Origin of the sequence: Nocardioides alkalitolerans (genome assembly GCA_038184435.1) — a bacterium.
Taxonomy (GTDB): Bacteria; Actinomycetota; Actinomycetes; order Propionibacteriales; family Nocardioidaceae; genus Nocardioides; species Nocardioides alkalitolerans_A.
In genome coordinates, this window is record CP116227.1 from 2,951,534 (window position 1) to 3,008,028 (window position 56,495).

Sequence of the window (56,495 nt, forward strand, 5' to 3'; positions counted from 1 at the left end):
GTGCACCTCGACCAGGCCGCGATCACCGGCACCCTCAACGGCACCGGTCCCGGCATCGAAACCTGCACCGGCATGACCGGCATCGACCTCGCCCGGCTCGACACCCCGGGCGCACCTCGCGGGGTCGTCACCGTCGAGCAGGTCCAGACCTGGTGCGCCGCCCCAGACACGACGGTGACGGTCAAGCCGATCATCGACCTCAACCAGCACGACGCCGTCAACGGCTACACCCCACCCGACCGCATCGCCGACCACGTCCGCGCCGCATGGCCCCGCTGCGTCTTCCCCTACTGCACCCGCAGCTCGCGCACCGCCGACCTCGACCACAGCCACCCCTACGAGGCGGACGGCCCACCCGGCCAAACCTCCACCCGCAACCTGTTCCCGCTCTGCCGACGCCACCACCGCATGAAGACCCACCGCGAGATGACCACCGGCAACACATGGACCTACCGGCCCACCGACCCCAGCAGAGGCGAGCCACCGAACGCCCTCCTCTGGACCAGCCCCCTGGGCCAGCGCTACCTCGTCGACCACGACGGCACCCGACCCTGGCCACCACCAGGACCTGATCAAGAACCAGACGGCGCCTGACCAACAAGCACACCGCCGCCCGGCCACACCCCGTGGACGGGCGGCGAAACATGCCCGCGGGCGGTGGCTCAGATCCAGCGGGCGCCGATCTCGTCGTGGAGCTGCTGGGTCTTCTGCACCAGCAGGACCCCGTTCTCGACCTTGGTCTCGAGCCCGCACGCCTCGGCGATCCCGATGATGGCGTCGCGCGCCGCAGGATCGTCGGCGGAGCTGCCGCCGTCCCACAGCTGCAACCAGCGGTCGGTGGAGTCGTCGCTCCCGCAGTCGGCCCAGACACGGCAGATCATGTCGAGCTCGTCCTGGGTCATGGGGCGGGTGGGGGTGGCGTACACCGCGGTCTCCTCGTCTCTCGATGGGCGGGTCTGCTGTACCCCGGATCTCACCGTTCACGCCCGCGTTCCCCACCGGCTGCCCGGCGCGGCAGCTGCCGGCGCAGCACCGGGCGTGCCCCGGTGCCGCGCCGGCATCATCCGTACCTCACGGGCACTCGAGCCCCGTCCTCTCCGCGAGCTGCGCCGGGGTGTCGCCGCGGCCGAGGGCGAGCGCGGTCTCGTCGAGCACGTAGGTGTAGTCGCCCTCGACGTCCATGGCCTGCGCGAACGGCGCCGTGCGGGCGGACGACAGGGCGGTGACGGCCGCGGCGCTGTCGCCACCGGCGTCCACCTCCGCCACCCACCCGCAGACGAGGGTGTCGACGGCGGCGACGCCGAGCGTGTACGTCGTGGCCACTGCCGCGCCGTCCAGGTCGGCCACCGCCTGGGTCACCGCCGCACCGCGGTCGAGCCCCGGCGGCAGGTCGACGGTCGCGAACAGCGCGTCGAGCGCGGCGGGCTGGTCGGCGGCGAGCACGACGTCGTCGGGGAGGTGCGCCGCCAGCTCGTCTGCGGGGACGGGCTGCAGCACGTCGAGCACCGCGGGCAGCCCCGCGGCGTCGACCCCCGCGACCCGCACCTCGAGGAAGAAGGCACCCACGGGTTCCGCGATGACGGCGTGTTCGTCGGGACCGTAGTCGACCCGCTCGGCGGGGCTCCCGAGCAGCGTGAGCGCGGTCGGTGCCGACACATCCGCGCGGTCCTCGCGGTAGGAGTCGTGCAGGCGGGCAGGACGCTGGTGGATGTCCACCTGCACCCCGCCGGGCGCGTCGTAGCTGAGCTCCCGCTCGTCCCCGGCGTCCCGCACGTAGGTGAGCTCCCACGCCGGGTCGCTCGCGACGACCCAGTCGCCGTCCGCGTAGACGCCGGTGCCGACCGCGGAGGCACTGGAGGATCCGGCGTCCCGCTCCTCGGGACCCCCGTCCCCCAGGAGCAACGGACCGAGGCCGATGAGCGCGACGGTGGAGGCGGCGGCGAGACCCACGAGCGCCGTACGCCGCGGGGTCCGCCACGCCGCCGGCACCCGCCGGGTCGCGGGCTCGGCCCGCAGCAGCTCGCCCAGCAGGGCCTGGCGCCCCTCGTGCAGGGGCAGGTCGCGCACCTCCTCGTCGGTGAGCGGGGGCGGCAGCAGCCGTCGGAGGTCGTCGGTGGCGGTCATCGGGACTCCCCGGGGGTGAGGTCGGTCGTGGGCACGGCGTCGGGCGTCAGCTCGCGCAGGCGGCGTCGGGAGCGGGAGAGGCGGGTGCGGACGGCGATCGCGGAGGTGCCGAGCACCTCGGCGATCTCCCGGGGCTCCAGGCCCTCCCAGGCCGCGAGCTCGAGCACCTCGCGGTCACGGGCGGCGAGCCGCGACAGGGCGTCGGCCGCCGCGAGGTGCTCGGTCACCGCGGTGGCGTGGTCGGGGACGACGACGCTGAGCTGGTGGCGGAGCCGGTCGCCGAGCGCGACCCGGCGCGAACCGCCCCGGCGGTGGTTGTCGAGGGTGCGGCGGGCGACGCCGTACAGCCACAGCCGCGTGCGCGGCTCCGCAGGCACGTCGGCGATCCGCCGCCACGCGACGAGGAACGTCTCGGCGACCACGTCGGCCGCGTCCTCGCTCACCTCGACGCGGCGCAGCGCGTAGCCCAGCATGGCGTCGAAGTGCGCGGCGTACAGGCGTTGGAACCGCTCCGCGACCGGCTCCTCGTCGTCGAGGAGGCCGCCGGACGGCGGTGGCGGGTCGTGCGTCGGGTCGTCGGCGTGCTCGGTCATCAGGATCATGCTCCGTACGTGTCCGGCACCCGAGCCGGCGTTGCACCTCAGCCGCGGTTGCGTCGCCAGACCACGAGCGACTGGCCCGGGTCGGGCCCGCGGAGCACCGGCAGGTTCGCCGGGCGGACCGGCGCCGCCGGCGCTGTCGTACGGCGCTGGGCGAGCGCCTGCCGGAGCGCGTCGCGCGTCGCCTCGAGCTCGGCGGCCAGCTCGTCGTTACGGGCCCGCAGCGCGGCGAGGTGGTTCTCGAGGTCGAGGATGCGACGGACGCCCTCGATGCCCGTCCCGGCCGCCGTGAGCTCGGCGATGTCGCGGAGCCGGTCGACGTCGCGCGCCGAGTAGCGACGCCCACCGCCGCCGGTGCGGCCCGGGTTGATGAGACCCATCCGCTCGTAGGCGCGCAGCGTCTGCGGGTGCAGCCCGGTCAGCTCCGCCGCGACGGAGATGACGAAGACGGCCGCGTCGGGGTCGGGCGGCCCGGGACGCCGCGGACCACCCGCACCACCCGGACCGGCCATCACGACTCCTCGAACAGTCCGGCCCGCAACGGCTTGCCGGCCACGGCAGCACGGTAGTTCTCGATCGCCTCGCGCGCCGCCGGATCCAGCGTGGCGGGCACCTGGACCTCGACGGTGGCGAGCAGGTCACCGACGGTCCCGTCCGCGCGTCGCGCCCCCTTGCCGCGCACCCGGAAGGTGCGGCCGTTCGGCGTGCCCGGCGGGATCCGGAGCGTCACCGGCGCACCACCGAGGGTGGGCACCTTGATCTCGGCGCCGAGGGCGAGCTCGTCGAAGCCGACCGGTACGTCGAGGGTGAGGTTGTCGTCCTTGCGGCCGAACAGGCGGTGGCCGGCCACCTTGACGGTGACGAACAGGTCGCCCGCGGGACCACCGTTCTCCCCCGGCGCACCCTTGCCGCGGAGGCGGATGCGCTGGCCGTCCTTGACGCCGGCCGGGATGCGGGCCTGGATGGTGCGCGCCGCCGTGCCGCGACCCGAGCCGTGGCAGGTGGGGCAGGACTCGTCGTACACCAGCTGGCGGCCGTGGCAGACCGGGCAGGTCTCGTTCATCGAGAACGCCCCGCCCACGGAGCCGGTGATGTAGCCCGCGCCCTCGCACTCGGTGCAGATGTGCGGCTTCGTGCCGGGCTTGCCGCCCGTGCCGCTGCACGTCGAGCACGCGGCCTCGCTGCTCAGCCGCAGGGAGATGGTGACGCCCTCGAGGGCGTCGGTGAAGCTGATGGTCGCCGTGCTCTCGACGTCGGCGCCCTTCGTGGCGCGGCTGCGGGTCTGCTGCCGACGCCCGAAGAGGTCGCCGAACATGTCGCCCAGACCACCGGCACCGCCGGCGCCTCCGCGGTCGCGCAGCAGGTCGGACAGGTCGAAGCCCCCTCCGCCACCGCCGCCGAAGCCACCCCCGAAGCCACCCCCGAAGGACGGCGCGGACCGGATGTCGTCGTACTGCTTGCGCTTCGCCGGGTCACCGATGACGTCGTAGGCCTCGGCGACCTTCTTGAACGTCTCGTGCTTGGCGGTGTCCCCGGGGTTCGAGTCGGGGTGGTTGGCGCGCGCGAGCTTGCGGTAGGCCTTCTTGATGTCGTCGGCGGAGGCGTCCTTGCCCACCCCGAGCACCTTGTAGAAGTCCTTCGTCGCCCAGTCGGCGTTGCTCATCCGCGCACCTCCTCGAGAGTTCGGTCGTCAGTCGTGGGTCCGCCGGGCCCGGGAGGTCCCGGGCCCGGCGGAGCGGTCGTCAGTCCTCGGGATCGACGACCAGCACCTGCGCCGCGCGCACCACGCGGTCACCGATGCGGTAGCCCGCCTTCGCGACCACCTTCACCGTCTGCACGGTGACGTCCGCATCGGTGCCGAGGTGCGACAGCGCCTCGTGCAGGTTGGGGTCGAACGCGTCGCCCGGCGCGCCGAAGCGGGTCAGGCCCTGCGCGCCCACGACACGCTCCAGCTGGTCGGCCACCGCCTTGAAGCCGCCCTCGAGGGGGCCGTGCTCCTGGGCGCGGTCGATCGTGTCGAGCACCTCGATGACGGGGGTGAGCACCTTGTACGCCGCGTTCTGCGCCAGCAGCTCGCGGTCGCGCTCGACCCGTCGCTTGTAGTTGAGGAACTCCGCCTGCAGCCGCTGGAGGTCGGCCGTGCGCTCGGCCAGCTCCATCTGCGTCACGGCCAGCTCGTCGGACGCCGCCGTGTGCTCGGCCGGCTCGGCCTCGGCCTGCGGGGCCTCGGCCTGCGGGGCCTCGGCCTGCGGGTCCTCGGGCTCGTGCACGTCCGGGGCGTCACCCTCGGCGATGTGCGACTCCGTCGGCTCCTCCACCGACGGGTCGTTCACCTCCTCGCGGTCACCGTCACCGGGAGCGGTCACTTGCTCTCACCCTCGGGGGTCTCGTCGACGATCTCGGCGTCGACGACGTCGTCGTCGGCCTCGCCCGTCGAGCCGGTGCTCCCACCGGCTGCGGCCTGGTCGGCCTCGGCCTGCGCGTAGAGCGCGGCGCCCATCTTCTGGCTCGAGGTGTTGAGCTTCTGGACGCCGGCCTCGATCTCCTCCGACGTCGCGTCCTCCTTGGCGAGGGTCTCCTTGAGCGCGTCGACGTCGGCCTGCACCTCGGTCTTCACGTCCTCGGGCAGCTTCTCGGCGTTCTCGCCGAGGAACTTCTCGGTCGTGTAGACGAGCTGGTCGGCGGTGTTGCGGGCCTCGACCGCGGCGCGACGCTGGGCGTCCTCCTCGGCGTACTGCTCGGCCTCCTTCACCATGCGGTCGATCTCGTCCTTGCCGAGCGCCGAGCCGCCGGAGATCGTCATCGACTGCTCCTTGCCGGAGCCCTGGTCCTTCGCCGAGACGTGGACGATGCCGTTGGCGTCGATGTCGAACGTGACTTCGATCTTCGGCACGCCGCGCGGGGCCGGCGGGAGGCCGGTCAGCTCGAAGTTGCCGAGCGGCTGGTTCTGCGCCCAGATCTGGCGCTCGCCCTGCGCGACCTTGATCTCGACGGACGGCTGGTTGTCGTCGGCCGTCGTGAAGATCTCGCTGCGCTTCGTCGGGATCGTCGTGTTGCGCTCGATGAGGGTGGTCATGATGCCGCCCTTCGTCTCGATGCCGAGGCTCAGCGGCGTGACGTCGAGGAGCAGCACGTCCTTGACCTCGCCCTTGAGCACACCGGCCTGGAGCGCGGCACCGAGGGCCACGACCTCGTCGGGGTTGACGCCCTTGTTGGGCTCCTTGCCGCCGAGCAGCTCCTTGACGAGCTCCGGCACGGCCGGCATGCGGGTCGAGCCGCCGACGAGCACCACGTGGTCGATCGCGGAGACCGCGACGCCGCCGTCCTTCAGCACCTGCTGGAACGGCGCCTTGGTGCGGTCGAGCAGGTCGGAGGTGATGCGCTGGAACTCGCCGCGCGTCAGCTTCTCCTCGAAGTGGAGCGGGCCGGACTCGCCGTGCGTGATGTAGGGCAGGTGGATCGTGGTCTCGCTCGAGGAGGAGAGCTCGATCTTCGCCTTCTCCGCGGCCTCCTGGAGGCGCTGCGCGGCGATCTTGTCGGCGGCCAGGTCGACGCCGTTGGCGTCCTTGAACTTCTTGACCATCCACTCGACGATGCGCTTGTCCCAGTCGTCGCCACCGAGCTCGTTGTCGCCGCTCGTGGCCTTGACCTCGACGACGCCCTCGCCGATCTCCAGCAGCGAGACGTCGAACGTGCCGCCACCGAGGTCGAAGACGAGGATGGTCTGGTCGTCGCCCTTGTCGAGGCCGTAGGCTAGCGCGGCCGCCGTCGGCTCGTTGACGATGCGCTGCACGTTGAGGCCCGCGATCTCGCCGGCCTCCTTCGTGGCCTGGCGCTGGGCGTCGGAGAAGTAGGCCGGGACGGTGATGACCGCGTCGGTCACCGTCTCACCCAGGTAGGCCTCCGCGTCGCGCTTCAGCTTCTGCAGCACGAAGGCGCTGATCTGCTGGGGCGTGAAGGTCTTGTCGTCGAGCTTGGTCTTCCAGTCCGTGCCCATGTGGCGCTTGACGGAGCGGATGGTGCGGTCGACGTTGGTGACCGCCTGACGCTTGGCGACCTCGCCGACGAGGACCTCGCCGGACTTGGAGAACGCGACGACCGAGGGGGTCGTGCGGGCGCCCTCGGCGTTCGCGATCACCGTGGGCTCTCCGCCCTCGAGGACCGCGACGACCGAGTTCGTCGTACCGAGGTCGATGCCGACTGCGCGAGCCATGTGTGCCTCCTGCTGCGTGGGTTGCTGACGTGGATGTCCGTCGGGCCGGTCCGTCAGGCGCTGCGAGCGTCGAGCGCCCCGGCGCACCGGGCGTGTTGTCCATGGTGCGTCGCCGGACGACGTCTCGCAAGTTACCTGAGTCGGTTCGACTCAACTTTCTTGCCAGGCATAACGCCGGCGGCGGCAGGATCATCCCGCGTCGGGGTGTGGCGCCCGTCACCACGGGCGGCGCCGGGGGTCGTGGCCGCCAGCGCAGGTCAGGCGGGCGTCACTCGATGGTGACGCTGACCTCGTTGGAGGTGACGCCGGTCGACGGGTCGATCGCACGGATGCGGTTCTCTCCCGGCCGACCGAGGGCGATGTAGGTGCTGAACAGCTCGCCGGAGACGGCGGCGTTGGCGGCGATGTCGTTCCAGCTTCCGTCGGTGAAGCGCTGGATGGTGAGGATCGCCCCGTCCCCGCCGGTGTAGATGCCCGACACGTCGATCCGCTCCATGGGGCCGGCGGTCGTCCGGCTGACCTGCAGGGTGAGCTCCCCCTCGGCGGCCTCGGTGGTCGTGGTCGTCGTGGGCTCGGTCGGCTCCGCGGGAGCGGACCCCTCCTCGCCCTCTCCCTCGTCCCCGGGCGTGAGGGTGATGAGCGGGCCGCTGGCGGTCGCCGTCTCGGTGACCGGCGGGAGCGAGAGCGTGGGCTCGACGGCCGCGCCACCGCCGCCTCCGCCGCCCCCGCCGTTCAGGCCGAACACGCGGGCACCGCCGAGGGCGACCACGCCCACGATGAGACCGACGATGAGACTCACGCCGACGAGCGCGATGACGCCCACCAGGACCGGCCGGTCCTCCGTCTCGTCCACCACGTCGTCGACTCCCGTCACGTCGGCTCCGGGGCCCCACGGCCTCCGCGTCGAGCCATTGTCGTCGGCGGGCGCCCGGGCGCCAACACCGACCCGCGCACCGACCCGCGCACCGGCCCGCGCACCGGCCCGCGCCTCAGGCCCCCCGCGGTCGCAGCGCGACCTCGTGGACCGGCGTCGCCTTCAGCTTCGCGTCACCGCAGCTCGCGGGGCTCGGGACCCCGGGACGCGACGTCACCGCGGCGTACCAGCGCTGCCCCGCACCGCGCACCTCCAGCTCCACCCCGCCCGCGCCCGTGTCCACGACGGCGACGGCGTCGAGGCCCGTCAGCCCGAGCCGGCGCCGCAGCGCGAGCTCGGCGACCTGCGCGGACGCCGGCCGCCCGGTGCGCCCGCGGGTCACGTCCAGCGGGAGGCGTCCGGCCTCCAGCTCCGCGCACGCGGCGAGGGCCGTCGCCGGGTCGAGTCGGCCGAGGGCCACCCCGGCGGGCAGGGCGAGCAGCGTCGCCGAGAACCGGTGCCCCCCGAGGTGCGTCGTCTCCCAGGTGGCCTCCGGCCAGCGCTCGGCGAGCGCCGCGGCGACCGGACGGCCCAGCTCCGCGCAGCACACGTCGCGGCGGCCGTTGGTGCAGACCAGCCAGAGGGGACCGCCGTACGGCGCCGCCCCGGCCAGGCGCCCGGCCGCCAGGTCCGCGGGGTCGTGGTCGAGGAGGGCCCGCAGGTCGTCGACCTCCAGCCGCGTGACGACGAGCGCGCCACCCGGTCCGCCGGGCCGCGCCGCCAGCACGGTGCGCCCCGCTCCGGTAGCTACCGCCGAGCGACCCGGCCGACGCACGAGCTGCACCCGCACGTCGGGCGCCCCGGGCGCCACGTGGGCACCGAGCCCGCCGAGCAGCGCGGCGACGTCGTCGGGAAGGTCGCTCTCGCGCAGCGCCTTGCGGCCCCACGGGCCGGGTTGCTCGACGAGGAGCCAGACGCCCTCGCCGGGCGCGGTGCCCGCCTGGTCCTCGCCGGCGGCGGCGCTGAGGGCGGTGCAGCGGTCGGTCACCCGGCCATCATGACGCGCCCGCGTGGGGCAGCACCGGCCGCCCGCGCTGCCACACGCCCGCGACGAGGGGGACGCCCGGCCGGTAGGCAAGGTGAGCGTGGCTCGGCGCGTCGAGCAGCACGAGGTCGGCGCGCGCCCCCGGGACGATGCGGCCGACGTCGTCGCGCGCCAGCGCCCGCGCTCCGCCGCGCGTCGCGGCCAGCACGGCCTCGGTGGGGGTCGTGCCCATCTCGCGGACCGCCAGCGCGACGCAGAAGGGCAGCGAGCTGGTGAAGCTCGACCCCGGGTTGCAGTCCGAGGCGAGGGCGACGTGCACGCCGGCGTCGAGCAGCCGCCGGGCGTCGGGGTAGGGCTGCCGCGTCGAGAACTCGACCCCGGGGAGCAGGGTCGCCGTCGTGCCGGAGTCCGCGAGCGCCGCCACGTCGGCGTCGTCGAGGTAGGTGCAGTGGTCGACCGCCGCCAGCCCCAGCTCGCAGGCCAGCCGCACGCCCGGACCCGGGCCGAGCTGGTTGGCGTGGAGGCGACCGCCGAGCCCCACCGCGGCTCCGGCGGCCAGCACCGCCCGCGCCTGGTCGACGTCGAACGCACCGGTCTCGCAGAACACGTCGATCCAGCGGGCATGGGGCGCGCACGCCTCGAGCATCGGACCGGTGACGAGGTCGACGTACGCCGCGGGGTCGCCCGGGCTGCCGTCGGATCCGTCCGGCACCACGTGGGCGCCGAGGTAGGTCGTCTCCTCGGTCAGCCGTCGGGCCACCGCGAGGCTGCGGGCCTCGTCACGCACCGTCAGCCCGTAGCCCGACTTGATCTCGACCGTCGTCGTGCCCTGGCGCAGCATCTCGGTCACGAGGCGGCTCGCGCCGGCCAGCAGGGCCTCGTCGGACGCCGCCCGCGTGGCGGCCACGGTCGTGCGGATGCCACCCGCGGCGTACCGCTCCCCCGCCATCCGGGCCGTGAACTCGGCCGCCCGGTCGCCCGCGAAGACGAGGTGGGCGTGGGAGTCCACGAATCCGGGGACGACGGCACGTCCGCCCGCGTCGACGTGGACGTCGGCCGCGAGCGCAGCGGACCGCGCCTCCTCGGCCGTGCCGACCCACGCGACACGGTCGCCCTCGAGCACGACGGCGGCCCGCTCGAGCACGAGCGGGAGCTCGGGCCCCTCGTCGTCCGGCAGGCGCCCGGTGAGGAGCTCACCGATGCCGGTGAGCAGCACGCTCACGGGCGCACCTCCGCTGGACGCACCTCGGCTGGACGCACCTCGGCGATCGCCGTGATCGCCTCCGCCAGGAGCGCGCCCACCGCGGGTGCGTCGGCCGCCCGGTGCACGACCCGCCCGTCGGCCACGACGTGGACCACGTCGGCGGCGCTCGCGGCGAAGACGGCCGTGTGCTCGTCGGCCCCGGTGCCCGCCGTGCGGGGCGAGGCCGTGTCGAGGGTGACGAGGTCCGCCCGAGCCCCGACCGCGATGCGCCCCGCGTCGCGCACGCCGAGCGAGGCGTGGCCGTCGACGGTGGCGGCGGCGAGCAGCTCGGCGGCCGTGAAGTGGCCGCGGCGGCGCGCCGCCAGCCGCTCGTGCATCTCGACGGCCCGCATCTCCTCGAACGGGTCGACGACCGCGTGGCTGTCGCTGCCGAGGGTGAGTCTCGCTCCGGCGTCGACGAGCGCACGGGCGGGCCCGATGCCGTCGCCCAGGTCGCGCTCGGTGGTGGGGCAGAACGCGACGTAGGCGCCCGCGGACCCGAGCGTCCCGACGTCGGCGGGGGTGAGGTGGGTGGCGTGCACGAGGCTCGTCATCGGGCCCAGCATGCCGTGGCGGGCCAGGAGCCCGGTCGGGGTCAGGCCCGTGGCCGCACGGCACTGCTCGTTCTCCGCCACCTGCTCGGAGAGGTGGACGTGGAGCGGCTCCGCGCCCCCGCCGACGCCGGCGCGCCCGAGCTCCGCGAGCGCGGCCGGGGGCACGGCGCGCACGGAGTGCAGGGCGGTGCCGACGCGCGCGGGGGCGTCGTGCTCGGCGACCGCGCGCCGCAGGTCCGCGTGGCGGCGGAGCCACGCGGCGGCCGAGCCGTCGTCGAAGCGTCGCTGGACACCCTCGGTCGGCCGCCCGAACCCGGCCGCCAGGTAGCACGTGTCGAGCAGGGTCATCCGCATCCCGACCTCGGCCGCGGCCTCCACCACGGCGAGCGCCATGGCGTGCGGACCGCCGTCGGCCGCGCCGTACGGGGTCCCGTCGGGCCGGTGGTGCACGTAGTGGAACTCGCCCACGCTCGTGATCCCGGCCGCGAGCATCTCGCGGAGGACGGCGCGGGCGAGCAGCCGGTACGACGCGGGGTCGAGGCGCGCGGCGAGGCCGTACATGTCGTCGCGCCACGTCCAGAACGAGCCACCGCCGCGCTGCACCCGCCCCCGCAGGGCGCGGTGGAACAGGTGGGAGTGGGTGTTCGCGAGGCCCGGGAGCGTCAGGCCCGCGAGGCGCTCGGCCCCCGCGGCCGCCGCGTCGTCGGGCCCCTCCGCGCGGCGTACCTCGACGAAGCGCCCGCGCTCGATGCGCACGACGACGTCGTCGTGCACCCGGGGCGCCTGACCGGGCAGGGCGAGCCACACGCGCTCGAGGCGGTAGGTCGTCGTCACGTGCCGATCCCACGCCCCGCGGGCGGCGGGGTCAACGCGCACGGACGCGGCGGCGTCTCGGATGCGAGACGGCGCGACGACCTGAGAGGGTGGCCCCCATGGAGTTCTCCGAGGTGGTGCGCCGGCGGCGCATGGTGCGCCGGTACGCCGACCGTCCCGTCGACCCCGCTCTCGTCGACCGCATGCTCGAGCACGCCACGCGCGCACCCAGCGCCGGCTTCAGCCAGGGGTGGGCCTTCCTCCGGCTCGACACGCCCGTGGACGTCGCCCGGTTCTGGGAGGTGACGACGCCCGAGCACGCCGACCCGGAGAGCCGCTGGTTGACCGGTATGCGGTCGGCGCCCGTCGTGATCGTGCCCCTCACCTCGAAGGACGCCTACCTCGACCGCTACGCCGCCCCCGACAAGGGCTGGACCGACCGCGACGAGGCGCGCTGGCCGGTGCCGTACTGGTACGTCGACGCCGGCATGGCGACCCTCCTCATCCTGCAGACGGTCGTCGAGGAGGGCCTGGGCGCCTGCTTCTTCGGCATCACGCCCTCCCGGGTCGACGACTTCCGCGCGGCGTTCGGCGTGCCCGCGGCCTACCAGCCCCTCGGTGCGATCACCATCGGTCACCGCCACCCCGACGACACCGGGTCCCGCGGGTCACCGGCGCGGCGGGAGCGGCGCGCTGTCGACGAGGTCGTGCACCGGGGCTACTGGGGCGGCTGAGCGCGCCCCCGGCGCCGCGTCGTCGGCGCACGTCTGGAGCAGGGCCTCGCCCACGAGGGCGTTGAAGGCCGACAGGTCGGGCGTCACCGTGTCGAGGTCGCGGCCGGTCACGGCGACCGTGACGGACCGCTGCCCGTCGGCCGAGGCGTAGGAGACCGTCCAGGTGCCGTAGCTCGCACCGTCGTGGCCGTGGAGGTAGCTCCCCGGCTCGCAGGGGTCGGGCACCCGGTAGCTGCCCAGCCCGTAGGCCAGCGGCTCCGTCGCGACCACCTGACGCATGAGCCGCACCGAGCCCGCACCGAGGAGCGTGCCGGTGCCGAGGGCCCGCTGGAAGCGGTTGAGGTCCTCCGCCGTCGTGACGAGTCCGCCGGCCGCGCCGAACATGGTGGGGTCGAAGACGGACAGGTCGACGCGCTCGCCGTACATCGTCGCGTACTCCGTGAGGGCGTCCGCGGGCAGTCGGGAATCGTCGGGCAGCGAGGTCCGCCACATGCCGGCCGGCACCAGCACCCAGCTCCGCAGCAGGTCGCCGAGCCGCTGGCCGGTGACACGCTGGAGCAGCTCGCCGACGACCACGAAGCCGGTGTTGGAGTAGGCGAACTCGCCGCGCGGCGTCCAGGGCGCACCGGCCCCGTAGGCGATCAGCTCGGCGGGCTCGCGGGGCTCCGCGAGGACCTCGAGGAACCGCTCGGTCGAGTAGTCGTCACCGCTCTCGGCGACGAGCAGCGGCGTCAGGTACTCCGGCAGCCCGGCCGTGTGGCTCAGCAGCTCCTGCACGGTCACGTCGCCGTGCTCGCCGAGGAGGCCCGGCGCGACGTCGTCCACCGTCGTGTCCAGCCGCCACAGCCCCCTCTCCTGGGCCTTCAGCGCGAGCACGGCCGTCAGCATCTTCGTCGTGCTCGCGGAGCGGAACCGGTCGCGCGGCTGCGCGGGCTCCGACGACGCCAGGTCACGCACCCCGTCGGCGCCCGACCACCGCCCACGCTCGCCGCGGACCTCGCCGACCACCGCGACGTGCTCCTCGTCGACCGCCGCGGCCATCGCGGCTTCGAGCGCCGCCGTGTCGTAGGGCAACGGATCCGCCGCCTGCTGGCCCTGCTGGCCCTGTTGGACCTGCTCCGCGGTCGACGCCTGGGCCGCCACCGGCGCCAGCAGGGACATGACGGCGGCGCTCGCGAGCGTCGCCGCCCGGCGCGCGGAGCGCCGTCCGGTCGTGGTGGTGGTCGTCGTCGTGCTCATGCGTGCTCCCCCTTCGTGGCCGTGGCCACCCCGCCCGTCGGGGTCTGCCGAGATCAGGCCCTGGTCGACTGGTCCAGACCACCGTAGGGCCGCCCACCGACGGTCCTCCCCTGACGAATGTCACGACCTGGGGACGGCTGTGGAGAGCCGGCCCGCGCGCCCCGGCAACGGGAGTACGGTGCGCCGGAGGAGGCAGCCGATGACGACCAGCACCCCTGCCGGGGAGCACCACGAGCCCGACCCGGGCCACCCCGCGGTGGCCGCCCTGCGGGCGGCGGTGCGGACCGCCACGGTCTCCCACCGCGACCCCGACCGGGTGGACACGACGACGTTCGACCGGCTCCACGCCGTGCTGGCCGAGCACTTCCCGCTGCTCCACGAGCGGCTGGAGCTCTTGCACGTCCCGCGGCAGGCCCTGCTGTTCCGCTGGCGCGGCCGCACCAACGCCGATCCGGTCGTGCTCATGGCCCACCTCGACGTCGTGCCCGTCGAGCCCGCGGACACGTGGACCCACCCGGCCTTCGACGCGGTCGTCGCGGACTCTCCCGAGGGCCTGGCCGTCTGGGGCCGCGGCACGCTCGACGACAAGGGCTGCGTCGTCGCGATCTGCGCGGCCGTCGAGCGGCTGCTGGCGAACGGTGCCACCCCCGAGCGCGACGTCTGGCTGTCCTTCGGCTGCGACGAGGAGGTCTCCGGCAGCTCCGCGGAGGCCGCCGTGGCCCACCTGCGGGACGCCGGCGTGACCCCCTGGTTCGTGCTCGACGAGGGCGGCGCTATCGCCGCGGGCGCCTTCCCCGGCGTGCGTCGCCCGATCGGCGTCGTCGGGGTGACCGAGAAGGGCACCTCGCTCTTCGAGCTGCGGGCCACGGGTCGCGGCGGTCACTCCTCGACCCCGGCCCGCAACGGCCCCACGGTGCGCGTCGCGCGGGCGGTCACCCGGGTCGACGCGGCCCCGATGGAGACACGGCTGCCGGCGCCGACGGTGGCGCTGCTGCACCGGATGGCGCCGCTGACGCCCCTGCCGCTGCGCCTGGCGCTCGGCGCCGTCGGCGGCCGGCTCACCCCGGCCCTGGCCCGCGCGCTCCAGGCCGCCGGCCCGGAGGCGGCGGCCATGACCCGCACGACGCTCGCGACCACGATGCTGTCCGGCTCGCCCGCCGCCAACGTCATCGCCTCCACCGCGACGGCGACCGTCAACGCCCGCATCCTGGTGGGCGACACCGTCGCGAGCGTCGCCGAGCACCTGCGCCGCGTGGTCGGCGCGGGGGTGGAGGTCACGGTCGTCGAGGCGGGCGAGCCGAGCCCCGTGTCGCCCTACGAGGACGACCCGGCCTTCGCCCTGCTCGAGCGCACGATCACCGCGGTCTACCCCGAGGCCGTCCCCGCGCCGTACGTGATGATGGCGGCGACCGACTCCCGCCACTTCACCGCGATCTGCGAGCGCGTCTACCGCTTCGCGCCCTTCCCCATGAGCAAGGCGCAGCGGGAGTCGATCCACTCCTACGACGAGCGGATCACGGTCGACGGCTTCCTCGCGGGCGTGGACTGGTACGCCGCGCTCCTGACCGGGCTGCCGGCGTGAGCGCCCCGGTGGTGGAGGCCGGCCCCGGCCGGGCCGTCGTCCCCGGCCTGTGGGCCGTCGTGGGGTTCCTCGTCGCGGTGGAGGTCGCGAGCGGGATCCTCCAGGGCTACTACACGCCGATCTTCACCGACATCGCCGACCACCTCGGGATCCGCGAGGGCGACGTCAACTGGTTCGAGGCCGCGCAGCTCATGCTGTCGGCGCTCGCCGTCCCGCTGCTGTCCCGGCTCGGCGACCTCTGGGGCCACCGCAACGTGCTGCTGCTCTCGACGGCGATCACCGCGGTGGGCTCGTGGGTGCTCGTGTTCTCGCCCGGCTTCACCACGTTCCTCGTCGGGTGGGCACTGCAGGGCGCCTACGTGGTGTGGCTGCCCGTGGAGGTGGCGATCATCCACCGCCGCACGGCGGGCACCGGTCAGCAGGGGCGCCTCACCCGGCGTGCCGCGGCGCTCCTCGTGGCCGCCCTCGAGGCGGGCGTGATCCTCGGCGCGCTCACGAGCGGCGCCCTCGTCGAGGCCACCTCGATGCCGGTGCTCCTCGCGCTCCCGGCGATCACCGTCACCGTCTGCTTCGTGGTCGTCTGGTTCGGCATCGAGCGGGCGCCCGGGGTCGCGACGGGCGACTACGACTACGCGGGCGTGGGCCTGCTGAGCATCGTGCTCGGGCTCGTCATGGGTGGGCTGGTGCTGGTGCGCCTGCAGGGCGTCGGGTCGCCGTGGCCCTGGGTGCTCGTGCTCGCCGGCGTCGTCGCGACCGTCGTGCTGGTGCGCTACGAGGCCGGGGTCGAGGAGCCGCTCATCGACGTCCGGCTCCTGGCCGTGCCGGCCCAGTGGTCCGTGCAGCTGACCGCCTTCCTCTTCGGCATGAGCGTGCTGGGCGCGCAGATCCCGCTCTCGACCTTCGCGCGGGCCGATCCCGACGAGGTGGGTTACGGGCTCGGCGCCAGCGCCGGCTTCGTCTCGACGCTGGTGGGGGTCTACGTGGTGTCGCTGCTCGTCGGTGCGCTGCTGCTGCCCCTCGCCTCCCGTCTCCTCGGGCCGCGCGGCGCCATGATCGGCGGCATGCTGCTGGTGGCGATCGGCTACGGGCTCTTCGTGCCGCTGCACGACTCGACGGCGCAGCTGCTCGCCAACCTCGGGGTCGCCGGCATCGGGTCCGGCCTGCTCGTCGCTGCCCTCCCGGCCGCAGCCGCCGCCGCGGCACCGCCCGACCGCACGGGGTTCGCGACCGGCATGACGAACGCGACGAAGACCGTGGGCGGCGCGATCGCCTCGGCCGTGTTCGCCATCGCCCTCACCTCGACGGGGTCACTCGACGAGCCCGGCGTCGGGGCTGCGCCCTTGTCGGGGTACCTGACGGTGTGGACCGTGTGCTCGGCCAGCGCGCTCGTGGGCGCCCTCCTCCTCCTGGTGGCACGCCGACAGCCGGAGGCCACCCCGATCGGGTGAGGCGCTGCGCTGTTGCTGAGCCCGGGTTGCGGACATCTACGGCTCTTGACGAGTTCCTGCGGGGATCGTCCGTCGGCGCACAGCCTTCGCCGAGGGAGCCCGGCTAGATTCGTCGTGCGCGGTCGTCCCCATCCCCCGACGGACGATCGCCCGACGCCCCCGGGCCGGCCTCCCCCGACCGGCCCGGGGGCGTTCTCCGTCCCGTGACGGCGCGCTACCGTCGATGGCACGAGGGGGTGGTGGCGTGCCCGAGCACGACGAGGAGCAGCGGTTCCGCGAGACCGAGCGGGACGAGCGCACCGGACGCAGTGCCGCCGCGGAGCGCATGCGGCACCAGGGCCAGTGGGTCGAGCTGCAGCTGCAGCGCGCCCGGGACCGCGGCGAGTTCGACGACCTGCCCGGCTTCGGGAAGCCCATCGCGGACCTCGGCTCCGACCACGACCCCGACTGGTGGGTCAAGCGCCTCGTCGAGCGCGAGCAGATCACCGGGGTGCTGCCCGCCGCGCTGCAGCTCCGCAAGGAGGACGCCGAGCTCGACGGCCGGCTCGACCGGCTGACCAGCGAGGCCGAGGTCCGGCGCGAGCTCCTCGACTTCAACGAGCGCGTCCGCCGGGCCCTGTACGGCGATCCGGGAGGCCCCCCGCTCCTCACGCAGCGTCGCGACGTCGAGGCGGAGGTGGCGGCATGGCGGGGGCGGCTGGAGGAGCGCCGTACGGCTGCCGCGGAGCGGGTGCGCACGGAGCGGGCCGAGCGTGACGCGCGGCGCCGCTGGTTCCGCCGGTCGGGCTGATCAGTCGGCGGGCCGTGCTCCTAGACTGCCCAGCCATGACCGGGACCCCGCCGACCGCGCCGCAGCTGCGGTTCTTCGAGGCGGGGCTCGACCTCCTGGCCGAGGAGGGGTACGGCGCGCTCAAGCTCGCCCCCCTCTGCCGGCGGGTGGGGGTCACGACCGGCAGCTTCTACCACGCGTTCCCGAACTGGCCGACCTACACGAACGCGCTCCTGCAGCACTGGTGGGAGGAGCGCACCGACCGTGCCCGCGTCCTCGCCGGCGAGGAGGAGGACCCGGCCCGCCGGGTCGAGCTGCTCGTGCGCGCCGCGGTCGACCTCCCCCACCGCGCGGAGGCCGCCATCCGCGTCTGGGCCGGCGTCGATCCGGTCGTCGCACGGCTCCAGCGCGAGGTCGACGAGCAGCGCCTCGCGACCGTCACCGAGGCCCTCGCTGCCGTGATGCCGCCCGGCTCGGACGACCTCGCCCGCGACCTGGCACAGACGGCGGTGTTCCTGCTGGTGGGGTACGAGCAGTCCCACGCGAGCGGCGGACGCGAGGCGCTCGAGTGGGCCCTCCGGCTCATCCACGAGCGCGCGCTGGACGCCTGGGCGAGTCACAGGAGTTGACAACTTTCCCCGGTCAGCCGGGGAAAGTGCCGCTTTGACCATCAAATTTGATGGTCAAAGTGGCGTGTTCCCCGGTCAGCCGGGGAACCGACCGGCAGCCCGCCCCAGCTCCGCGCCCATCAGCTCGACGAGGGTCTCGAGGCCGCGGAGGGGGCGCACCATGACGGTGAAGTCGACGATGCGGCCGTCGTCGCCCCAGGTCAGCATGTCGATGCCGTGGAGGTCGCGACCGCCCACGACGGTCACGAACTCGAGCACGGCCGAGCGCTCGTCCCACCACTCCCGCTCGTAGCGCAGCCCGGGCCCGAGCACGACCAGCGCGGCGCCGAGATACGCGGCCGTCAGCTCCCGGCCCTCCTGCGGCTTGTGCACGGCGGGCGAGCGGAACACCGCCTCGGGGGCGAGGAGGTCGCGCAGCCGTGCGTCGACGTCGGGAGCGTCGCGGTGGGCGACGAGGTCGTGCCAGCGGCCGAGGGTCGGCGGGCGACCGGCGGAGGGGTCGGCGGAGGTGCTCACCCGGGGCAGTCAAGCAGCACGGGCCCCGCCTGTCACCGGCCTGTCACCGGCCCGTCAGCGGCCCGTCAGGGCGGCGGCCAGCGCCCGGTCCGCCTCGAGCAGCGCCGCGTGGTCCCACGTCGACGTGCTGGCCAGCACCTCCTCCGCGCCGGTGCGCTCGACCAGCTCCTCGAGCGCCGCCCGCACCTGCGGCGCCGTGCCCGCGAGGGTCTGGTCGAGGTGGGCCTCGACGCGGCGGCGTACCTGGTCGGGCCACGCCTCCGACCGCAGCAAGGCGGGGCTCTGCAGGGGCCCGAACTCGCCCGTCGTGCGCGAGAGCGCCATCGCGTGGGCCTCCGGCAGGGCGAGCTCCCGCGCCTCGGCGGCGGTGTCCGCCACGAACGCGTCGAGCGAGACCGTCACCCGCGGGTGCTCGGGGCCGCCGGGGTGCGGGCGGAACGCCGAGCGGTACGCCGCGAGCGCGTCCCCCACGTCGGCCGAGGCCAGCACGGGACCGCCGACGACGACCGGCAGGCCGAGGCGCGCGGCGAGGTGGAGGCCGCGCCCGGTGGCGAGCACGTGGAGCGGGATCGGGCGCCCCGTCGCGGGGCGCACCGTGACCTCCGACGTGCCGTCGAGGTAGGCCCGCAGCTCCTCGACGTCGGCGGCGAACGCCTCCGCGCCGGCGGCGAGCGCGGCGTCGACGTCGGAGCCCGCGCCGGGCACGGGATCGTGGCGCAGCGCGCGGCGCACGGGCGCCGTGAACCCCAGCGACCGGCCCACCCCCAGGTCGATGCGGTCGGGGTGGAGGGCGTCGAGCATGCGGAACTGCTCGGCGACGACGAACGGCTGGTGGTGCGGCAGCATGACGCCGCCGGAGCCGATCCGGATCGTCGCGGTGGCGGCGCCGACGGCGGCGAGCAGCACCGGCGGGGAGCCCGAGGCGACCCCGGGCACGCCGTGGTGCTCGGCCACCCAGAACCGGTGCAGGCCCAGCTCCTCGGCGTGCCGGGCCCGCGTGATCGTGTCGTGGAGGGCCTCGCCGTCGGGGCGGCCGGCACGGGTGCGGGAGCGGTCGAGCAGGGAGAGCCTCACGTCGGCACAACGACGGGCGCCACCCGCCGCTTCCCTGCGCATGGAATCATCCGCCCATGACGTCCACCACGGAGACCGACCGTCCCGGTGCCCCGCCCCACGGCCTGCGGTGGGGCATCAAGGCGTCGTTCGTCGACTACGTGCGGCGGATGCCGGGCGGCCGGAGCACCATCTCGCACGGCGCGGGGGCGACGGGCGCCGAGGTGCTCTACGCGTTCGACCCCACCCCGCCCGACGCGACGCCCCCCGGCACGGCGCGGGCGTGGGCGTTCACCGGCGACGTCCGGTTCGCCGGGCACGGCGGCATGATGTTCGTGCGCCTCGCCACGCCGTGGCTCGAGGTCGACGCCGACGGCGGCGCCCGCCTGTCGATCGAGGACCCCTACCAGCGGCCCGACGCCCCGCGCGTGCCGCTGGCCGACCTCACCCTCGCGCGGCACCCCAGCCCCGAGGCCGACGCGGACGGCGTCGAGCTGTGGGCGTCGCACGACGTGCGGCTCACCGCCGAGGCCGTGGAGCTCTTCAACGACGTGTACGCCGCGGGTGAGCCCCTCGACCCGCTCACCGTCGTCGTGCCGATCGGCAGCGGGACGGTCTGAGGCCCGTCACGGCAGCAGCGACTCCACGACCTCGACCGCCCGGTCGAGGCCACCGAGGGCGGCGACCTCGGCGGACAGCGCCGCCGACCGGGCCACGACCTCCGGCGCGGTGACGGCGTCGAGCGCGGCCCGGAGGCCGTCCACGTCGATCGTGGCGCTGTCGACCCGCACCGCGACGCCCGCCGCCACGAGCGCGTCGGCGTTGTCGAACTGGTCGACGTCCTGCGGCGCCGCGATCATCGGGGTCCCCGTCACCAGCCCCTCGTTGGCGCCGCCCATCCCCGCGTGCGTGAGGAACGCCGACGCGTGGTCGAGGATCTCGCGCTGCGGCACCCACGGGTGGACCTCCACGTTCGTCGGCAGCGGCCGCCCGCCGGTCACCTCCTCGGCGGTGACGTGCCGTCCCACCTGCAGCACGAGGTGCCACCCGGGCCGGTCGCCGAAGGCCGCCAGGCACCGTCGGTAGAGCTCCGGCTGCTTCGTGAACGCCGTGCCGAGCGACACCAGGAGCACCCGCCCCGAGGCGGGCGGGGTCCAGGCGGCGGGGTCGCCGCGGCGTACCGCCGGGCCGGTGAACGTGTAGACCTCCCGGTCCACGCGGTCGGCGTTTGGCTGCAGCGACTCCGGCACGAGCACGACGCAGCGCGGCGGTCGGCCGAGGTAGCGCAGCGGGTCCTCCGTGATGCCCTCGGAGGCGAGCATCGCGCGCTGCCGCTCGAGGTAGGCCGCTCCCCGCGGGTCGCTGCGCACCCACGTGGTGAACTCGGCCATGTCCTCCTCGTAGCCCTCCCACGCGACGTACGTCGGCGAGAGCTGCAGCGCCGGGATCCCCCACGCGTCCGCGAGGAGGCGGGCGGGGATGCCGGCGATGTCGTAGAGGAACAGGTCGGGGCGGTCGTCGGCGAACCGCTCCCGCACGGCGGGGAGCATGACCTCGTACTCGTCCTGGAACCGCGCGAGGTGGTCGATCGCGTCGCCCTCGAAGGCCTCCTCGGGGCCGTCGCCCTCCGTGCGTCCGGCGTGGTTCGTGCGGGGCAGCACGGAGCCGTACGGCGCGAGCTCCGCCCCCGTCGCCTCGATCGCCTCCCGGAAGGAGGGGTCGTTCACGTAGGTCACCCGGTGGCCCCGTTCGACGAGCCGGCGGATCACCTCGAGGCTCGGGTTGACGTGGCCGGGGGCCGGGATGCTGACCATGGCGAGGTGCGCCACGGGTCCTCCTCGAGGTCGTCGGACGGCGGGCGTCACGACCGTAGCCAGCCGCCTTCCGGGAGCGCGACGGCTTTTCCGTGGTACTCGCGCGGCGTCGACCGGGTACCGGCTTGGGTGAGCACCACTACTGTCGTGACCACGTCCCGTCCGCTCGAGCCGGGGGCGCTCCAACGAGTGGGGAGACCCAGTGCAGACGAGGCGACCGACGTGAATCCCGAGACGCGGACAGAGGGGACGGCCGACGTGACCACCGCAGGCGCGAGCACGGCCCGGGCGGGCACCCCCGCCGCGGGCCCCGCCCGCACGTACGACGCATCGCTGCCCTTCGCGGACGCGTCCGCGAACTTGGCCCGCCACGACCTGCTCGACCAGCTGCGCCCCCTCGGGCTCGAGCGCCACGTGGTCGAGGACGCGACGACGATCCTGCACGAGCTGGTGCGCAACGGCATCGACCACGGCGCGCCGTGCGAGGACCACACGCTGGAGGTGCGCTGGGACGTCGCCGACGACCTCCTCACGCTGCGGGTCACCGACTGCGGCACCCCCAACGGCGCCTGCCCGCCGGAGTGCGTCGACGACGACTGCTCCGACCACGCCGAGCGGTGGCGCAGCAAGATCCTCACGCCCATCGCGCCCGACGCGCTGCGCGGACGGGGGCTGCACCTCGTCGACGCGCTCAGCGAGTCGTGGGACGTCGAGACGGACGAGGAGGGCACGACCGTGTCCGCCCAGGTGCGGCTCCGATGACGGCCGAGGAGGAGCAGGACACCGACCTGCTGGAGCTGGCCACCGACGCCGACAACGGCCGCGTGACGGTCGTTGGCGGTGTCTTCACGGACCTCGACGCACGCCGCCTCGAGCACGAGCTCATCGATGCCGCCGGGACGCAGCCGGGCGGGACCCTCGCCGTCGACCTCAGCGGCGTGACGTTCCTGCCCAGCCGCGCGATCCGCTCCCTCGTCATGGCACAGCGGTCGGCCAGCGCCCGCGGCACGACGCTCCGCCTCCTCGCCGCCGAGGGCTCGCTGAGCCGGCGGATGCTGCGGGCGGTGGGGTTCGACGTCGCGGACCCGGTCGCGGCGGACGAGGACAGCCAGGACGGTCCGCCCCCGTGGACCGCCTCGTGAGCAGCCGCACCTCGTCGGTCGACGGCACGAGCCTGCGCCGTGTCGTCGGCGCCTCGGCAGCGGTGGTGGCGGCCGTCCAGGCCGGCACCGCGCTGGTCGCCCTCCGCCGCGGCCGCCGGGACTACGCCGACGCCGCGTGGGGTCCCGGCCTCGCCGCGGTGGCGGTCACGAGCGCCGCGCTCGGCTCCGGGGACCCCTGGCGCCGCTGGGCCCTGGCCGGCGTGACCACGGCGTGGGCGGTCCGGCTGGAGCGCCTCATGCTCGGGCGGGTGCGCGGCACCGACGAGGAGGACGAGCGCTACACCGAGTTCCTCGAGGGCGACGGCACCGCGGCGGTCGTGGCCAAGGTGTTCGTCACGCAGGGGATCGCGCAGCTGGCCGTGTCGGCGCCGCTCCAGCTCGCCGCGGCGAGCACGCTCCCCCGCACGGCGCGCCGCTGGCTCTTCCCGGCGGGCATCGCGGTCATGGTCGGGGGCGCGGTCGTGGAGGCCGTCGCCGACCGGCAGAAGGCTCGGTTCATGGAGCGCGACCGCGACGAGCGACCCGACGTGCTCGACACCGGGCTGTGGGGGCTCTCGCGCCACCCCAACTACTTCGGGGACTCCGTGGTGTGGGACGGCGCGTGGATCGCGGCCGCCGCCTCGGCGCCCGGTGCCTGGACGTTCCCGGCTCCCGTGGCGATGTCCTACTTCCTCGTGTTCGCGACCGGCGCCAAGCGCACCGAGCGGCGCATGGAGGACCGGCCGGCCTACCAGGACTACCAGCGCCGCGTCCCGTTCTTCCTCCCGCTCCCGCGGCGCGGGCGGGGCTCAGCCCAGGCGGGCGACGAAGCCTGACAGCGCGGCGGCCAGCTCCGCCGGTCGCTCCTGCGGCACGAGGTGGGCGGCGCCGTCCACCTCGACGAGCTCGGTCGCGTGGGCGACGGTGCCGTTGAGCTCGCGCTGCGCGGCCGTCCCGAGGTCCCCGTCGTGGGCGCCCGCGACGACGAGGGCGGGCACGTCGAGACGCGGCACCCGCGCCGACCAGTCCTCTCGCGAGCCCGCGAGCAGCCAGCGCCGCCAGGCGACCGGATCGGTACGCCGCAGGTCCGCCACCGCGGCCTCGTGCAGCGGCGCGGGGAGGGGGGCGTGGGTGTTCATGGCGACGAACTCCTCGGCCGCCGCCCGGTCGAGGGCACCGTCCTGCGTCCACCCGAGCATCTGCTGCCGTCGCTCCTCCGCCATGGGCTCGGGGACGACCGGCGAGGCGGCGACGAGCACGACGCCCGCGAGACCGGCGGGGGGCGGGACGACGGCGCCTGCCGCGAGGAGCGTGGCGATCTTGCCGCCCATGCTGTGCCCGAGGAGCACCAGCGGATCCGAGGCGGACGGGAGGACAGCGAGCCGGGCGGCGACGTGCCGCACCGTGGCGGCGCAGTCAGCGACGCTCGCGGCGGAACCGTCGGCGGACCCGTCGGCGGACCCGTCGGCGGACCCCTCGGCGTGGTCCCCGAAGCCGGGCAGGTCGAGGGCGGTGACGCGCACCGCCGGGTCGAGGGAGGCGGCCAGGGGGTCGAACGACCGGGCGCTGCCCCCGAGGGCGTGGAGGCAGACGAGCCGGATGACGGCGATCAGCCGACCAGGTCGCCCGTGCCGCCGGCGGGCTCGCTCACCGGCACGCCGACGACGCTGAGGACCCGGTGCGCGAGCGTGCCGGCGCGGGCCGTCAGCGTCACCGCGACGCCGTCGCGCTCGGCGCGGCGCGCGAGGGCGATGAGGGTGCCCACCGCGAGGCTGGGGAGGAAGTCGATGTCGCTGAGGTCGAGGGAGACGTTGCGCGTGAACCCCTCGGTCGCACCGCTCACCTCGAAGTCGAGACGCTCGAGGTCCTCCTGCTCGTAGACGCCGCCCGTGACGCGCAGGTCACCCGGGGCGTCGCGGTGGATGCGGAGGGAGTCGGCGGGGGTGGGGTGGTTCACGGGCGGGCCTTCCGACGAGGGGGTGCAGCACGGCACGGATCGAGGGACCGAGCCGCGGGGACCATCATGCAGTCTTCAACCGAAAATATCTACACAGAGGATTCTGAAGATCTGTTGAGGTATTGCACCTCACGCCCCTCACCCCGTTCCGGGTACCGGCGCCAGGACCACATCCCGAGGAGGACCCCGTGTACGACGACGCCCGACCCTGCCAGGTGTGCGGCAGTGCCGTCCGGCTCGAGCCCCACCGGCCCGGCCCCGACGATGCCTCCGCCCGCGTCGGTCCGCCCGACGGTGTCGTCGGGGGCGCCGACCCGACGCTCGACGACCGGGTGTGCAGCAACGACGACTGCCCCACCCGCTCCGGGGACGGCGAGCCCTGAGCGGTCCGGGAACGGCGGCTCAGGCCGCGAGCGTGACCGGCTGCGGGTCCTCGTCGGAGCGCACGTCGTCGAGCACGACCCGCGCGCCCCGCCGCTCGCGCACCGCCACGACGAGCGCCCGGAGGCCCAGCCCGGCCCAGATGAGGTTCGAGACGGCGCTCGGCCACGCGCCGTACAGGGCGGCGCCCGCCGACGCGAGCAGGCCGCCGACGCTGTTGAGGAGCGCGTAGCGCACCGAGAGGGACGACATCCGTCCCGTGGAATGGAGGGCGAAGGCACCGATCGTCCCGATCGTCCCGACCCATCCCAGCACTGCCGCGAGCATCCTCTTCCCGACCTTCTCCACGGGCCGCGGACGCGGCCGACCGGCATGGATCGTGGACCACGACGGGGGCGCGGCGGGAGTGCCGGATCCGCGCACCCGGGCTTCAGCAACGCTGAAGAGGCGCAGCCGCGCGGCACTCCCGCGGGGGTGGGTCGCGCAGGTCACACGGCGGTACGCCGCCCGCTCACCCGAGCGGGTCCGCGCCGCCGTGCGCCGCCGCCTCCTGGCTCACCAGCGACGTCACGGTGACGGCCGGACCCGGCGTCGGCCCGCGGGACTCGTGGTGCCGCGCCACGATGCGGCGCACCCCCAGCCCCTCCACCTCGAGCACCACCACCCCGGGCGGGGTGAGGCCCTGGATGGCCAGCGCGGGCGCCAGGGCCACGCCCTCCCCGGCGGCGACGAGGGCGAGGGCGGTCTGCAGCCCGAAGTAGGCGTGCTTCACGGCGCCGTGGAGCCCGAGGCCGCGGCGTACCCGGGCGATGGCCCGCGCACTGGCCTCCGAGTCGGCGACCCCCAGCCACGGCACGGAGGAACCGCGCAGGCCCGCGACGTCGGCGGATTCCACGGCACCGACGGGGGCGACGACCCGCCACGGATCGTCGAGGAGGTGGTGCTCGACGACGCCGGCCGGGAGGTGCGCGGTCTCGTCGGCGTCCGTCTCGATGATGGCCACGTCGAGGTGCCCCGTGCGCAGCCGCCGCATGAGCACGTCGCGCTCCGCCTCCGCGACGATCACGTCGAGGTCCGGGTGCTGCAGGCGCCAGCGCGGCAGGGCCGGCACGAGGACGGTGCGCAGGAAGCTCTCGAACCCGCCGACCCGCACGGTGCCGGACAGGGCGGCGCCGGCGGCGTCGAGGCGCACGGCGGCGAGGTTGAGGGTGCGCTCCACCTCCTCGCCCGCCTCGGCGAGGGTCGCCCCGGCCGGGGTCAGGAGGGTGCCGCGGACCGTGCGGCGGATGAGCGCCTGGCCGGTCTCGCGCTCGAGGCGGGCCACCTGCTGGGACACCGCGGACGGCGACACCCCGAGCTGCTCGGCCGCGGCGAGGATGCCGCCCGCGCGGGCGACCGCCACGAGGAACCGCAGCCGTCGCGGGTCGATCTCCACCGGGCTCCCTCTCCTCCGCGCCCGACGCGGGTGCACCGGGCGCGGAGGATCATAGGGCGCTCAGATGGCCTGGACGGCCGCCGAGGGGACGAGCCGGTCGGCCGCCCGCGCGGCGACCCCGGACTGCCAGGCCCAGGCGGCGATCTCGACGCGGTTGCGCGTGCGCAGCTTCATCGCGATCTGCCGCAGGTGGAACTTGACGGTCGAGCCGGCGAGGTACATCGCCGCCCCGATCTCGTCGTTGGTGAGTCCGTGGGCGACGAGGCCGACGACCTCGACCTCCCGGGCGGTGAGCCGCTCGGTCGGCGCGATGCACCGACCGGCGATCGGCACGGGCGGCGCCGGGAGCACCGCGACCGGCGCCGTGGCCGGACCGTCCTCCTGGTCGAGGTCGAGCGCGTCCCCGGCGTCGCCGAGCTCCGCACCGTCGTCACCGACCACCCGCACCCGCACGTTCCGGTCCGCGCCGAGGGCGCCGGCCAGTCCCCCGGCGAGGTCGCCGGCCAGCTCGTCGAGGTGGACCTCCACCGTGATCCGCACGTCGATCGACCTCAGACGCCGCGGAAGCGGTTGATGGCGTCGATGTGCTTCTCGCGCATCGCGTGGTCGCGGACACCGAGGCCCTCCTCGGGCGCCAGGCAGAGCACGCCGACCTTGCCCTGGTGCTTGTTGTGGTGCACGTCGAGCGCGGCCTGGCCGACCTCGTCGAGGCCGTAGGTGCGCGACACCGTCGGGTGGATCTTGCCCTGCGCGATGAGGCGGTTGGCCTCGTAGGCCTCGCGGTAGTTGGCGAAGTGGCTGGAGACGATGCGCTTGAGGTTCATCCACAGGTAGCGGTTGTCGTACTCGTGCATGAAGCCCGTGGTCGACGCACAGGTCGTGATCGTGCCGCCCTTGCGGGTCACGTAGACCGACGCGCCGAAGGTCTCCCGGCCCGGGTGCTCGAAGACGATGTCGATGTCCTCGCCGCCGGTGAGCTCGCGGATCTTCTTGCCGAGGCGCTGCCACTCCTTGGGGTTCTGCTTGGTGCCCTCCTCGTTCCAGAACTGCCAGTTCTCCTCGGAACGGTTGATGACCATCTCGGCGCCCATGCTGCGCACGATCTTGGCCTTCTCCTCGTTGGAGACCACGCAGATCGGGTTGGCGCCGCCGTTGAGGGCGTACTGCGTCGCGAAGCCGCCGAGACCGCCCGAGGCGCCCCAGATCAGCACGTTGTCGCCCTGCTTCATCTGGCCGGCGTTCTTGGAGACCAGCTGCCGGTACGCCGTCGCGTTGACGAGACCCGGGGACGCGGCCTCCTCCCAGGTCAGGTGGTCGGGCTTGGGCAGCAGCTGGTTGGACTTCACCAGCGCGATCTCGGCCAGGCCGCCGAAGTTGGTCTCGAAGCCCCAGATGCGCTGCTGCGGGTCCATCATCGTGTCGTCGTGGCCGGCGGGGTCCTCGAGCTCGACCGAGAGGCAGTGGGCCACGACCTCGGCGCCCGGCTTCCACTGGGTGACGCCCGGGCCGGTCTTGAGCACGACGCCGGCGAGGTCGGAGCCGACCACGTGGTACGGCAGGTCGTGGCGCTTCGTCAGCTCCGAGAGGCGGCCGTAGCGCTCGAGGAAGCCGAAGGTGGAGACGGGCTCGAAGATGCTCGTCCACACGGTGTTGTAGTTGATGGCCGAGGCCATGACCGCGACGTAGGCCTCGCCGGGGCCCAGCTCGGGCAGCGGGACGTCGTCGAGGTGGAGCGACTTGCGCGGGTCCTTGTCGCGCGTGGCCAGGCCCTCGAACATGTCGACCTCGTCCTTGTGGACGGTCACGCCGCGGAACGACTCGGGCAGCTCCATGGCGGCGTAGTCACCGCTCTCCGCGTTGCCGGAGAGGATCGCGTCGAGGATCTGCTGCATCTCGGGACTCCTGAGGGGTCTCGGCCGACGGGGTCGGCAGGGTTAACACGCATTAACTGGCCGGGAGCGTACCGAGCGCTCGGTCTGTCGGCCAACAAAAGTTGACGTGGATCACTCATCGGACACGGATCTGGTTACTCGCGAGGAACTCCGCACCACTCGGGCGGGCCTCGATCCCACATCTGGGCTATGTTCCCTCGCAGCGATCCCGTCACCCCCACTGCGTCCACTCACCGAACGCCTCGCGGGAAACGGGTCGCCGACCGATCGCTCGATCACGACTGCGTCACACTGGGTTGACGCAGGAGAGGTCGGGCAACTGCGATCCCTCTCGCACCCATCAGCACGTGGAAGGAAGTGACATGCCCCGCTTGTGTCAGACGGACGGCCTCAGCGATGTGCAGACCGAGATCCTCAAGGCGGTGCGCGAGTTCGTCGACGAGCGGATCATCCCCGTCGCCCAGGAGCTGGAGCACGCCGACGAGTACCCGACGGAGATCATCGAGGGCCTCAAGGAGCTGGGCGTCTTCGGCCTCACGATCCCGGAGGAGCACGGTGGCCTCGGGGAGTCGCTCCTGACGTACGCGCTCGTGGTGGAGGAGATCGCCCGCGGCTGGATGAGCGTCTCGGGTGTCATCAACACCCACTTCATCGTGGCCTACCTGCTCATGCAGCACGGCACGGACGAGCAGAAGGCGAAGTACCTCCCGCGCATGGCGACCGGCGAGGTGCGCGGCGCGTTCTCGATGTCGGAGCCGGGCCTCGGCTCGGACGTCTCCGCGGTGTCCACGAAGGCCGTCAAGCAGGACGACGGGTCGTACTCGATCACCGGCCAGAAGATGTGGCTGACCAACGGCGGCACGTCGACGCTCGTCGCCCTGCTCACCAAGACCGACGAGGGCGCCGAGTCGGTCTACAAGAACATGACGACCTTCCTCGTCGAGAAGGAGCCCGGCTTCGGCGAGACCGCCCAGGGCGTCACGGTGCCCGGCAAGCTCGACAAGATGGGCTACAAGGGCGTCGAGACCACCGAGCTCATCCTCGACGGCCACCAGATCAGCGCCGACCAGATCCTCGGCGGCGAGCCCGGCAAGGGCTTCTTCCAGATGATGGACGGCGTCGAGGTCGGGCGCGTCAACGTCGCGGCCCGCGCCTGCGGCCTCGCCTGGCGCGGCTTCGAGCTCGGCATCGCCTACGCGCAGCAGCGCAAGACGTTCGGCAAGGCGATCGCCGAGCACCAGGCGGTGCTCTTCCGGCTCGCGGAGATGGCCACGAAGGTCGAGACGATCCACACGATGATGGTGCGTGCGGCCCGCCTCAAGGACACCGGCCAGCGGATGGACGTCGAGGCCGGCATGGCGAAGATGCTCGCCTCGGAGTACGCCAACGAGGTCGTCGAGGACTCGTTCCGCATCCACGGCGGCTACGGCTACTCCAAGGAGTACGAGATCGAGCGGCTCATGCGCGAGGTGAAGTTCATGCTCATCGGCGAGGGCACGAGCGACATCCAGAAGATGATCATCGGGCGCAGCCTGCTCAAGGACTACAAGCTGAAGGCCTGACCCCCTCGCACCTCCGGGACGTCATGCGGAGCGCCGGCCCCGACCGCCGGGGCGCATGACGTCCCGGAGGCGGCGGCTCCGCGGCGTACGGCGGGGGGACGGCTGGGGCGGGGCACCCGCTCGGGGTGCCGCGAAATGTGCAGCTGGGACACGCCCGCCGCGACCAGAGCCGTACCAGCCGCACAGTTCCGCGCCCTCTGGCCGCGGGGCCGGGCAGCGAGCCGACCGGCCCTTCCGGGAGCGCCGTCGGGGTCAGGCGAGGTACGGGTCGCACCACGCGCTGATGAGCCGTGCGGCGCGCTTCGCCTGGCCCGGCGCGGTCAGCAGGTGGTCGGCGCCCTCGAGCGCGACGAAGCTGCGGGGGTGGCGCGCCCGCTGGAAGATCTCGCTGGCGTTGCCGACGCCGACCGTGTTGTCGGTCGGTGAGTGCATGACGAGCAGCGGCTGCCGCAGCCGGTCGATGCGGTCGCGGAACTCGGCCCGGCGCACGTCCTCGACGAACTCCCGCGTCAGCTTGAGCGTCTTGCCCCCGACCCTCCACTCCGCCTCGCCGTCGTCGAGCACGCGGTCGACCAACGCGTCGTACTGGTGCTCCGCGTGCCCCGGGTCCACGGGCGCGGCGATCGAGGCCACGGCGGAGACGGGGGCGCCGTCGGAGGCCGCCGCGATCGCGGCCGCTCCGCCCCACGAGTGGCCGACGAGCAGGGACGCCGGGGTGCCGCGCTCCGCCATGAAGGCCACCGCCTCCTTCGTGTCGGCCACCTTCACCGTGAACGACCCGCGGCCCCACTCCCCCTCGGAGTCGACGAGGCCGAGGGCGTCGAAGCGCAGCATGCCGATGCCCTCGCGGGCGAGTTGCTTGCTGACGCGGGCGGCGGCCGGCGAGTCCTTGCCGAGGGTGAACCCGTGGACGAAGACACCCCAGCCGCGCACCTCCCCCTCCGGCTCGTCGACCAGCCCGGCGAGCCGAGGGCCGGTCGAGCTGGCGAACGACACGCGTGTGGCCACGTTCCCTCCTCCGTACGGCGCGGTGCGGACGTTCTACGCCATGACGCGCCGGATCAGTACTCCCCACGCCGACGCAGGTCGCGCGGGCGGCCGTCGGGGTCGTGGAGCAGGAGGTACGGCGCGGACGCCAGCACCCGCGCCGGGCGGCTGAGGCGCGGCGGGCGGAGGCGCCGCAGCCGGCCCGGCGGGCGCGGTCCGACCCGGCCGCCGGCGTGCCAGGCGTCGAGGTCGGCGGCGGTCCGGGCGAAGGTCGCGAACATCGCGGCCGGGTCGACGCAGTCCTCCAGCGGGTCGTCCGGGTCCCGGTCGAGGTGCTCGGCGGCCAGGGAGAGACGCAGCCGGCGGGCGTACTCGTCCGCCTCGTCGACGACGACCACGGACAGCTCGGAGTCGTGGGTCCACGAACGGCGGTTGAAGTTGTCGGAGCCGATGGTGGTCCACGTGTCGTCGATGACGCAGGTCTTCGCGTGGACGTAGACGGGTGTGCCGGCGTGGTTCTCCAGCCCGTAGACCGCCACGCGGTCGGGCGCGACCCGGTGCATGGGCTCCATCGCCCTCCGGCGGCCCTCGCGCTGCGCGAGCCGGTTGAGTCCCGTGACGTCGGGGTGGAGCGGCACGACGACGATGACGTGCAGGTCGGGGTGGGCCGTGAGGGCCTCGGCGAACACCCGGCCGACGTGGTCGCCCCAGAGGTACTGGTCCTCGACGTACACCAGCCGCCGCGCCTGCTCGAGCGCCTTCGTGTAGCCGCGGGCCACGCTGCGCTCGCCCCCGTGCGCGAACGCGTAGTCGCGACCGCCGCGCAGGTCGGGGTAGGTGCGGAGGAGCTGCACCGCGTGGGTGCCGCCCGGCACGGGCGGCGGGGGCGGCGCCTGCGGCGGGAGCGGGTCGGGCGTGGTGTCGAGCCCGCGCAGCCGGTCACGCAGCAGGATGATCGGGCTGTGGCGCAGCGAGGTCGGGTCCTCCCAGCGCTCCCGGAAGGTCGTCTCCACGTCGTGCACCGCGGGACCCGTCACGGCCGCCTGGATGTCGTGCCAGGGCGGGCGCGCGCCGTACTCCTCCGGCATCCCCGGCACCGGCTGCGGGTCACCGGCGTGCGCGGCGGTGTCGCGGCGCGAGTGCGCGAGGTCGATGCCCCCGACGAAGGCGATGTCGCGGGACGGGTCGTCGCCGTGGCGGATCACCACCAGCTTCTGGTGGTGGGACCCGCCGATCCGCACCCGCATGTCGAGGATGGCCTCGGCGCCGCGGCGCTGCAGGGCGCGGCCCAGGTTGGCGTTCTGGCGGGCGGTGAAACCGGTGACGTCGCTGTGGGAGCGCCACACCAGGCCGCGCACGTCGGCGCCGCGCTCGTCGGCGCGACCGAGCACCTCGAGCACGGTGCTGTCGGGGTCGTCCGTCAGTCGCTGGTCGGCGTCGCCCTGCCAGTCGGTGAACAGCACGAGGTCGCCCGGCCCCGTCGCCTCGATCCGCTCGAGGAGCTCGGCGAAGTAGGCGGCGCCGTGCACCAGCGGCCGCACCCGGTTGCCCGTGGACCACGCCACCGCACCGGGGTGGAGGTCGTCGACGCGCGTGCGCGGGTTGCCGCGCTCGCCCGCGGTGAGGAGCCAGCGCTCCGGTTCTCCTCGGTCCGGCACGTGCCCAGCCTGCCACGCGGGGGTGACGCAGACCACGCACGCGATCACGGACGTCCCGTAAGGAATGCGGGCCTCGCGCGTCCTCTCCGCGGGAGACGAGACGCCACCGGCAGGGCCGGTGGCACGGGAGGAGCACGATGCGCAGGCGACGGGGACGGATCGGCCGCGGCCACGAGGGGCGGTGCGGGGCCGCGGCGGAGCGGCCGGCCCTGTCGGAGGAGGAGGCCGCCGCGGTGGCCTCGCTCTTCGCCGACGAGCTGCGCCGGGGGTGGATCCCCCGCGAGCGGGACCTGCGCGCTGCGGCCGAGGCGGTCGCACGGCGTCGCGGGAGGCCCGCCGGGTTGTGTTGAATGGGTCTGTGACCAGCCAACTCGCGATCGCGGTGCACCTCGCCGCCCTCGTCGTCGCGGGGGCGCTGACGGTCGTCGCCCTCGTCCGCCGGGACCACCTCGTCGCGGGTCGCACCGTCGCCCTCGCCTGTGCGTCCGCCACGGTGTGGGCCGGTCACGTCGTGTGGTTCGAGGCGTTCGGACTGTCCCGCGCGCTGCTCCTCTGGCTGCCGGCCGTCGGCGCCACGTGCGGCCTGCTGTGGACCGTCGCCCGCCGCATGACGGACGCCGCGTGGCGGCCGTCGCGGGCCGTCGTGGCCCTGCTGGTCGCCGAGCCGCTGGTCGTGGCCGCCTGGCAGGTGCTGCTGGGCCCCCACGCGGTCGTGTCCGTCGGCGCCACCGTGAGCTTCGGCCCTCTCTTCGCCGTCCACACCGCGTACTGCTTCGCGTTGCTGCTCCTCACCGTCCTGGCCCTCGCCCGTCGCAGCAACGACCGCGCCGGCGCCGTGCGGCTCCAGGCGGCCGCGATCCAGTGGGGGGCCGTGGCCGCGCTCGTGGCGGAGGCGATGCGCCTGCAGCTGACCGACGTGGCGGCGGTGGTCGCGCTGACGGTCTTCGTCGGTGCCGGGGTCCGCGGGTCGGCCCGTCCGGTCGTGCCCCCGTCCCCCGACCGGCTGCTCGACGACCTCGGCGCCCTCGTGCTCGCCTTCGACGCCGACCAGCGGCTCGTCGAGTGGAACCGGCCGACCGAGCTGCTGCTCGCCCTCGCCGACCGCGAGCCCCGCGTGGGCGACCCCGCCGCGGACGTGCTCGGGGTCGACCTCCCCTTCGCCGACGGCACCGTCCTCGAGGTGCCGGTCGCCGGGGGCACCACCCGGCTCACCGGCTTCTGCCACGCCCTGTACGACGCGGGCGACGGCGGCGGCTGGGCCGTGGTGCTCCGCCGGATCGGACGCCGGGCGCCGTCCGCGCCCCCGGTGTCAGCGCCGGTGTCAGCGCCGGTGTCAGCCCCGGTGTCGGCCGGCCCGGTCCGGACCGCGCTGCACAGCCTGCCGGAGCACGACGCCGAGACCGGCCTGCTCACGCCCCTCGGACTGGTCGAGCAGCTCGGCGCGCACCTGCAGGACACCGGGACGCGCGGCGCGTCCGTCACGCCCCGCCGCGCCGTCGTGGCGCTCGTCGAGCCGGGACCGGGTCACGTCACGCGGGACGCCCACGCCCTCGGTCGCTGGGCGGAGGAGCACGAGAGCCCCGTCGGCGTCGCGCGCTGGACCCCGGGACGGCTCGCCGTGGTCGCCCTGGCGGAGCCCGACCGTCAGGACGCGCAGGCGATCGCCCGCGACGTACGCTCCGCGGTCTCGGCGGAGGCCCGTATCGAGGTGCTGCACGGCGACGGCGACCTGGCCGCCGTGCTGTCCCTCATCGGCGAGGCGGAAGGCCGCCTGGCGGCGGGGTGACGCGGCCCCGAGCTCAGTCCTCGAGGCCGACGAGCAGCCGGCGCAGCGCGGCGGCGGCCGCCGTGGCGGTCGGCGCGAGCGGCACCACCTCCACGTCCACCTCGCTCCCCGTGCCCAGCGCGCCCCGCAGGGCGCGGGCCGCGAGCGCCGCACGGTCCGCCACGTCGCCGGCGGGGTGGCGGACCTCCGGCAGGACCACGGCGTGCCGGTCGGTGGGGAGCGCGACCAGGTCGTCGTCCCCGGCGAAGACCTCGCGCGCGACGTCCCCCAGGAGCGACCCCGGATCGGGCGTCCCCAGGCGCAGGACCACCACCTCGTGCGACGAGCCCGGCGGACGGTCGTCGCGGCCCACGAGGGCCCACACCAGGTCGTCGGGCGCGACCAGTCCGCCGTCGCGCACGGCGGAGCGGCGTTCCAGCTCGGCGTGGTGGTCGGACCAGGCCAACGTCGCGACCCGCAGGACGTCGAGGGGCAGGCGCTCTCCCGCGTCGAGGTCGCAGAGCAGGCGGAGGTCCCCCATCAGCGTCTCCATCGACAGGCCGTCCTCCGCGGCCGCGCGCGCCATGGTCGCGACGTCCTCCAGCAGCCCGCGGACCTCGGGCGGCAGCGTGGCGGGGTCGGCCCCCCGGCGGCCGAACGGGTCCGACGGCTCGGGTGCCGGGCTCATCCGGCGGACCGGCCGAGCAGGCGCGCGTGCTCGGCCGAGCCCACCGCCACCCGGTCGACGGTCACCGTGCACCGGTGCGTCGTGAGCTCGGCGCAGGCCGCGCCGAACGTCGCGACCGCCGCGGCGGCATCGCCGGCCGCGCCGACGACGACACGGGCGACGGACTGCTCGGGGGCGAGCAGCACCTCGCTGCCGGGCAGGTGCTCGGCAGCGACGAGCGAGACGGTGCGCAGGTCGTCGGCGAGCGACCCGGTCCGGTCCTGGGCGCCTGCTCCGACGAGGTGGACGGGTGCGAGCCGCACCGTCACGACCTCGACCGAGCCGGGGCGGCTGCGGGGCCGGCTCGTGGTGCCCGGCGGCCCGGTGGGGTCGCCGGTCGCCCGCACGCCGAGGAAGGTGTCCGACCACGCCAGGGCGGACTGCTCCACGAGCGCACTGACCTCGTCGGCCGTCCACGCCGGCCCGAGGAGGTCGACGACCTGCTCCAGGTCGTGGAGCAGACGGCGCAGGTCGTCACCGCGCCGGGCGTAGTCGTGGGCGACGCGCCGCAGCGCGTCCTCGTCGAGGGGCCCGTCGGTGCCGTCGGGCCACAGCTCGCCGACGAGGAGAGCCAGCGCCGCCGCCGGGGGCGCGCCACGACGTCCGCGGAGCCTGGGGCGAGGACGCGGACCGGAGCGGCCGTGCGGGCGGTCGGTCATGGGCGGGCCCATCCTAGGGCGGTTCCGGGGGCGGCCGGGGGCTGCTCGCACTAAAGTGTGACCCCGTGCCCACCACCGCTCCCGGCGTCGCCGCCGCCCTCGACGCCACGACCCGGCTCGTCGAGCTGGCGTCGGACGCCGACCTGCTGGAGCAGGCCCGAGCGGGCTCGACGGACCCGGCGGCCGCCGCGGCGACGGCCGAGCTCTACCGGCGCCACCGCGACGTGGCCCTCCGTCTCGCGAGCCGGCTGTGCGACGAGCGCGACGTCGAGGACGTCGTCGCCGAGGCCTTCGCCCGGGTGCTCGCCCAGCTCGCGTCCGGGGGCGGGCCCCGCAGCTCCTTCCGGGCCTACCTGCTCACCGCGGTGCGGCACGCCCACGTCGACCACGTGCGCCGGGACGCGCCGCTCGTCTGGACCGACGACCCGACACCGACCGCGGCCGTCCCCGACGAGACCGAGCGCCGCGAGGAGTCGCGCCTGCTGAGCCGGGTGCTGCGGGGGCTGCCCGACCGCTGGCAGCTCGTGCTCTGGTGGACCCTCGTCGAGCGACGGCCCCTCGACGCCGTCGGCGAGCGGCTCGACCTCAACCCCAACGCGGCGGCGGCCCTCGCCTTCCGCGCCCGCGAGGGTCTCCGACTGGCGTACGTCGCGGCCCACGTCGCCCGGGCCGACGACCCGCGCTGCGCGCCGTGGCGCGACCGGCTGGCCGGTCTCCACCTCGGGCGCCTCACCGAGGCGCAGGCCGACCGGGTGCGCGACCACCTCGATGGCTGCGGGGAGTGCGCGGCGACGTACGACGAGCTCCGTCGGCTGCGGCCGACGACGGTGGTCGCGGCCTGAGGGCGACGCCAACAACGAGGCGGCCCCATGCGGGCCACGCGACGGTCACTCCGCCCGAAGAGGGTCACGAACGACACCTGGTTCGCGTCACGACATGGCGTTCGTGCCCCTTTCCCCTGAGCGGACCCTGGTCCGTGACGAGGGGACTCGGGCACAGGAGCCGCGACGCATACTCAAGGCATGCCGCCCGGACCGTTCCGCCCACTCGACAGCAACCCGAAGGTCAGTGTCCTGTTGACCTACGCATGCTTCGCCACGGCGATCGCTGGTTTCGTCCTGTTCGAGGCGGACGTGGCCGAGCGGCCCCTCCAGCGAGATTGACCGTCGCCCCGAGGCGAACACCATCGGGCAGCGCTCACTCGGGGGCCTCGTCGGGAAGCTCCGCCACTGCCACGGTTGCCCGTTCACAACAGCGGAAAACGCAGCACCGAGCTCCCCTCCACGGCGGGATCTGAGGCGTGTTCTCCGCCTGGGCGGAACACGCCCGGCCAGGCGCCGCGGAAGCCTCAGCGGGGCGCCGTATCGACCAGCTCCGCGAAGGCGACGAGCCGCTGGTCGGTGTGGAACAGCTCGGCGCAGGTCGTGAGCGTGAGCAGGCGTGCCTCCGACCCGAGGTCGGGGCCGACGCCCCCGGGGTCGGGGTTCGTGGGCACGGGGTCCACGACCCACGTCGCGGTGAACGGCACCTCGAGCGCGTCGCCGGCGGTGACGAGCCGGTAGGTGTAGGTCGTCGTGCGCGTGTCGACGAGCACGAGGTCGCCGACCTCCAGCTCGGTCATCCGGCGCAGCGGTTCCCCGTGGGTGATGCGGTGGCCGGCCACGGCGAGGTTGCCGACCTCGCCGGGGCCGGCGCTGCCGTCGAAGTGGCCGAGCCCGGCGGCGAGCACGTCGTCGTCGGTGCCCGCGAGCAGCGGCACGGCGTAGTCGTCGCCGAAGCGGGGCACCCGCACGATCGCGAGCGCGTCGCCGACGGCGGTGCGGGCGGTGTCGTCACCGGCGTCCCAGGCGTCCTCGAGCGCCGCGACACCCTCGTCATGCCGTCGCTCCGCGAGGAGGGTGGTGCCCCAGAGCTGCCACGCGACGTACCCGAGCACCCCGAGGCCCGCCACGACGAGCAGGAGCCCCGTCGCCGTGAGGACGCGTCGGCTCATCCCGCCACCGGGGCCCGGCGCACGTTGACGGTGCACGCGGTGGCACCCGAGGGCACCTCCGCGGTGACCTCGACCGAGCGCGACGCACCCGGCGCGAGGTCCTCGACCGTCGCGACGCCGCGGGCCACGACGTCGGAGGTGGCGGTGGTCCAGCTGACGACGACCGCGTAGTCCGCGGCCGTGCCACCGCTGTTCGTCAGCTCCCCCGTGACCGACCGAGGTCCGGTCGCGACGTCGCACTCCGCCCCGGCGAGGTCGCCACGCGCGCCCGTGCCTCCCTCCAGCACGGGCGCCGGGGGCAGGTCCGCCGGGGAGACCCGGCCCTCGTCGAGGCTGGGGTCCGTCGACGAGGGCCGGGGGCTCGAGGGCTCGGGCCGGGCCCCCTCGTCCCCGCCGCGGCACGCGGCGGGGACGAGGAGGAGCGCCGACACGAGGGCCGCCGTCGCGAGACGACGGGTCACGCGGTCCGCCGACGGCGTCCGCGCCAGACCAGCGCGGCACCGGCGCCGAGGAGCAGCGCCGCGAGGCCGAGCAGGCCGGCCGCCGGGCCGCCCGTGTCGGGCAGGGCCGGACCCGACGGGGCGGGCTTCGGCGGGGCCGGCGAGGACGCGACCGGGGTGGTCGTGTCCGACGGCGGCGAGACCACCGGCGGCACCGTGTCGCACCCGGCCGGGGTGCACCCGCCGGCCGTCGCGCGGTTGAGGATCGGGCCGCCGGCGACGTCCGCCGCCGTGACCTCGTAGTCCGCCTCGCACGTGGTGCTCTCCCCCGGCGCGAGGGTGGTCTCGCGGCAGGAGATCGCGACGTCGGCGTCGTCCAGCATCGGGTCGTCGATCGTGATCGAGGAGATCGTCACGGCACCCGTGTTGGTGACGTCGAACCGGTAGGTGATGGTGTCGCCCACCTGCGCGGGCCCACCGCCGGCCACGGCGTTGGACTTCACGAGCCCGAGCGTCGCGGTCGTCTCCGCCGGCGTGTCCGTCGTCGACGGGGGGAGTCCACCGGGTCCTCGTCGCCCCCGACCGGCGTGCCGGTCGCGGTCGCCGCGTTGTGGACCGTGCCGGCGTCGACGTCGGCCTGGGTGACGACGTAGGGCTCGTCGACGACGCAGAACACGGTGTCGCCGGCACGCACGGTCGTCGCCTCGCAGGTGATGGTGCCGACCTTCGGGTCGTTCACGACGACGTCGACGAGCGTGACGTTGCCGGTGTTGGTGACCTCGAAGCCGTACCAGATCTCCTCGCCCAGGTCGGCCACGCCGTCCTGGTCGAGGTCCTCGAGCTCGGCGAGCTTCACGATCGCCAGGCCGGGCACGGCCTCGATCGGCGTGGAGGTGGAGTCCGGGTCCGAGCCGACGGGGTCACCGTCGGGGTCCGTCGCCCCCGCGGTCGCGGTGTTGTCCACCGAGCCCGCGTCCACGTCGTCGCGCGTGATCTCGTACGGCGCGGCCGAGCACGTCACCGACGCCCCTGGCGCCAGCACGCCCGCCGGGCAGGTCAGCCCGCCCAGCATCGGGTCGCTGATCGCCACGGCGCTCAGCGGCACGTTGCCCGTGTTGGTCACCACGAACGTGTAGGCGATGGTGTCGCCCGCGTCGGTGGTGCCCGACGAGTTCACGTCGACGGGCGTGCCCGCCTGCTTGTCCAGCGCCAGGCTCGGCGCCGGCGTGTCGACCGGCGTCGTGGTGGAGTCCTCGTTGGAGGTCACCTCGTCGCCGTCCGGGTCCTCGCCCACGGAGGTGGCCACGTTCACCACGGCACCCGCGACCTCGTCCGCCTCCGTCACCACGTACGGCGCGTCCGCGGCGCACTCCGTGGCCTCACCCGGCGCCAGGCTCGTGACCTCGCAGGTCACGGCGCCTGCCAGCGGGTCCACGACGCGCACGTCGGAGACCGGCACGTTGCCGTCGTTGGTGACGGTGAACGTGTAGGCGATCGTGTCGCCCGCGTCGGTGATGCCCGAGCCGTTGACGTCAACCGGCGTGCCCGCGAGCTTGTCGAGGGTCAGCACCGGGGCCGGCGTCGCGACCGGCGTGTTCGTCGAGTCCGGGTCGCTGGTGACGGGGTCCCCGTCGGGGTCCTCGCCCTCGACCGTGGCCGTGTTGGTGACGACCGCGGCGGCCTCGTCGGCGTCGGTCACGACGTACGGCGCGTCGGCGGCGCACTCCGTGGTCTCGCCCGGCGCGAGGCTGGTGGCCTCGCAGGTCACCGCACCGACGAGCGGGTCGGAGACCGTGACGTCGGTGACCGGGACGTTGCCCGTGTTCGTCACCGTGAAGGTGAACGCGATGGTGTCGCCCGCGTCGGTGATGCCCGAGCCGTTGACGTCGACCGGCGTGCCGGCGCGCTTCTCCAGCGCCAGGGCCGGGGCCGGGCGCTCGACCGGCGTGGTCGTCGTGTCCTCGTTCGAGACGACGTCCTCGTCGTACGGGTCGCTGCCCACCGCCGTCGCCACGTTCGTGACGGAGCCGGCGAGCTCGTTGGCCTCGGTGACCACGTAGGCCTCGTCGGCCGCGCAGTCGGTCGCCTCGCCCGGCGCGAGGCTCGTCGCCTCACAGGTGACGTCGCCGACGAGCGGGTCCTGCACGCGGATCGCGTCGACCGGCACGTTGCCCGTGTTGGTCACCGTGAACGTGTAGGCGATGGTGTCGCCGGCGTCGGTGATGCCCGAGCCGTTGACGTCGACCGGCGTGCCCGCGAACTTCTCGAGCGTCAGCCCGGGCTCGGGGAGGTCGGTCGGGGTGGAGGTGGAGTCGGGGTCGGAGCCGACGGGGTCGCCGTCGGGGTCCGTCGCTCCCGCGGTCGCGGTGTTGTCCACCGAACCGGCCTGGACGTCGTCACGCGTGATCACGTACGGCGCGGCCGAGCAGGTCACGGAGGCGCCCGGCGCCAGCACGCCCGCCGGGCAGGTCAGCCCGGTCAGCATCGGGTCGCTGATCGCGACCGCGCGCAGCGGGACGTTGCCGGTGTTCGTGACCACGAAGGAGTAGGCGATCGTGTCGCCCGCGTCGGTCAGGCCGGAGCCGTTGACGTCGACCGGGGTGCCTGCCTGCTTGTCCAGCGCCAGGCTCGGCGCCGGCGAGTCGACCGGCGTGGTGGTGGAGTCCTCGTCCGAGGTGACGGGGTCGCCGGAGGTGTCCTCGCCGGAGGCCGTGGCCACGTTCACCACGGCACCCGCGGTCTCGTCCGCTGCCGTCACGACGTACGGCGCGTCGGCGACGCACTCCGCGTCCTCGCCGGGCTCCAGGCTCGTCACGTCGCAGGTGACGGCGCCGACGAGCGGGTCCGAGACCGCCACGTCGGTGACCGGGACGTTGCCGGTGTTCGTCACCGTGAAGGTGTAGGCGATCGTGTCGCCCGCGTCGGTCAGGCCGGAGCCGTTGACGTCGACCGGCGTGCCGGCCCGCTTCTCGAGCGTGAGCGCCGCGTCGTGGTCGATCGGGGTGCTCGTGCTGTCGTCGTCGGTGACGTCGGGGTCGCCGGGCACGCCGGTGTTGCCCGAGGCCGTGGCCGTGTTGTCCACGACGCCGGCGGTCACGTCCGCCTGCGTGAGCACGTACGGCGCGGCCGTGCAGGTCACGTCGTCACCGGGCGCGAGGGCACCGGGCGGGCAGGTGACGGTGCCGACCTTGGGGTCGGAGACCGCGATGGTCGCCAGCGGCACGGGGCCCGTGTTGGTGACGACGAACGTGTAGGTGATCGTCGAGCCGGCGGTGCTGCCCGTCGGGGTGCCCGCGATCTTGTCGAGCTCGAGCGACGGACGCTTCGCGGTGTTGGTGAAGGTGCACAGGGCCGCGACGCCGGCGGCACCGCCGTTGGGCATCGTGAAGCTGCCGGTCGTGCCCGTGCCGCTGGCGATCGTGCCGCCCGTGTTCTCGTCGACGCAGGCCCAGGCCGCGTCGTACCGGCTCGCGAGGGTGCCGTTGCCGCTCTCGGTCACGGTGTAGGTCGTGCCCGTGAGCCCGAAGACGGGACCGGCGGTCTCGGCGGACGTGTCCTGCAGGCCGGAGTCGCTGCCCGCGGTCGTCGCCGTGTTGCCGGTGGTGATGCCGCCGCCCGTGACGGTGAGCGTCGCCTGGTCGCCCGCGACGGCGCGGCCGTCGGGGAAGTCCTTCTGCACGCGGATCGTGTTCGGCGAGGCGCAGGACGCGAGGTCCACGGAGCCCGACTGCGCCAGCGGCGACGACGAGAGGACGGCGCCGGTGGAGGGGTTGACCTCGAACAGCTGGTTGCCGCTCGCCAGGTAGAGCAGGCCCGAGCCGGCGAACGCGATGCCGTTGATCGCCTGGTTGGACGGCGTCGAGATGTCGGTGATCTGGCGACCCGTGACCGTGACGGCGGGGCCGCTCGTCGGGATCTCCTGGTCGATGACGGAGACGACGTTGGAGCCGTTCGCGCCACCGACGACGTACATGCGGCCCTGCTGGTCGAAGACCCAGTCGCCGTTGCCGCCGCCGGTCGGGATGGTGCCGCTCGCGACCAGGCCGATGGAGGTGTTGGTCGTGGTGTCGAAGCCGTAGACCTGGACGGTCGAGCCGCTGAAGCCGCCGTAGTAGTAGAACCCGTTGAGCGGGTTCACCGCGCCGTGCGTCACGGGGGTGCTGGCCGCGCCGGCGCCGAGGGCCGTCGTGCTGTCGCTGGCGCGGTCGTGGCGGTAGATCGTGCGGCCGCTGCCCTGGGCGGCCGGCAGCACGCCGAACGCCTGGCTGCCGTCGTCGGAGATGCCGAGGCCGTTGAGGCTGCCGGTGGCACCGATGTCGAAGGTGCCGACGCTGGTCTGGGTGCCGTCCTCCCCGAGCGCCCAGATGTTGCGGGGCGACGCCCCCTGGATCGAGTAGACGGTGCCGCAGTCGAGCGGCGCAGCCGCGGTCGCGGGCGCGGCGGCCAGCGACAGGGTCACCCCCGCGAGCCCCGACGCCACAACGACCGTGGCGGCCGCCTGCGCGAACCACCGCCGCGCCCTGCTCGTGCCGGACCGACCGGCTCCCCCTCGTGTGCCCCCACGCACACGCACGTGCTTGCTCAACGCATTCCCCACATCGTCGTCGGACCTGCGGCCGTTCGACCGCAGGGGGAGGACGGGGTGGAGCGGGGTTCCTTACGCAGTTCTCAGGAGAATTTCGAGTGGTCTGGATCACAGCAGTTCCACGCCGTGCGATGACCTAAGATCCGCCGCACGGGGGACGCCCTGTCGGGTCGCACGACGGGGTCACACACAGCGCGGCGTCGACACGACGTCGCGCGCCGTCACGTCCCGTCGACGACACCGCGACCAGGACCATGACCGCTGCAGCGCACCCACCGGAGCACACCGACCCGACCGACGCCACCCTGCTGACGCGTGCCCGCGCGGGCGACGCGGAGGCGGTCGCCGTGCTCTTCGAGCGCTACCACCCCGTGGCGCTCGCCCTGGCGACCCGGCACGCCGGCCCCGACCTCGCCCCCGACATCGCCGCGACCGCGTTCGAGCGGATCCTCCGGCTGCTGCGGCAGGGGAAGGGCCCGACCACCGCGTTCCGCCCCTACCTGGCCGCGACCGTCAACAGCGCCTGGGTCGACCACGTGCGCCGCGACTCCCGCCTCGTGCTCGTCGAGGACGACGACGACCTGGAGCCGCTCGTCCCCGCGCCGTCGGACGGCGCCGACGACCGCTTCGACCGTGCGACCGTCGCCGCCGCCTTCGCCGACCTGCCGCCCCGCTGGCAGCACGTGCTGTGGCACACCGCGGTCGAGGGCCTCCCGCACGACGAGGTCGGCGAGGCGCTCGGGCTGACGGGCAACGCCGTCGGCGTGCTGGCCCACCGCGCCCGGGAAGGGCTGCGCACCGCCTACCTCGACGCCCACCTCGCCGCAGCCGCCGACGCCGGCTGCCGGCGCACGACGCCCCTGCTGGGCGCCTACGTGCGCGGCGCCATGTCCGTCGGCAAGCGCCAGCGCGTCACCGAGCACCTCGACGGGTGCGCCCGGTGCCGGCACGCCGTCGACGAGCTCGGCCAGATCTCGGCGAACCTGGGCGCCGCGCTGCTGCCCGTGCTGGGGCTGCTCGCGGCGGGCCGGTTGCCCGGCGCCTCCTCCGGGCTCTCCCCCAGTGCCGGGTCGGGCGCGGACCCCGGGCCGGCTCGGTCGCGCTCCCGGCGGTTCCCGCGCCGTACGACGCAGGTCGGCGTGGCCGCGGCCGCGGTCGTCGCGGTGGCCCTGGCGGCGGCTGCGGTCGTGCTCGAGCCGTGGGCCGGGTCGGACGGCGGCCCGGCGATCGCGACGGCGCCGTCCGGTGCGGCTGACGCGGCCGACACGGGGGCTCCGGTCGATCCGGCCGATCCTGTCGAGCCGGATGCTGCGGTCGACCCGGCTGCTCCAGCGCCTGCCGGGGATCCGACGCCAGGCGCCGCGCAGGCACCGGCCGAGCCGGTGACGTCGCCGGAGCCCGGCCCGGGGTCGGACCCCGGCACCCCGGAGGACCCGGCGGGACCCGGCCGGGAACCCTCGACGACCCCCGCACCGGAGCCCGCACCGGAGCCCGCACCGGAGCCCGCACCGGAGCCGCCCACGGTCGACCCCGCGGACAACCCCCGGTTCGAGCGGTCCCGTCTCGCCGTGGCCCCGGCCGCGCAGCCCGGGTGGACGCGCGTGACGGTCCCGGTCGTGGCAGCCTCGCCGGGCACGGTGGTCACCATGACCGTCCGTGGCGCGCGGGAGGTCTGCCTCCTCGGTGGCGGCGAGCCGACGTGCACGACGGGGTCGGTCACGGGCTGGACCGTGCCCGTGACCGGGGTCGCGGAGCCACTGGTCGTCGAGGTGCGGCACGACGCGCTGGCGTGGATCGGCCTCGCGCTCGAGGCGCTCGACCGGCCCGACGACGTCCCGGCCGACAACCAGGTCGACGCGATCCTGCGCACGGTCGGCTGACCCTCGGGGACGGTCGTACGCTCGCAGGATGACCACCGCCGCCCTCCCCCGGAGCTGACGTGCCGACCTGGGCCGCCGCCGGGCTGTGGGGTCTCGCCGGTGGCGGTGCCCTCGTGGTGGGCGCTCTGGTCGCCTGGTTCGTGCGGGTGCCGCAGCGCGTCGTCGCGGGCGTCATGGCCTTCGGCGCGGGCGTGCTCATCTCCGCCCTGTCGTTCGAGCTCGTGGACGAGGCCGAGACGAGCGGCGGCCTCCCGGCCACGGCGGTGGGGTTCCTCGTGGGCGCGGTGGCGTACGTCGCGGCGAACGTCGCGCTCGCCCGCCGCGGCGCGGCGCACCGCAAGCGCTCCGGAGGTCAGCAGGCGTCGGAGTCGGACCAGCCGGGCTCCGGCACCGCGATCGCCGTGGGCGCCCTCCTCGACGGCGTGCCCGAGTCCGTCGTCCTCGGGCTCTCGCTGCTCGACGGCGGCACCGTGGGCGTCGCCGTCCTCGCCGCCATCGTCATCTCCAACGTGCCCGAGGGTCTCTCCAGCGCGGCCGGGATGAAGCGGGCGGGCCGCAGCGCGCGCTACGTCTTCGCCGTCTGGGGCGGCATCGCGGTCGTCAGCGGCGTCGCGGCGCTCGCCGGCGCACTGCTGCTCCAGGGCGCCCCCACCGAGGCGATCGCGGTCGTCACGGCCCTCGCCGCCGGCGCCATCCTCGCCATGGTGGCGGACACGATGATCCCGGAGGCGTTCGAGCGCACCCACCTCTACACGGGGCTGATCGCGGCCTCGGGCTTCCTGCTCGCGTTCGTCGTGAGCCGGGCGTGACTGGCGGGAGCCCGCACCTCTTGGTGGTGGCCACGGCCAACGCGGCCAGCGGGCGGGACCGGCGCGGTCGGATCGACGCCGCGTCCTGGGAGCGGTGGAGCGACGCCGCCGCCGCGCTCGACGTCGACGTGCTCGCCGTGCAGGAGATCGACCACCGGCTCCCCCGGAGCGGCGAGGTCGACCAGACGAGCGCGCTCGCGGACCTGCTGCGCGCCGACGGGCCCGCCTGGTCGGCGCGCTTCGCGGCCGCGGTGCACGGCACGCCGGGCACGCTCGCCGGCTTCCGCCCCGCCGCCCCGGTGGCGGACGACCGCCCGGAGGAACCGTCGTACGGCGTCGCCCTCCTCAGCCGCCACCCCGTCACCGCGTGGCGAGAGCTGCGGCTCGGCCCGTCGCGCGTGCGGTTGCCGGTGCCGCTGCCGCCGGGATCAGGGCGACGCGTGCTGTGGGTGCCCGACGAGCCGCGGGTGGCGCTCGCAGCGGTCGTCGACGCGCCGGGTGGGCCGGTGAGCGTGGCGACGACGCACCTGTCGTTCGCCCCGCTGCGGGCGCGGGCCCAGCTGCGGGACGTGGTGCGCTGGTGCGCCGACCTCCCGCGCCCGCTCGTGCTGCTCGGCGATCTCAACCTGCCGCCGCGGCTCGTGACGTTCGCCGGCACGCCCGCCGTCCGCGCGCCGACCCACCCGGCGCACCGGCCACGGGTGCAGCTCGACCACGTGCTGCTGGACGACCCGGCGGGGCGGTATGTCGTGGGTGACGCCGCGACGTACCGCGTGGCCGACAGCGACCACCTCGCGGTGCGGGTCGGGCTCGTGCCCGCGTGAGCACCAGCCGCCCGACGCCGGTCTGATCGGGGCCGGCGGGGGGAACCACCCGCTCGTGTAACGCGGTGTCCGGGTCACTATGGAAGGGGTAGACCGCGTGCACAGTGACTCGGACACCGCGTTACACGCCACTGACCAGGGCTTCAGCCGATCGCCGCCGCCGCCGCGCGTCCCGCTGTCCGCCCGGAGAACAGGCACCCGCCGAGGAACGTGCCCTCGAGCGCGTTGTAGCCGTGCATGCCGCCACCGCCGAAGCCGGTGGCCTCGCCCGCGGCGTACAGGCCGGGCACCGGCACCCCGGCCGCGTCGAGCACCCGCCCGTCGAGGTCGGTGTGGAGGCCGCCGAGGGTCTTGCGGGTGAGGATGTGGAGCCGTACGGCGATGAGCGGGCCCGCCGCGGGATCGAGGAGGCGGTGGGGTGTCGCGACGCGGATGAGCTTGTCGCCGCGGTAGTTCCGCGCCCCGTGGATGGCGGTGACCTGGGCGTCCTTGCCGAACGGGTTCGCGATCTCCCGATCGCGGGCCTCCACGAGGCGGGTGAGGCGCTCGGCGTCGATGAGGGGCTGGCCGGTGAGGCGGTTCATGCCGGCGGCCAGCTCGTAGAGCGTGTCTGCGACGACGAAGTCCTCGCCCTTCTGCTTGAAGGCCTCGACGGGACCCGGCGCACCGGACTTCAGCCGGCCGAGGAGCAGCCCGACGTCCTTGCCGGTGAGGTCGGGGTTCTGCTCCGACCCCGAGAGCGCGAACTCCTTCTCGATGATCTTCTGCGTGAGCACGAACCACGAGTGGTCGTGGCCCGTGCCCCGGAGGTGCCGCAGCGTGCCGAGGGTGTCGAATCCGGGGAAGTAGGGCGCGGGCAGGCGGTTGCCCTCGGCGTCGAGCCACAGCGACGAGGGCCCGGGGAGGATCCGGATGCCGTGGTCGGCCCAGATCGGGTCCCAGTTGCGCAGGCCCTCGACGTAGTGCCACATCCGGTCCGGGTTGATGACCGCCCCGCCGGCGGCCTCGGTGATGCCGATCATCCGGCCGTCGACGTGGGCGGGCACGCCGGCGACCATGCGCTCCGGCGGGGTGCCGAGGCGGGCCGGCCAGTTCTTGCGCACCAGCTCGTGGTTGCCGCCGATGCCGCCGGAGGCGACGACCACGGCCTGGGCGGTCAGCTCGAATTCGCCGACCTCGTCGCGGGAGGACGCCGCGCCCCGTACGACGTCGGACGGCGCCAGCAGGGCGCCGCGCACGCCCGTGACCGTGCCCTCGCTGGTGACGAGCGCGTCGACGCGGTGGCGGAAGCGGAGCTCGACGCGACCCGCGGCGACGTGCTCCCGCACGCGGCGCTCGAACGGCTCGACCACACCGGGCCCGGTGCCCCAGGTGAGGTGGAAGCGCGGCACGGAGTTGCCGTGGCCGTCGGCGCGCCCGTCGCCGCGCTCGGCCCACCCGACGACCGGGAAGAAGCGGTGGCCCATCTGCCGGAGCCAGGAGCGCTTCTCACCGGCGGCGAAGTGCACGTAGGCCTCCGCCCACCTCCGCGGCCAGTGGTCCTCGGGCCGGTCGAACTGCGCCGAGCCGAACCAGTCCTGCAGCGCGAGGTCGAGCGAGTCCTTCACGCCCATCCGCCGCTGCTCGGGGCTGTCGACGAGGAACAGGCCACCCAGCGACCAGAAGGCCTGACCGCCCAGCGACTGCTCCGGCTCCTGGTCGAGCACGAGCACACGCCGTCCCGCGTCCGCCAGCTCCGCTGCGGCGACCAGCCCGGCCAGTCCACCGCCCACCACGATCGCGTCTGCGTCCATGGGCCCCAGGCTCGGAGGACGCGGGGACCGGACGCAAGAGCGTCCATCCTTTCTGAGCACTAGGGTTGTCACCGCCTGACAACGGGAGCGAGGAGCCTGCGTGACGATGGATGCCGTGCGCGTCGCCGTCCGCGACGACGTCCTGGCCCGGCTCGACGAGATCGCGGCCCGCGTCACGGCCGAGATCGTGGCCGAGATCCCGGCGTACGCCGCGCTCGCGCCGGCCCAGCTCGCCGAGGTCGACGCGATCGCGCGGTGGGGCACGACCCGGGTGCTCGACCTGTGGGCGGAGGGCGCGACGGGGCTCGCGCCGTCGGACCTGCAGCGGTTCCGCGGCATCGGCGCCGCTCGCGCGCTCGACGGGCGTCCCCTGCCGGGCATCCTCCGCGCCTACCGCCTCGCGGCCACCCAGGTCGTCGACCACATCGAGGCCACCGCCGCCGACCGTCTGGCCGTCGGCGACGCGATCGCGCTGTCACGGCTGTGGATGGCGGTCGTCGACACGCTCACCGATGCGCTGCACGACGGCTACGCCGCGGGCGCCGCGCGGGCCGGCGACCGGGACGGCGCCGTCGAGCACCTCCTCGACGACCTGCTCGCCGGCCGCCAGGTCGCCCACACCAACCTCGAGGACCGCAGCCGGGAGCTGCAGGTCGTGGTCCCCGCGCGCCCCACCCTTCTCGTCGTCGCCCTCTCCCCCGACGGGCCGACGCGCGCCGAGCTGGCGGCCCTGGTGGGCGACGACGCGCCGCTCCGGCACCGCGAGCACCACGGCGTCGCGGTCCTCGACGGCACCACCGCGCGCGCCATCACCCCGCACTGGACGGCGTCGTGGCGCGGAGCGATGGTCCCGAACGACCGCACCACCGACCTCCCGCGCTCCTACCGCCTCGCCACGCACGCGCTGCGTCACGCGCCGGCGCACGCGTACGACGAGGGCCGACTCCTCGACGAGGCCGACGTGCTGCTCGTCGCGCTCCTCACCGGCCACCGGGACACCGATCGCGCCCGCTTCGAGCGCCTGGTGCTGGACGGGCTGGACGACCACCTGCTCGCGAGCATCGAGGCCCACGTCGCCACGGGTTCCGCCGACGTCGCCGCCGCGCGTCTCGGCGTCCACCCGCAGACGCTGCGCCACCGCCTGCGTCGCACTCGCGAGCTCAGCGGCCGCGACCCGCGCCGTACCTGGGACCGGCTCGTGCTCGAGGTGGCCCTGCTGGGCCGCTCGGCGTGAAGGTCGGGCCCGGGGGCCCTCGTCGTGTAACGCGGTGTCCGGGCGACTGTGCACGTGGTCTACCACCTCCATGGTGACCCGGACACCGCGTTACATCCCGTCGGGCCCGGCGACCGCTCGCCCCCTCAGGCGCAGCCGAGCACGTCGTACGCCGCGGCGGCGAGCTCCACGAGGTCGTCGCGCTGCTCGTCCTCGTCGCGGGTGTCGGCCAGCGCCCAGCCGAGGGGGCTGCGGGTGGCGGTCACGGCACATTCGCCCGAGGCGACGAGCACCGCGGAGTCGCCGTCGACGTACACCTCGTCGCCGTCCACCTCGACGGGGTCGCCGGCGCCGGCGAGACCCATCGCGAGGTAGCCCTCGTTGGTCACCTGGGAGGCGATCGTCGTGGAGGCCCCGTCCCCGACGTACGCACACCTGATGCCTGCAGCGCCCACCGCACCGCGGGCGGCGCGCACCTCCCCCACCTCCGCGGTGACGAGCTCGTCGGCGGGGTCGGGGCAGGCGGCGGGAATCTCGACGGCCGGTACGTCGACGGCGGCGGCACCGTCGGCCACCTCGCGCGCGAGGTCGACGAGCAGCTCCTCGGGCAGCACGGCGTCGGTGTCGTCGCGGAACTGGCTGTCGACGAGCACGACCCGGTCCCCGGACCGGACCGTCACCCGGAGGCCGTCGTAGGAGTTCACTGCGACGTACGCCTCGTCGCCGAGACCCGCGACCGGCTCGGCGGGGTCGCTGCCGTAGGGCGTCGCGATCGTCGTCACCGGGCGGCCGTCGTCGAACGCCCGGACCCCCACGTTGAGCATCCCGCCGGCGAAGCCGCAGGCCACGAAGGTCTCCTCGCCCGGGAAGAGGCCGACGGAGTCGCCGCCGAGGCCCTCCGCCGTGCCGGAGCCGTTCGTGTCGAGTGCCGCCGTCAGCGCGTCCCGCGACTCCGCCGAGATGAGCCCGCACGGCACGGAGTCGGCGTCGGTCCCTCCCGTCGCGTCCCACCCGCCTGCACCGTCGCTGTCGCTGCGGTCGCGGTCGCCCGATCCCCCCGATGCCCCGTCGTCGTCGCCACAGCCTGCGAGCGCCAGCGGGAGGACGAGAGCGGTGACGAGAAGAGCCGCGCGGGAGGAACCGGAGGAACGGGAGGAACGCATGCCCCCGCCCTTCCCCCTGGGACGTCATGCGAACCGTCGCCGGGGGCCACCGCCTCGCATGACGTCCGCCAGAGGCCTGTGGTCTGACCACATGCTACGGTGTGGTCAGACCACACGACGAGCAGCCCGCGACCACCGGAGGGACCCATGGCCGAGACGACCCGCGCCTGGCGCACGGTGCTCGACCACCTCGAGCGTGAGCTCGGCGAGGGCCGGCTCGGTCCCGGCGACCGCCTGCCCGGCGAGCGCGAGCTCGCCGCCCGGCTCGGGGTCGGCCGCTCGAGCGTGCGCGAGGCGGTGCGGGTGCTCGACGTGATGGGCGTGGTGCGCACGGCCACCGGCTCCGGCCCGTCCGCTGGCGCGATCATCGTCGCCCGGCCCGGCGCCGGCATGTCGACGATGCTGCGGCTCCAGACCGCCGCGCAGGCCTTCGGTGTCGACGACGTCGTCGCGACCCGCGTCGCGCTCGAGGTGGCGGTCGTCGGCACCCTCGCCGCGGCGTACGACGACGCCCACCTCACGCCCGCCCGCGAGCTGCTCGTCGCGATGGAGGACGCCGCACTGACGCCCGAGGAGTTCCTCGCGCTCGACGCACGGTTCCACCTCGCGCTGGCGGAGGCGACGGGCAACCAGGTGATGCTCGCCGTGATGGCGGGGCTGCGCACGGCGATCGAGGACTACGTGCGCCTCGGTCTCGCCCGCATCGACGACTGGTCCGTCACGGTCGAACGCCTGCGCGCCGAGCACGCCGCCCTCCTCGACGCCGTGACCGCCGGACGCGCCGACGCCGCCCGGACGTGCGTGGCCGACCACATCCACGGCTACTTCGCCCAGATCCGCCCCTGACCCCGTCCGCCCCACCCCCGGCACCACCCGAGAGGACCCCCATGGTCACCCGCCAGTTCCCCAAGCCCGCCGAGATCTTCGACCTGCTGAAGTTCAAGAAGCCGGAGCTCAACCCCCGCAAGCGGCGGCTGGCGAAGGCGCTCACCATCGACGACCTGCGGGTGATCGCGAAGCGCCGCACGCCGCGGGCCGCCTTCGACTACACCGACGGCGCGGCCGAGGGCGAGCTGTCGATCCTGCGCGCCCGGCAGGCGTTCCAGGACGTCGAGCTGCACCCCGACGTGCTGCGTCCGGCGGTCGACGTCGACACCTCGATCGAGGTGCTGGGAGCGCGGAGCGCGCTGCCGTTCGGCATCGCCCCCACCGGCTTCACCCGCCTCATGCAGACCGAGGGCGAGATCGCGGGCGCCGGGGCCGCCGGGGCGGCCGGGATCCCGTTCACGCTCTCGACGCTGGGCACGACGTCGATCGAGGACGTGCAGGCGGCGAACCCGGGCGGGCGCAACTGGTTCCAGCTCTACGTCATGCGGAACCGCGAGACGTCCTACGAGCTGACCCGCCGTGCGGCCGCCGCCGGCTACGACACGCTCTTCTTCACCGTCGACACCCCGGTCGCCGGCGCGCGGTTGCGTGACAAGCGCAACGGCTTCTCGATCCCGCCGCAGATCACGCTGCGCACGGTGCTCGACGCCGCGGTCCGTCCCTGGTGGTGGATCGACTTCATCACCACGCCGAAGCTCGAGTTCGCCTCGCTGTCCTCGACCGGCGGCACCGTCGGCGAGCTGCTGGACTCGGCGATGGACCCGACGATCAGCTACGAGGACCTCGAGGTCATCCGCGGGCTGTTCCCCGGCAAGATCGTCGTCAAGGGCGTGCAGAACGTCGCCGACGCGCGCCGACTGGTCGACCACGGCGTCGACGGCGTGGTGCTCTCGAACCACGGCGGCCGCCAGCTCGACCGCGCACCGGTGCCGTTCCACCTTCTGCCGGAGGTCGTGCGGGAGGTCGGCGGGGACACCACGGTCATGGTCGACACCGGCATCATGAACGGCGCCGACATCGTCTCCTCGATCGCGCTCGGCGCCGACTTCACGCTGATCGGCCGGGCCTACCTCTACGGCCTCATGGCCGGCGGACGGCCCGGCGTCGACCGCACGATCGCGATCCTCCGGGACGAGATCGAGCGCACCATGAAGCTGCTCGGCGTCGCCTCGCTCGAGGAGCTCGAGCCGCGCCACGTCACGCAGCTCGTGCGGCTCGCGCCGCGGCCGCTGGCCTGAGCCGCTCAGCCACCCAGCCGCTCAGCCGCCCAGCCGCCCCGCCGCTCAGTCGATCCGCACGACCGGCGGCGGGACCCAGCCCGGGTCCCGCGGGTGGTAGAGCCGGAGCATCAGGCGGAACGGGCCGGGCGGGGCGGGCAGCCAGTTGGCCGTCCCGCCCGCCGGCGGGTACGCCGCGACCTCGACCCGCAGCGACCCGTCCGCCTCGCGGCGCAGGCCCGGGGTGCGGTCGCCCACGGCGTACCGGCCCAGCGGGTTCTCCACCAGGAGCCCGGCGCGGTGGTAGACGGTCAGCGACCAGAACGCCGCAGCCGGCGGCTGGTCGTCGGCCGCGAAGGTGATCGCGTAGGTCCGCTCCGCGCCGTCGAGCAGCTCACCCCGGTCGTCGACCTCGGCCACCGGGTAGACGGCCTCCTGGACCGGGTTGACGTAGATCTGCGCCATCGCGACGGCCGCCCGCAGCGCGAGGTCGGCCCCCACGTCGGGCCCGACCTCGTTGAGCGCCCAGCCGTGGGCGAGCCGACCGAGCGCGCCGACCCGGGCCTCGATCTGGCGCACCCCGTCGGCGAGGCCGTCCCGGACCGCCTCGGCGAGAGCCCCTGGCGGATCGCCCTCGGTCAGGCCGCAGGTCGCCAGGTCGTCACGCACCTCGGCGGGCACCGACGCGGGCGCGAGGTCGCGCACGACGCGCGCCACGCTGCGCGCGAACGCCGCCGGTTCGCGCACCTCCGCGTCCCGCGCGACCGCGTCGAGGTCGACGTCGCGGAGACCGGCGGGAGGCTCCGGCGGCGCGGGGGCGCCGGGCCGGGCCACGAGGGTCACCTCGTCCTGGAGCGCGTGGACGCGGGCCAGGTCCTCCGGGTCGCCGGGCTCGACGAGCGTGCGACCGCAGACCATGAGGAAGCGGTGCGACGTGCTGACCTCGAGCCGGCCGTCCCGCTCGCGCGTGCCGAGGGGACCGCGGCGGAACACCAGGGGCGGCAGCTGCGACCCGTGGGTCCGCTGCCCGAGCGACCACGGGCTCCCCGTGTCGGCCAGCCCGACCTGGTAGCTGTAGTAGCGCTCGCCGTACGCCGGCGTGACCAGCTCGTGCTCCCCGGCGTCGAGGTCGAGCCAGGCCACCGAGTAGAGCGTGTCGACGTTGGGGGCGACACCCACCCGCAGGCCCGGGTCGGAGAGTGCCCGCTGGTGGCCGATCCGTCCGAGCGGTGCGCCCGCGGAGGTCGCCGGGCGGAGGGCCGAAGGGTCGCGCGGCTGCGTGAAGTTGAGCCGCACCCGCTGCGCCATGACGCACGGGAAGGCCCACACCTGCAGGCGCGCGGCCGCTGCACGCACCTCGTCGAGCGCCGTGATCGTCATCTGCCGCGTCCCTTCCACCGTGATATGAAGTGAGTTCAGTTTAAGCACGAGCACGAGGAGCGTCGATGCGGTTCCGCGGACAGACCCCTGCCGAGGCCGAGCGCCCGCCGTCGCGTCCCGACGCGATCCCGGCGGACCCCGCGCAGCGTCGGGCGCGCGCCCGCACCCTCGCCGAGCTCGCCACGGTCTACGGCCTGCCCGCGGTGCTGCAGCACGACCTCCTCCGCCGCGAGACCTGGGGCGCCGACCCACGGCCGCTCTCGACGTTCCGTCACGAGCGCACCATCGCGACCCCGGGGTTCGGGGGCTTCCGCGTGCCGAACGTCGACACGCTCTACTCGAGCGCCTGGGTGGACCTCACGGGCGGCCCCGTCGACGTCTCGCTCCCCGCCATGGGGACGCGGTACTACACGCTGCAGCTCCTCGACGCCTTCAGCGGCACCACGAACATCAGCCGCCGCACGGTGGGCGAGGCCCGGGGGTTCACCCTCGTGCCACCCGGGTCGCCGTGGCCGGAGGACCTCCCGGACGGGAGGGTCGCCGTCGCCGTCGACGCGGCGATCATGTGGGTGCTCATGCGCATCCAGGTCGGCAGCGACGACCTCGACGTCGTCCACGCCCTGCAGGACCAGGTGCGCCTCGAGCCCCACGGGAACTCGACCGTCACCCCCGAGCAGCCCGCGGGCGACGTCGAGGCGGACGCCGCCGCCTTCATGGAGACGCTCGACGCCGCCCTGCGCCTGCAGGGCCACCCCGCCGCCGACGACGCGCTCGTGGCCCAGCTCCGGAGCATCGGCGTCGGTGGCACCGCGCCGTTCGACGCCGGCGCCCTGGACGAGGCCACGGCCGAGGGCATCGCCGAGGGGTTCGCCGCCGCGATGGAGCTCGTCTCCACCAACCGCGCGCTCCTCGGCACGCCGACGCCCGGAGGCTGGACCCGCGTGGCCGACAAGGGCCGCCACGGCCACCGCCACCTCAACCGCGCCATCATGAACTTCGTCGGCCTGGCCGCCAACGTCGTCGACGAGAACACGTCGTTCAACACGTACGTCGACGCCGACGGCCAGCCGCTCGACGGCCGCCGCTCCTACGAGATCGACCTCGTGGACCCGCCCGAGTGCGGCGCCTTCTGGAGCATCACGCTCTACGAGGCCGGGACCGGGACGCTGTACGACGCTCCCGACCGCCGCCACAGCGTGGGGAGCGCCTCGGGGGGCAGGACGAGCGTGGCCGCGGGCCGCATCGTCGTCGGACCCGACGCGGCGGACGGCGACGCCTGGCTGCCGGCTCCCCCGGGGCCCTTCTTCCTCGTGCTCCGCATCTACGTCCCGGGGCCGGAGGTCGTCGCGGGGGCGTGGACTCCGCCGCCCGTTCGCCCCCGCTGACCACCGGCGGAGTCGTGGCCCCAGCGGGCCGTTTTCCGTAGCGCTGGGGCCACGACTCCGGTACGGCGCGGGATCAGAGGTTGTCGAGCACGTTCTTGCCGCCGATGATCATCGCGACCCCGACGCCGAGCCCGGTCACGACCGTCATCAGCAGCGCCATCGCCGCCACCTGCGGGTAGAACCCGTTGGCCCAGAGGTCGTACAGCCGCGTGCCCATCACCTGCGTCGTGGGGGCCCGCACGAGCAGCGAGGCCGCGAACTCGTGCGTCAGCAGGATGAACATGAGCGCGACCGCGCTGAGGATCGCCGGGCGCATCAGCGGCAGGATGATCCGCAGGTTCGTCACGAGCGAGCTCGCACCGCTGGTGGCGGAGGCCTCGGCGTACGTCTCCCCCAGCGCCAGCAGCGCCGTCATCTGCAGTCGCGTCGCGAACGGCAGCATCAGCACCACGTAGACGAGCACGATGACCGTGCGCGTGCCGTAGAGGATGAACGGCGGCTGCGTGTAGGTCAGCAGGAACCCGACACCGAAGATGACGGCCGGGATGCCCAGCGGCAGCGCGGTGACGAGGTCGCCGGCGAGCCGCAGCACCGTGTAGCGACGACCTCGCACGAGCAGGTTGGCCATGGCGAACCCGAGGGGCACGCAGATGGCCACCGCCAGGGACGAGGCCACGAGGCTCGTCACCACGGAGTCGATGACGTCGGGCGTGCTGAGCAGCTCCCGGAAGTTGTCGAGCGTGAGCGCGTCCCACTGGATCGTCTCCGACCAGTACGGCGACAGCGCCACCGCGACGAGGCCGAGCAGCGGGAGGACGAGCGCGACGAGTCCGTAGACCACGACGGTCGAGACCGCCCACCACGAGCGCGCCGGTGCGGAGCGGAACGCCTTGCCGCCGTGGGTGACGAAGCGGCTCTGGTTGCCGAGCAGCGCCTTCTGGCCGAGCACGACGACGAGTCCGAGGATGACGAGCGGGGAACCGGCCGCCGCGGCGGCGGCGAAGTCGGCGGGCGACTCGGACACCCGGCGGTACATCTCCGTGGTCAGCACCTTGACGCCGGTGTTGGACCCCAGCAGCAACGGACCCGTGAACTGGCCGAGGCCGAGCAGGAGGGCCACGCCGCCGCCGTACACGAGCGAGGGCCGCAGCAGCGGCAGCACGACGCGGAAGAAGACCCCGACCGTCGAGGAGCCGCTCGTCTGCGCCGCCTCGAGGTGTTCGGCGCTGATGCCGGCCATGCCGGCGCTGACGAAGAGGTAGACGAACGAGGTCAGGCCGAAACCGGTGAGCAGGATGATCCAGGTCGGCGTGTAGACGTCGATCGGGCCGGACTCGAGGTGGTCCCACCAGGGGAGCGTGCGGAACGCCGCGTTGAGGTAGCCCGGTCCCGGGGAGAGCAGGAACGCCCAACCGCTGACGCTGGCGATGGCCGGCATGACGATCGGCAGCACGGGGATCACGCGGAGCCACGAGAACCGCGCCGGCAGGCGGGTCACGGCGAACGCGAGCAGCGTGCCCAGCACCATGGCG

The 56,495-nt window shown here is 74.6% G+C and carries 56 protein-coding genes (2 of these 56 running past the window's edge); 23 read left to right on the forward strand and 33 right to left on the reverse strand.

Annotated elements, in window-relative coordinates:
- Nucleotides 1–594 carry the 3' portion of an HNH endonuclease signature motif containing protein gene (locus PIR53_14075; GenBank protein ID WZH51139.1) on the forward strand. Its footprint begins 519 nt before the window's first position, so 594 of the gene's 1,113 nt are visible here — the last part of the coding sequence; its start codon lies off the left edge, out of view; its stop codon occupies nt 592–594.
- Between the two features lie 68 nt (nt 595–662).
- On the opposite strand, the gene PIR53_14080 is transcribed toward PIR53_14075, so the two are convergent.
- From PIR53_14080 to PIR53_14130, 11 genes are all read right to left on the reverse strand, one after another.
- The gene (locus tag PIR53_14080; GenBank protein WZH51140.1) at nt 663–926 is read right to left on the reverse strand and encodes a hypothetical protein; all 264 of its coding nucleotides are present in this window, start codon (nt 924–926) and stop codon (nt 663–665) included.
- Between the two features lie 145 nt (nt 927–1,071).
- Nucleotides 1,072–2,124, reverse strand: a complete 1,053-nt coding sequence (locus PIR53_14085) for a hypothetical protein (protein ID WZH51141.1) — start codon at nt 2,122–2,124, stop codon at nt 1,072–1,074.
- Nucleotides 2,121–2,717: a sigma-70 family RNA polymerase sigma factor gene (locus PIR53_14090; GenBank protein ID WZH51142.1), complete on the reverse strand. Its 597-nt coding sequence runs from the start codon at nt 2,715–2,717 to the stop codon at nt 2,121–2,123. The genes PIR53_14085 and PIR53_14090 overlap by 4 nt, the downstream gene beginning before the upstream one ends.
- 47 nt (nt 2,718–2,764) lie before the next feature.
- A complete protein-coding gene (locus tag PIR53_14095; GenBank protein WZH51143.1) occupies nt 2,765–3,235 on the reverse strand; it encodes a MerR family transcriptional regulator in 471 nt (156 codons plus the stop codon).
- A complete protein-coding gene (dnaJ, locus tag PIR53_14100) occupies nt 3,235–4,386 on the reverse strand; it encodes a molecular chaperone DnaJ (GenBank protein WZH51144.1) in 1,152 nt (383 codons plus the stop codon). The genes PIR53_14095 and dnaJ overlap by 1 nt, the downstream gene beginning before the upstream one ends.
- A 79-nt stretch (nt 4,387–4,465) precedes the next feature.
- Nucleotides 4,466–5,089: a nucleotide exchange factor GrpE gene (gene grpE, locus PIR53_14105; protein WZH51145.1), complete on the reverse strand. Its 624-nt coding sequence runs from the start codon at nt 5,087–5,089 to the stop codon at nt 4,466–4,468.
- Nucleotides 5,086–6,936 (reverse strand): molecular chaperone DnaK, encoded by a 1,851-nt coding sequence (dnaK, locus tag PIR53_14110; protein WZH51146.1) that lies wholly within the window; start codon nt 6,934–6,936, stop codon nt 5,086–5,088. Before dnaK ends, grpE begins: the two co-directional genes overlap by 4 nt.
- Nucleotides 6,937–7,204: 268 nt before the next feature.
- Nucleotides 7,205–7,810 carry a hypothetical protein gene (locus PIR53_14115; protein ID WZH51147.1) on the reverse strand — a complete coding sequence of 202 codons (606 nt, stop codon included), beginning with the start codon at nt 7,808–7,810 and terminating at the stop codon, nt 7,205–7,207.
- Nucleotides 7,811–7,925: 115 nt separating this feature from the next.
- On the reverse strand, nt 7,926–8,837 hold the full coding sequence (locus tag PIR53_14120; GenBank protein ID WZH51148.1) for a sucrase ferredoxin: 912 nt from the start codon (nt 8,835–8,837) through the stop codon (nt 7,926–7,928).
- Between the two features lie 7 nt (nt 8,838–8,844).
- Nucleotides 8,845–10,011, reverse strand: coding sequence for an imidazolonepropionase (gene hutI / locus PIR53_14125; protein ID WZH54461.1), 1,167 nt, complete (start codon nt 10,009–10,011; stop codon nt 8,845–8,847).
- 41 nt (nt 10,012–10,052) lie between these two features.
- The gene (locus tag PIR53_14130) at nt 10,053–11,465 is read right to left on the reverse strand and encodes a formimidoylglutamate deiminase (GenBank protein ID WZH51149.1); all 1,413 of its coding nucleotides are present in this window, start codon (nt 11,463–11,465) and stop codon (nt 10,053–10,055) included.
- 98 nt (nt 11,466–11,563) lie between these two features.
- Here PIR53_14130 and PIR53_14135 point away from each other — a divergent pair, with 98 nt between their 5' ends.
- Complete coding sequence (locus tag PIR53_14135; protein WZH51150.1) at nt 11,564–12,178, forward strand: nitroreductase family protein; 615 nt, start codon at nt 11,564–11,566, stop codon at nt 12,176–12,178.
- Here the strand turns inward: PIR53_14135 and PIR53_14140 are convergent.
- Entirely contained in the window at nt 12,113–13,417 is a 1,305-nt protein-coding gene (locus tag PIR53_14140) for a serine hydrolase (GenBank protein WZH51151.1), read from the reverse strand. The two genes, PIR53_14135 and PIR53_14140, sit on opposite strands and share 66 nt — an antisense overlap.
- 199 nt (nt 13,418–13,616) lie before the next feature.
- On the opposite strand from PIR53_14140, the gene PIR53_14145 reads away from it, so the two are divergent.
- The 4 genes from PIR53_14145 to PIR53_14160 all read left to right on the forward strand — a co-directional run bounded on the left by PIR53_14145 (nt 13,617) and on the right by PIR53_14160 (nt 17,845).
- Entirely contained in the window at nt 13,617–14,999 is a 1,383-nt protein-coding gene (locus tag PIR53_14145; protein ID WZH51152.1) for a M20/M25/M40 family metallo-hydrolase, read from the forward strand.
- Nucleotides 14,996–16,447 (forward strand): MFS transporter, encoded by a 1,452-nt coding sequence (locus tag PIR53_14150; protein WZH51153.1) that lies wholly within the window; start codon nt 14,996–14,998, stop codon nt 16,445–16,447. The genes PIR53_14145 and PIR53_14150 overlap by 4 nt, the downstream gene beginning before the upstream one ends.
- A 244-nt stretch (nt 16,448–16,691) precedes the next feature.
- Complete coding sequence (locus PIR53_14155; GenBank protein WZH51154.1) at nt 16,692–17,237, forward strand: DUF1992 domain-containing protein; 546 nt, start codon at nt 16,692–16,694, stop codon at nt 17,235–17,237.
- A 35-nt stretch (nt 17,238–17,272) separates the two neighbouring features.
- Nucleotides 17,273–17,845 (forward strand): TetR/AcrR family transcriptional regulator, encoded by a 573-nt coding sequence (locus PIR53_14160; protein WZH51155.1) that lies wholly within the window; start codon nt 17,273–17,275, stop codon nt 17,843–17,845.
- 75 nt (nt 17,846–17,920) lie between these two features.
- On the opposite strand, the gene PIR53_14165 is transcribed toward PIR53_14160, so the two are convergent.
- Nucleotides 17,921–18,361, reverse strand: coding sequence for a nuclear transport factor 2 family protein (locus PIR53_14165; GenBank protein ID WZH51156.1), 441 nt, complete (start codon nt 18,359–18,361; stop codon nt 17,921–17,923).
- 54 nt (nt 18,362–18,415) lie between these two features.
- Nucleotides 18,416–19,435: an MsnO8 family LLM class oxidoreductase gene (locus PIR53_14170; GenBank protein ID WZH51157.1), complete on the reverse strand. Its 1,020-nt coding sequence runs from the start codon at nt 19,433–19,435 to the stop codon at nt 18,416–18,418.
- 56 nt (nt 19,436–19,491) lie between these two features.
- Here PIR53_14170 and PIR53_14175 point away from each other — a divergent pair, with 56 nt between their 5' ends.
- Nucleotides 19,492–20,034 (forward strand): HtaA domain-containing protein, encoded by a 543-nt coding sequence (locus PIR53_14175; GenBank protein ID WZH51158.1) that lies wholly within the window; start codon nt 19,492–19,494, stop codon nt 20,032–20,034.
- Nucleotides 20,035–20,040: 6 nt separating this feature from the next.
- On the opposite strand, the gene PIR53_14180 is transcribed toward PIR53_14175, so the two are convergent.
- Nucleotides 20,041–21,243 (reverse strand): glycosyltransferase, encoded by a 1,203-nt coding sequence (locus PIR53_14180; GenBank protein WZH51159.1) that lies wholly within the window; start codon nt 21,241–21,243, stop codon nt 20,041–20,043.
- Between the two features lie 243 nt (nt 21,244–21,486).
- Here PIR53_14180 and PIR53_14185 point away from each other — a divergent pair, with 243 nt between their 5' ends.
- From PIR53_14185 to PIR53_14195, 3 genes are read left to right on the forward strand one after another with little or no spacing between them, the layout of a single operon-like run.
- Nucleotides 21,487–21,990 carry an ATP-binding protein gene (locus PIR53_14185; GenBank protein ID WZH51160.1) on the forward strand — a complete coding sequence of 168 codons (504 nt, stop codon included), beginning with the start codon at nt 21,487–21,489 and terminating at the stop codon, nt 21,988–21,990.
- Nucleotides 21,987–22,370, forward strand: a complete 384-nt coding sequence (locus tag PIR53_14190) for an STAS domain-containing protein (protein ID WZH51161.1) — start codon at nt 21,987–21,989, stop codon at nt 22,368–22,370. Before PIR53_14185 ends, PIR53_14190 begins: the two co-directional genes overlap by 4 nt.
- Nucleotides 22,367–23,206 carry a DUF1295 domain-containing protein gene (locus PIR53_14195; GenBank protein WZH51162.1) on the forward strand — a complete coding sequence of 280 codons (840 nt, stop codon included), beginning with the start codon at nt 22,367–22,369 and terminating at the stop codon, nt 23,204–23,206. Before PIR53_14190 ends, PIR53_14195 begins: the two co-directional genes overlap by 4 nt.
- On the opposite strand, the gene PIR53_14200 is transcribed toward PIR53_14195, so the two are convergent.
- Nucleotides 23,180–23,971, reverse strand: a complete 792-nt coding sequence (locus PIR53_14200) for an alpha/beta fold hydrolase (GenBank protein ID WZH54462.1) — start codon at nt 23,969–23,971, stop codon at nt 23,180–23,182. The two genes, PIR53_14195 and PIR53_14200, sit on opposite strands and share 27 nt — an antisense overlap.
- 8 nt (nt 23,972–23,979) lie before the next feature.
- Nucleotides 23,980–24,327, reverse strand: coding sequence for an STAS domain-containing protein (locus PIR53_14205; GenBank protein ID WZH51163.1), 348 nt, complete (start codon nt 24,325–24,327; stop codon nt 23,980–23,982).
- 188 nt (nt 24,328–24,515) lie between these two features.
- Here PIR53_14205 and PIR53_14210 point away from each other — a divergent pair, with 188 nt between their 5' ends.
- On the forward strand, nt 24,516–24,710 hold the full coding sequence (locus PIR53_14210; GenBank protein WZH51164.1) for a hypothetical protein: 195 nt from the start codon (nt 24,516–24,518) through the stop codon (nt 24,708–24,710).
- 19 nt (nt 24,711–24,729) lie between these two features.
- Here PIR53_14210 and PIR53_14215 read toward each other — a convergent pair whose 3' ends face one another.
- The 4 genes from PIR53_14215 to ccrA all read right to left on the reverse strand — a co-directional run bounded on the left by PIR53_14215 (nt 24,730) and on the right by ccrA (nt 28,035).
- Complete coding sequence (locus tag PIR53_14215; protein WZH51165.1) at nt 24,730–24,960, reverse strand: hypothetical protein; 231 nt, start codon at nt 24,958–24,960, stop codon at nt 24,730–24,732.
- Nucleotides 24,961–25,219: 259 nt separating this feature from the next.
- Entirely contained in the window at nt 25,220–26,143 is a 924-nt protein-coding gene (locus PIR53_14220; protein ID WZH51166.1) for a LysR family transcriptional regulator, read from the reverse strand.
- Nucleotides 26,144–26,203: 60 nt separating this feature from the next.
- Nucleotides 26,204–26,683, reverse strand: a complete 480-nt coding sequence (locus PIR53_14225) for a helix-turn-helix transcriptional regulator (GenBank protein WZH51167.1) — start codon at nt 26,681–26,683, stop codon at nt 26,204–26,206.
- An 11-nt stretch (nt 26,684–26,694) separates the two neighbouring features.
- Complete coding sequence (gene ccrA / locus PIR53_14230; GenBank protein WZH51168.1) at nt 26,695–28,035, reverse strand: crotonyl-CoA carboxylase/reductase; 1,341 nt, start codon at nt 28,033–28,035, stop codon at nt 26,695–26,697.
- A gap of 362 nt (nt 28,036–28,397) precedes the next feature.
- Here ccrA and PIR53_14235 point away from each other — a divergent pair, with 362 nt between their 5' ends.
- The gene (locus PIR53_14235; GenBank protein WZH51169.1) at nt 28,398–29,597 is read left to right on the forward strand and encodes an acyl-CoA dehydrogenase family protein; all 1,200 of its coding nucleotides are present in this window, start codon (nt 28,398–28,400) and stop codon (nt 29,595–29,597) included.
- 252 nt (nt 29,598–29,849) lie between these two features.
- On the opposite strand, the gene PIR53_14240 is transcribed toward PIR53_14235, so the two are convergent.
- Nucleotides 29,850–30,605 (reverse strand): alpha/beta hydrolase, encoded by a 756-nt coding sequence (locus PIR53_14240; protein ID WZH51170.1) that lies wholly within the window; start codon nt 30,603–30,605, stop codon nt 29,850–29,852.
- A 53-nt stretch (nt 30,606–30,658) separates the two neighbouring features.
- Nucleotides 30,659–32,242 (reverse strand): phospholipase D family protein, encoded by a 1,584-nt coding sequence (locus tag PIR53_14245; protein WZH51171.1) that lies wholly within the window; start codon nt 32,240–32,242, stop codon nt 30,659–30,661.
- A gap of 137 nt (nt 32,243–32,379) precedes the next feature.
- On the opposite strand from PIR53_14245, the gene PIR53_14250 reads away from it, so the two are divergent.
- Nucleotides 32,380–32,592, forward strand: coding sequence for a hypothetical protein (locus PIR53_14250; GenBank protein ID WZH51172.1), 213 nt, complete (start codon nt 32,380–32,382; stop codon nt 32,590–32,592).
- An 8-nt stretch (nt 32,593–32,600) separates the two neighbouring features.
- A complete protein-coding gene (locus PIR53_14255) occupies nt 32,601–34,028 on the forward strand; it encodes a histidine kinase N-terminal 7TM domain-containing protein (GenBank protein ID WZH51173.1) in 1,428 nt (475 codons plus the stop codon).
- Nucleotides 34,029–34,041: 13 nt separating this feature from the next.
- Here PIR53_14255 and PIR53_14260 read toward each other — a convergent pair whose 3' ends face one another.
- The gene (locus tag PIR53_14260) at nt 34,042–34,695 is read right to left on the reverse strand and encodes a hypothetical protein (GenBank protein WZH51174.1); all 654 of its coding nucleotides are present in this window, start codon (nt 34,693–34,695) and stop codon (nt 34,042–34,044) included.
- Entirely contained in the window at nt 34,692–35,393 is a 702-nt protein-coding gene (locus PIR53_14265; protein WZH51175.1) for a hypothetical protein, read from the reverse strand. Before PIR53_14265 ends, PIR53_14260 begins: the two co-directional genes overlap by 4 nt.
- Nucleotides 35,394–35,458: 65 nt before the next feature.
- Here PIR53_14265 and PIR53_14270 point away from each other — a divergent pair, with 65 nt between their 5' ends.
- On the forward strand, nt 35,459–36,235 hold the full coding sequence (locus tag PIR53_14270; protein ID WZH51176.1) for a sigma-70 family RNA polymerase sigma factor: 777 nt from the start codon (nt 35,459–35,461) through the stop codon (nt 36,233–36,235).
- A 180-nt stretch (nt 36,236–36,415) separates the two neighbouring features.
- Nucleotides 36,416–36,556: a hypothetical protein gene (locus PIR53_14275; GenBank protein ID WZH51177.1), complete on the forward strand. Its 141-nt coding sequence runs from the start codon at nt 36,416–36,418 to the stop codon at nt 36,554–36,556.
- 185 nt (nt 36,557–36,741) lie between these two features.
- Here PIR53_14275 and PIR53_14280 read toward each other — a convergent pair whose 3' ends face one another.
- Genes PIR53_14280 through PIR53_14295 form a run of 4 tightly spaced genes read right to left on the reverse strand, consistent with a single transcriptional unit; the run spans nt 36,742 to nt 42,285 of the window.
- On the reverse strand, nt 36,742–37,386 hold the full coding sequence (locus PIR53_14280) for a class E sortase (protein WZH51178.1): 645 nt from the start codon (nt 37,384–37,386) through the stop codon (nt 36,742–36,744).
- Entirely contained in the window at nt 37,383–37,847 is a 465-nt protein-coding gene (locus tag PIR53_14285) for an FxLYD domain-containing protein (GenBank protein WZH51179.1), read from the reverse strand. The genes PIR53_14280 and PIR53_14285 overlap by 4 nt, the downstream gene beginning before the upstream one ends.
- Entirely contained in the window at nt 37,844–38,329 is a 486-nt protein-coding gene (locus PIR53_14290) for an LPXTG cell wall anchor domain-containing protein (GenBank protein WZH51180.1), read from the reverse strand. Before PIR53_14290 ends, PIR53_14285 begins: the two co-directional genes overlap by 4 nt.
- Nucleotides 38,326–42,285: a hypothetical protein gene (locus PIR53_14295; protein WZH51181.1), complete on the reverse strand. Its 3,960-nt coding sequence runs from the start codon at nt 42,283–42,285 to the stop codon at nt 38,326–38,328. The genes PIR53_14290 and PIR53_14295 overlap by 4 nt, the downstream gene beginning before the upstream one ends.
- A gap of 380 nt (nt 42,286–42,665) precedes the next feature.
- Here PIR53_14295 and PIR53_14300 point away from each other — a divergent pair, with 380 nt between their 5' ends.
- Genes PIR53_14300 through PIR53_14310 form a run of 3 tightly spaced genes read left to right on the forward strand, consistent with a single transcriptional unit; the run spans nt 42,666 to nt 45,924 of the window.
- A complete protein-coding gene (locus PIR53_14300; GenBank protein ID WZH51182.1) occupies nt 42,666–44,291 on the forward strand; it encodes a sigma-70 family RNA polymerase sigma factor in 1,626 nt (541 codons plus the stop codon).
- A 59-nt stretch (nt 44,292–44,350) separates the two neighbouring features.
- Nucleotides 44,351–45,100: a ZIP family zinc transporter gene (locus PIR53_14305; GenBank protein ID WZH51183.1), complete on the forward strand. Its 750-nt coding sequence runs from the start codon at nt 44,351–44,353 to the stop codon at nt 45,098–45,100.
- Nucleotides 45,097–45,924, forward strand: a complete 828-nt coding sequence (locus tag PIR53_14310) for an endonuclease/exonuclease/phosphatase family protein (GenBank protein WZH51184.1) — start codon at nt 45,097–45,099, stop codon at nt 45,922–45,924. The genes PIR53_14305 and PIR53_14310 overlap by 4 nt, the downstream gene beginning before the upstream one ends.
- Before the next feature lie 143 nt (nt 45,925–46,067).
- Here the strand turns inward: PIR53_14310 and PIR53_14315 are convergent, their stop codons facing one another.
- Entirely contained in the window at nt 46,068–47,717 is a 1,650-nt protein-coding gene (locus PIR53_14315) for an FAD-binding dehydrogenase (GenBank protein WZH51185.1), read from the reverse strand.
- A gap of 106 nt (nt 47,718–47,823) precedes the next feature.
- Between PIR53_14315 and PIR53_14320 the strand changes: the two genes are divergently transcribed.
- Nucleotides 47,824–48,951 (forward strand): helix-turn-helix domain-containing protein, encoded by a 1,128-nt coding sequence (locus tag PIR53_14320; GenBank protein ID WZH54463.1) that lies wholly within the window; start codon nt 47,824–47,826, stop codon nt 48,949–48,951.
- A gap of 125 nt (nt 48,952–49,076) precedes the next feature.
- Here PIR53_14320 and PIR53_14325 read toward each other — a convergent pair whose 3' ends face one another.
- Nucleotides 49,077–50,093: a hypothetical protein gene (locus PIR53_14325; protein ID WZH51186.1), complete on the reverse strand. Its 1,017-nt coding sequence runs from the start codon at nt 50,091–50,093 to the stop codon at nt 49,077–49,079.
- A gap of 147 nt (nt 50,094–50,240) precedes the next feature.
- Between PIR53_14325 and PIR53_14330 the strand changes: the two genes are divergently transcribed.
- Together PIR53_14330 and PIR53_14335 are read left to right on the forward strand one after the other, a co-directional pair.
- The gene (locus PIR53_14330; GenBank protein ID WZH51187.1) at nt 50,241–50,939 is read left to right on the forward strand and encodes an FCD domain-containing protein; all 699 of its coding nucleotides are present in this window, start codon (nt 50,241–50,243) and stop codon (nt 50,937–50,939) included.
- A 41-nt stretch (nt 50,940–50,980) separates the two neighbouring features.
- Complete coding sequence (locus PIR53_14335) at nt 50,981–52,219, forward strand: alpha-hydroxy acid oxidase (protein WZH51188.1); 1,239 nt, start codon at nt 50,981–50,983, stop codon at nt 52,217–52,219.
- Between the two features lie 45 nt (nt 52,220–52,264).
- On the opposite strand, the gene PIR53_14340 is transcribed toward PIR53_14335, so the two are convergent.
- A complete protein-coding gene (locus PIR53_14340) occupies nt 52,265–53,578 on the reverse strand; it encodes a DUF1214 domain-containing protein (protein ID WZH51189.1) in 1,314 nt (437 codons plus the stop codon).
- Between the two features lie 65 nt (nt 53,579–53,643).
- On the opposite strand from PIR53_14340, the gene PIR53_14345 reads away from it, so the two are divergent.
- Entirely contained in the window at nt 53,644–54,963 is a 1,320-nt protein-coding gene (locus PIR53_14345) for a DUF1254 domain-containing protein (GenBank protein WZH51190.1), read from the forward strand.
- Between the two features lie 73 nt (nt 54,964–55,036).
- Here the strand turns inward: PIR53_14345 and PIR53_14350 are convergent, their stop codons facing one another.
- Nucleotides 55,037–56,495, reverse strand: the 3' portion of a protein-coding gene (locus tag PIR53_14350; protein ID WZH51191.1) for an iron ABC transporter permease. Its footprint extends 296 nt past the window's final position; only the last 1,459 of its 1,755 coding nucleotides appear in the window; its start codon lies beyond the right edge, outside the window — the gene reads right to left on this strand; its stop codon occupies nt 55,037–55,039.

Excerpts from the sequence above, each read along its gene's own strand:
- PIR53_14090 (WZH51142.1), bottom strand. The coding sequence starts at position 2,717 with ATGACCGAGCACGCCGACGACCCGACGCACGACCCGCCACCGCCGTCC.
- PIR53_14335 (WZH51188.1), top strand. The coding sequence starts at position 50,981 with ATGGTCACCCGCCAGTTCCCCAAGCCCGCCGAGATCTTCGACCTGCTG.
- PIR53_14250 (WZH51172.1), top strand. The coding sequence starts at position 32,380 with ATGCGCAGGCGACGGGGACGGATCGGCCGCGGCCACGAGGGGCGGTGC.
- PIR53_14215 (WZH51165.1), bottom strand. The coding sequence starts at position 24,960 with ATGTCGTCCCTCTCGGTGCGCTACGCGCTCCTCAACAGCGTCGGCGGC.
- PIR53_14320 (WZH54463.1), top strand. The coding sequence starts at position 47,824 with ATGGATGCCGTGCGCGTCGCCGTCCGCGACGACGTCCTGGCCCGGCTC.
- PIR53_14345 (WZH51190.1), top strand. The coding sequence starts at position 53,644 with ATGCGGTTCCGCGGACAGACCCCTGCCGAGGCCGAGCGCCCGCCGTCG.
- PIR53_14340 (WZH51189.1), bottom strand. The coding sequence starts at position 53,578 with ATGACGATCACGGCGCTCGACGAGGTGCGTGCAGCGGCCGCGCGCCTG.
- PIR53_14095 (WZH51143.1), bottom strand. The coding sequence starts at position 3,235 with ATGGCCGGTCCGGGTGGTGCGGGTGGTCCGCGGCGTCCCGGGCCGCCC.
- PIR53_14145 (WZH51152.1), top strand. The coding sequence starts at position 13,617 with ATGACGACCAGCACCCCTGCCGGGGAGCACCACGAGCCCGACCCGGGC.
- PIR53_14135 (WZH51150.1), top strand. The coding sequence starts at position 11,564 with ATGGAGTTCTCCGAGGTGGTGCGCCGGCGGCGCATGGTGCGCCGGTAC.
- PIR53_14190 (WZH51161.1), top strand. The coding sequence starts at position 21,987 with ATGACGGCCGAGGAGGAGCAGGACACCGACCTGCTGGAGCTGGCCACC.
- PIR53_14325 (WZH51186.1), bottom strand. The coding sequence starts at position 50,093 with ATGCGTTCCTCCCGTTCCTCCGGTTCCTCCCGCGCGGCTCTTCTCGTC.
- PIR53_14315 (WZH51185.1), bottom strand. The coding sequence starts at position 47,717 with ATGGACGCAGACGCGATCGTGGTGGGCGGTGGACTGGCCGGGCTGGTC.
- dnaK (WZH51146.1), bottom strand. The coding sequence starts at position 6,936 with ATGGCTCGCGCAGTCGGCATCGACCTCGGTACGACGAACTCGGTCGTC.
- PIR53_14175 (WZH51158.1), top strand. The coding sequence starts at position 19,492 with ATGACGTCCACCACGGAGACCGACCGTCCCGGTGCCCCGCCCCACGGC.
- PIR53_14085 (WZH51141.1), bottom strand. The coding sequence starts at position 2,124 with ATGACCGCCACCGACGACCTCCGACGGCTGCTGCCGCCCCCGCTCACC.
- PIR53_14140 (WZH51151.1), bottom strand. The coding sequence starts at position 13,417 with ATGAGCACGACGACGACCACCACCACGACCGGACGGCGCTCCGCGCGC.
- PIR53_14265 (WZH51175.1), bottom strand. The coding sequence starts at position 35,393 with ATGACCGACCGCCCGCACGGCCGCTCCGGTCCGCGTCCTCGCCCCAGG.
- dnaJ (WZH51144.1), bottom strand. The coding sequence starts at position 4,386 with ATGAGCAACGCCGACTGGGCGACGAAGGACTTCTACAAGGTGCTCGGG.
- PIR53_14275 (WZH51177.1), top strand. The coding sequence starts at position 36,416 with ATGCCGCCCGGACCGTTCCGCCCACTCGACAGCAACCCGAAGGTCAGT.
- PIR53_14235 (WZH51169.1), top strand. The coding sequence starts at position 28,398 with ATGCCCCGCTTGTGTCAGACGGACGGCCTCAGCGATGTGCAGACCGAG.
- PIR53_14280 (WZH51178.1), bottom strand. The coding sequence starts at position 37,386 with ATGAGCCGACGCGTCCTCACGGCGACGGGGCTCCTGCTCGTCGTGGCG.
- PIR53_14300 (WZH51182.1), top strand. The coding sequence starts at position 42,666 with ATGACCGCTGCAGCGCACCCACCGGAGCACACCGACCCGACCGACGCC.
- PIR53_14160 (WZH51155.1), top strand. The coding sequence starts at position 17,273 with ATGACCGGGACCCCGCCGACCGCGCCGCAGCTGCGGTTCTTCGAGGCG.
- PIR53_14330 (WZH51187.1), top strand. The coding sequence starts at position 50,241 with ATGGCCGAGACGACCCGCGCCTGGCGCACGGTGCTCGACCACCTCGAG.
- ccrA (WZH51168.1), bottom strand. The coding sequence starts at position 28,035 with ATGCAGCAGATCCTCGACGCGATCCTCTCCGGCAACGCGGAGAGCGGT.
- PIR53_14260 (WZH51174.1), bottom strand. The coding sequence starts at position 34,695 with ATGAGCCCGGCACCCGAGCCGTCGGACCCGTTCGGCCGCCGGGGGGCC.